We start from the raw sequence: 55,486 nt of genomic DNA on the forward strand, positions 1-55,486 counted from the left end.
GCCGGGACCGGGCCCGGCACCACCGCCGGCGTCACTGGCCGAGGACCTGGGTGATGGCCTGGTTGTCCTTCTCGAGAGCGGACGGATCGCCGTACACCTGGTTGCGCAGGAGGGTCACCCACGGGCTGCCCGGCGCGTTGAAGGCCTGCTGGAAGTTGACCGCCACCGGGGTCCTGCTCTGCGGCGAGGCGGCGGCCTCGTTGATGGTCACCAGGCGCGGGTCCTTGGCCGCGTACTGGTTGTCGGCCAGGTCGGTGCGGGCCACCGTGCTGCCGCCCGCGGCGAGCACGTCGACCTGGGCCTTCTCCGAGGTCAGCCAGGACAGGAAGTTCCAGGCCTGCTGGGTCTTCGTGGAGTCCTTGGAGATGCCGATACCGTCGCCGCCGACGAAGGTCGACGCGCCACCGGAGGCCCCGGGGATCGCGGTGACGCCCACGTCGACGCTCTTGGCGGCGGTCGGCAGCAGCGTCGCCGGGTACGGCATCACGCCGATCTTGCCTTGCTGGAAGGCCGCGACCCAGGTGGCGCCGGTCTCGTCCTTGGAGCCGGGCGCGATCGCGCCGGCGGTCTGCAGGTCGCGCCAGGTGCTGTAGACCTTCTGCGCGGCCGGGCCGCCCAGCAGCGAGGTCTTGCCCTCGGCGTCCATGACCTCCTCGCCGCCGGCCCAGACCATCGGGAACCAGGTGAAGACGTTGCAGCCGCCGCAGTTGCCGCCGAAGTAGGTGCCGTAGGTGTCCTTCTTGCCGAGTTTCTGCACGGCCAGCGCCTGCGCCTTGAACTCGTCGAGCGTCTTCGGCCCCTTCTCCGGGTCGAGACCGGCTTCCTTGTAGAGGGTCTTGTTCCAGAAGATCACCGACAGGTCCAGGACGAACGGCAGGACGTACTTCTTGCCCTCGTACGTGCCGGCCTGGACGTGGCCCTGATTGATCTTGTCGGCGTAGGGAAGTTTGCCGATGCTGTCGGTCAGGTCGTGGAACAGGCCCGCGTTGGTCCAGTTGGGCACGTAGACGATGTCGGCGGCGAACAGGTCGGGCAGGTCACCGCTGCCGGCTGCCGCACCCACCTTGGCCACGTAGTCGTCGTTGGGGACGATGGTCAGCTTGACCTGGTTCTTGTGTGACTTGTTGTAGGCGTCGACCAGAGCGTTCGCCTGCAGCTCGAGCGGCGCCCGCGTCCACAGGGCCAGTTCGGTGCCGTCGTCCACGCCCTCGACACCGGCGCCGGCCGGCGGGGCCGCGGTGCCGCCGCCGCTCTCGGAGGAACAGGCCCCCAGCGTGGCCGTCAGCAGCGCCGCCAGCGCGGCGCTCAGCAGGATTCTTCGCACGAAGCACCTCCATGAACCGCCGAACGCGGTTTCAGTGAGTTTCGGTAATGGATCGGCCAGCTGCCGGGGAAGGAGCAGCTCAGAGTGCGGTCTCAATACGTCCAGCTAGGACCGAAAAGGTTTTCAGAAAGTAATACTCGGTGATTCGCCCTGTCAAGGTCCCGCTCGCCCACCGGCATCACATTTGCAACACCCTGGACATCTTGCCGAAAACGTTTTCGTAAGGCAGCGTGGCGTTTCATCGACGTCCGTCGATAACCTAATCGAACGGGAGGAACCGTGCGAACAAGACGCCTGATGGCACTGATCGCCGCGCTGCTGGCGGTGGTCCTGGCCCCCGGCGCGGCATCGGCCGCGCCCCCGACCTGGAGCCCGCCGTCCCACCTGGTCACCCCGCTCAACCAGGTCTGGCAGCACCAGGAGCAGACCTACAACAACGGGAATCTGTACGGGTTCCGCAACTACGGCTGGGACCAGGTCATGGCCAACCGCGGCTACATCAACTACTGCGTCCGCTGGGACTCGGCGGCGAACGTGACCGCCGCCCAGCGTGACCAGATCCACGCCACGCTGGCCCGGCAGCACAAGAAGTGGATGGACGAACTCGTCGGCCACAACGCCTGGCCGTACGGCGACGTGCCGGTCCGGGTCGTCGGCTGGGCCGTGCGCAACCGCGCGCAGCTGCAGTGGAACGACACGTCGGTGGACATCTACGTGGGCGACATCCGCGAGAACGCCCCGCAGTGCGCGGCACCGTGCGGGCGTTTCTTCAACCAGAACGGGCAGTATCCCCGCTGCCCCGGCGGCTACGCCCGGCACTACGACCAGTCACTGTGGCTGACCGACGGCTTCGGCGGCGGCGCCGGCGGTGACTGGGGTCAGCGGATGGGCCGCGAGTACTACATGAACAACCTGAACGCGGCGAACATGACGATCCTGCTGCACGAGATAGGCCACACCTGGGGTCTGGACGACTTCTACGACTGGACCCCGAGCGGTGTCAGCAACTTCATCATGCGCGCCGGCAGCTCAGCGTCGATCACCGAGTTCGACGCATGGATGTTCCGCGACTGGTGGCGGCACCTGAAGGGCCGCTACGGCTACTGACCAGCGCCGTCCCCCACTGAAGTGAAGTGAACCCGTCCCGGCCGGGGTCCCGCGTCAAGGGCCTCAGCCGGGACGCTCGCCGCAGGACTACGGCGCGCTCCGGATGAAGGGGCGCACAGCCGAGGCCGGAGCGGCGAACCATGGATCGGCGTCGCCGGCCAGGGCGAGAGCCAGGCAGCGCGTCTGATGAGGAGGCAGCGGCGGCATCGAGTCCGATGCGAACCAGCCGACCTCGACGGATTCGTCGTCGTTGACCCGGGCGTCGCCGCCGACCGCGCGGCAGCGGAATCCGATGGCAAGCCAATAGACCTGATCGCCGTTGGGTGCGACCGAAAGATCCAATGCCTCGATCGACAGCAGACGCTCGACCTCCACAGTGACGCCGGTCTCCTCGAGAACCTCACGCCGAGCGCCTTCGGCCGGCTGCTCGCCGGGCTCCAGGCAGCCGGTGATGAGAGCCCAGTCACTGGTGTCCGAACGGCGGCCCAGGAGTACCCGGTCCCGTTCATCGAGGACCACTGCGATGACGCCGTTCAGCGGTAGCGGGGCATGGCCGATCCTGCTGCGCAGGGCGGCGACGAATTCGGGTACGGGCATGCCGGCACCCTACGCGGGACGCGCCAGGAACCGGCGCCACCGACATCTACGGCGAGGTTCCCTTTGACGGTACCGCTCACGGTTCCGCCGTGCGCGGCGATGAGGATGCGTTCACCGGTGTGCTGGTCCAGAATGCCGCGCAGAGTGGCGGACCTGAACCCGGCAGGCCGCTGTACGGCCGGCCTCGAGACTCCGGGAAGTGGTTCCCGGAGCCTGATCAGCACTCGTCCGGGACTGATGTGATCCCGCGGATGATCAGGTGAGCGGGCGGCGCACCGCCGCCCAGCCGAACGCCACGACCGCCACGCCGAACAGGACGATCGGTGGCAGCGGCAGCAGCCACACCGACAACCCGAACGCCACGACCGACGCGCCCAGCGCGGACCCGCTCAGTGAGCGTGACCGTTCGATCAGGCCGGGAGCGGCGCGGGCCACGAGGACGCACACCAGGCCGGCGAAGACCAGGGCGACGCCCATGACCAGCGACATGCCGGTGTTCAGGTCGTGGATGCTGCGCCCGAGCCCGCCGAGGCCGAACTCGGTGTCCCGCATCGCGGCGACAACGGGAGCCGTCGCGGGGTTCGCCGGGCGCAGCACCAGCATGGCCGCGAGCGCCAGGTGCCCTGCGCCGGTCACCAGCCAGGCCCAGGCTCCGACCCGGAAGGCAGAGGTCGCGTCAGGCATGACAGGTCCGCCGTCCGGACGAGATCATCCGCGGCAGCGGAGCACGGACGGCGGGTGGGGCGACAACGATGTGCATGAGACGGCTCCGGATCTGTACGGTGGCGTATAAATTGAGGCTAGCCCATTTATACGGCACCGTATAGTGGGATGTACGTGAGGAGCTCCGATGGCCCTGCCCCGCACCTCCCGTGACAGGTGGATCGAGGAAGGACTGCGCGCGCTCGCCACGGGCGGCCCGGACGCCGTGCGGATCGAGACGCTGGCCCAGACGCTCGGCGTGACCAAGGGCGGCTTCTACGGCTACTTCGCCAATCGCGACGTGCTGCTCACCGAGATGCTGGACCTGTGGGAGCGCGAGGTCGCCGAAGCGGTGATCGAGCAGGTCGAACGAGACGGCGGCGACGGCCGGGCCAGGCTCGCCCGGCTGTTCACGATCGCCGGTGCGACCGGCCGGGCCGGCGGGGCCGACGAGGCGGGCGGGGCAGGCGGGGCGGACGCGGCGGGCGGGACCGGCGCGGACGGCGCGGACGGCGAGTCGGTGCGGAGCCCGCTGGTCGACCTCGCGATCCGTGACTGGGCCAGGCGTGACGAGGCCGTGGCGGAGCGGCTGCGGCGCGTCGACAACCGGCGGATGGACTATCTGCGGTCCCTGTTCGCCACCTTCTGCCCCGACCCGGACGACGTCGAGGTCCGGTGCATGCTCACCTTCTCGGTGCGGATCGGCGCGTACGTCATCGCCGCCGGCCACCCCGGCCGCAGCCGCACCGACGTCATGCGACTCACCGGCGAGTGGCTGCTGCGTTAGCCCGCGACCGGGGACCGCCGGCGCCTGCAGGATGCCAGCCGGGTACGACAGGAAACCCCGATCCCGCCCTCCGCTACCGTCGCTGCGTTGATCCGTGTCGGGGAGGATGCGCGGTGGTGGCCAACAGACGTAAACCGGTCGTGGTGCAAGGACTGGTCTGCTCGGATGCAACCGTCATGGCCTGGGAGGACGGCGAGCGCGACCGGTGGGCCGGCCGGGCCCTGGCCCTCGATCACGGGCGCGAGCAGGACGACTGGCCGCTCGCGGCGACGAGCGCGGACCGGCTCGACGACCTGTCGTCGGAGCAGGTGGCGTGGCTGTTCGCCAAGGGGCCCGAGGCTTCGGCCCGTGCACTGATCGGCAAGGCCCCGACGCTACGACTGCGCCAGCGCAGCGACCTGGGCCGGGTCGCGGTGGCCCGGTTCGAACTTGACGCGATGGCGTTCGCCTTGGCCGAGTCCGCCGACAGCGCCGACCAGCTCGGTCTGCTGATGCTGCCGTTCCGGGGACCTCAACCGGCCGGGGCGGTCGCGGGCTGGCTGCGGCATCTCGGCTCGGCCCGGCTGTGGGCGCGACTGTGGCTCGATCGGCATCCCGAGGCTGCGGCACGGGCCCTGATCCCGGCCGCGGCCGGGCGTCCGGGCCGGGCGCGGCAGGACGCGGAGGACGCCCTGCGGTACCTCGCTGCCGCCGGCCACGGGCCCACCACCATCAAAATCGCCGAAGGGTACGGCCCGGCCGCGCACGCCGTGATCGCCGACCTGCTGGAGCAGGCGCTGAGCCCCGAGCCTGCCGACGGCGGCGCCTCGATCCAGGGTGCACTGTTCTCCGCGGCACCGCCGTCCCCGGACACAATCCCGGCCGCCGGCAGGCCCGGGACGCCACCACACCCGCCCGCCGCACTGTCCCCGGACACGCCGCCGACCGCCGGCCAGCCGGCAACGCCACCACGCCCGCCCGCCGCACTGTCCCCGGACACACCGCCGACCGCCGCGAAGCCGGTGGCGCCAATCGTTGCGGTGCCAAGGGCCGCACGACCGGCGAAGACGCCGGAGTGGGCCTGGTCGTCGGGTCTGCCGGAGGTCCGGCTGACCGGGGGCGGGTCGCTGCCGGCAGACGACGTGGACCGGTTGCTGTCGGCGCTGAGCCGGTCACGGCTGGCGGACCCGCCCGAGCCGCCACCCGGCGACCCGGCACCGCCCGGTCAGGGGGTACCGATCGCCGTCGAGTCGTCGTCAGCGGCCCAGCCGCTGGTGGAGCCGCTCGACCCGGCTACCAGGGCCCTCCTCGCCGCCTGCGAGCCGGCGAGTGCGGCCGAGCTCGGGCGGGCACTGCTGGAGGGCTGGCTGTCCGACGGGATGCCGGCCGCGCAGGCATGGGTGCTGCTCGCACAGGCGCACATCGGCGACGACGCCACCATGGACAGGCTGGCGCCCATGGTCCGGTCGTGGCCCGCCAAGAGCCGTTTCGCGCGGGCGATCGACGGCTACGCGGTACTGGCCACGGTCGCGAGCGATACGTCACTGCGGCATCTGCTGGCGATCGAGGAGAACATGTCGGGTGGGCCGACCAACGACCGGGCCCTCGACTATCTGGCACAGGGCGCGGCGCGGCGCGGGCTGACGGTCACCGAGGCCGCCGACCGGCTGGCGACCACGCACGGCCTGGACACCGGGGTCACCGTGGACTACGGGTCCCGCGTGTTCACGGTCGTCACCGACGAGCACCTGACGGCGCAGGTCCGCACCGCTGACGGACGCATCCTGGCCCGGCCGCCGAAACCGGGGGTGAAGGATACCGACCCCGACGCCTACCAGCGGTTCCTGCAGCTGAAGAAAGACCTGCGGGCGACCGCGACGGCACAGGCCGCCCGGATGGAACGGGAGATGCTCACCCGCCGGCTCCGGCCGGCCCGGCATCTCGCCGAGGTGGTGCTGCCGCACCCGATCCTCGGGCCGATCGCCCGGCGCCTGCTGTGGGGCGTCTACAACACCGACAACCGCCTGGTCCGGGCGTTGCGGATCGCCGAGGACGGCAGTCTCGCCGACATCGACGACGCGGCCGTGACCGTCGGCGGGGACACCCCGCTCGGGATCGTTCACCCCGCCGACCTCGGCACCGACCTGGCCGCATGGGCGCAGACCGTCGCCGACTACGAGATCGTCGAGCCGTTCCCGCAGATGACCCGGCCGGCCGTGACACTGACCGAGGCGCAGCGGGCGGCGACGAGCCTGGCCGGCTTCGGGCCGGTGAAGACCGAACGCGTGGTGGACCTGCTGGAACGAGGCTGGCGCGGCGACAGCAACAGCTCGATCCGCGGCCTGCACACGCGGCTGTCGTGCCAGTTGACCGGCGGCTTGGACCTCGTCATCTCGGTCGAGCCGGGCGTGGCCATGCGGGCGTCCTACACGCCGTCCGCCGAGCAGCGGATCACCGAGATCTGGATCGACGACTCGTGGTCGGGGCATTGGCAACTCGCCCGCCGTACGCCGATGGGGGTTGGTGATCCTGCCGCCCTTTCGGAGTCGCTCGTGCAGGTCTACGCGCTGCGGGACTGACCGGGCCGTTCCCCGGCGCACCGGCGGCGCACCTTTGGCCGGGACCGGCCGGCCAGCCATGCGCATGTCCGCCGGCGGCCCCGGCGCATGCGCACCGACACCGCAGGGCGTCGAATGCGGTGAACCAGGCCGCCCGCGTTCGCCGAGGTGGTTGGCTCGACACATGGATGCTCCGCCCGCAGCCTTCGTCCAGGCGAGCCCGTCCGGCGTCCTGGGCCGCGGCGTCACCAGGTTCGCGGCGGTTCTGTCTCGGGCCGCCGAAGCACCGACAGCCCTGATCACGCTGACCACCGACGGCGAAGGACTGACCCTCGCCGGGGCGTCCGGCATCCCGGACGAATGGCTACGCCCGGGACGTACGCCGTCCGGCTCGACACTGGCCGGCCTGGTCCTGAGACACCAGCAGCCGATCGTCATCACCGACCTCCTCGCAGACCCCCGCGCGCCGGACGTCGCGCCCGCCGTGCCGGGCAGCGCCGGGCCGACACCCAGCGCCGGTTCCTCGACGCAGCACCGGTGAGCAGTTTCTCGGATCGGTCGCCACGATGCGCGACGTGACCGAACGCCGGCGCGCCAGGCAGTTCCGCGAAGTGGACCTGGCCGTCACCGAGGCGCTCACGACCGCGGAGAACGTCCGGGAGGCGGGGCCACGGGTGCTCGCCGCGATCTGTGCCGCGTTCGGCTGGCCGTACGCCGAGATATGGCTCGTCGACCAGGACGCCGGAACCCTTGTGCTGGCGGCCCGCCATCACACCGGCGAACCCGGGACCGGCGACCCGCACACCGGATTCGGCTCCTGCGACACCGTCACCGGCACGGCCTGGCGCACCGGGCGGCCGGCCTGGGCCGGCGAGCAGCACGTGGCCGCCCCGATCCGCCTCGCAGGCGGTGGCCGTCGGTAAGAGGTTAGCCGCGGCCCGCGGCGCTTGGATCTGCTTCCAGGACGAGGCCGGTCAGGTGCTGCGGCTGCCGGTGGCCAAGACCTGGGCCCGCCGCGGCCGCACGCCCGTCGTGGAGATCTCCGGCAAGGGCTCCGGCCGGGTGTCGATCGCCGGCCTGGTCTGTCTCAAGCCCGTGAGCGCGGCCGGTTGATGTGGCGCACTCGGCTGCAGTGATTTTGTCGTGAGATCCGGGCTCTGGCGCGAACTGTGTGAATGATCTTGAATGGCGCTTAGGCATCGTGCCAACCGGAGGAGGCAGGTTGCGCGCCAAGATCAAGTGGCGGGACGGCGAAGGTGGCCACCTTGTCACCTGCGAAGAGGAGTTCCGGCACGCACTCGCGGAGGCAGAACAGGACGCCGCCCGCCTGCCATTGATCGCTGAGGTGACTCTCGATGATGGCGACTGCCTGGCCATCGGGCTCGGCCGTGAGGTTTCAGTGTTGAGCTACGTGGGCGCATCCAAGATGCCGCCGTACCTCAGCAGCCCAGGGTCGGCGCGGGCGCGAGACGGTGAAGGCGTGGTGTTCCACTACTACGGGCACTGGTAAGAGTTCCCTCCACCGGCCGCGGTGCCAGTGGAGGAGGCTGTCGATGCAGTTCGCTACTTCTGCGAGCATGGCGAACTGTCCCCGCTGATGAACTGGGCCGAGGTGTAAGCCTTTCCGCCTCGAAGGTTGATGGGGTGCAGCCAAGGTACGACCAAAAGGGGCCAGTAGGGTGATCTTGGGCTGAGTTTCAGCAGTTCAGCGCCCCATGCTTGCGTTGCTGTCATGGAGCCGCATGGTGATGGCCAGGCCGGGGGTGGCTAACGTTCGGCGAGAGCCAGTGAGGAGAGCAGAAGCGGTGCTCAAACGACCTGCGGGCGCCCGGATTGCCGTTGCCACCGCGCTGGCCGTCACCGCGGTGGCCGGGTCAGCCGTCTGGTATCTGACCCGGCCGGACGGGCCGGCCCTCGAACCACGGTTCGCGGCGGACCTGATCAGTCACGTCACCCCCCTGATCGAGTCGAAGATGACAGCGGACTGGTCGACCCGGCCGGCCAGGATGGGCTGCGCGGTGAAACCGGTCGGCACCACCCCGGCCGACGCCGACACGATCGCCGAGGTGCAGGCCGTGTACGTCTGGGCCGGCTGCCAGACCCTCACCCCCGAGGGCACCGCCACGATCCTGCCCATCGGCGTGCACCTGACGCCCGCGGTCACCTTCGACATCCCGACCGACGCCGACTGGGGCACCGGTCAGGTCACCAGCATGTTCCCGGAACAGTTCCACGACCTGCTGCTGCAGGGCGAGCACCCCGCCGGGCTGGAGGCCGCGATGAAACAGAGGGTCCGAGAGCTGTCCTGAGCACCGGCAGTGGCCGGGACCGTCCACGGCCTTTTTCAGGACTCGATACCCAGCACCGGAAGACACTGCTGCACCCCGCTCAGCGTGATGTCGTCACGGCGATACACCATCCGGGCCAGGTCGAACCGGTCGGTGATCTCGGCGCGGGCGGCGGCGGCGAGCCGGGCCCGCTCGCCGGGGTGCTGGGCCAGGCGTAGCAGCGCGTCGGCGATGCCGCGGGCATCACCCGCGGATACGCGGTCCGCTCGATCGACGCCACGCCAACCGCCCCCGACCCATGAAGATCAACCCATATGGATCGAAGAACGTACCAGCAGCATCAACCCCGATTGCCACCAGCCTCCAAAACAGCCCCAAGGCCCGCGACCTGCGGAAACTCAGCTCAAGATCGGCCTACTGCCCCTTTTGGCCGTACCTTGGTTGCGCCCCTTGATGAGCGCGGCCGTCTCCCCGCCTCGGCCGTAGCCAGCGCCGTTTGTTAGGCGAGCAGGACTCGCTTACGAAGTAGATCGAAGCCGGCTCGGCCATACATCTGCCGTTTGATCATCTTGATCCGGTTGACGTTGCCCTCGACCGGTCCGGAGCTGAAGGGCAGGCTCAGCCCGGCGGTGACCGCGGCAATGTCGGCGTTCAGACCGGTGGCAAAGCGGCTTATCCCGGGCAATGCGGCCTAATCGGCCGCGATGATCCACGCAGCGAGGCGCTCACCGTGTAAGTGGGTCATCATGTCGGCGAACGAGCGGACCAGTTCAACAGCGGATTCCAGTTCTGGGCAGCGGCCGAGGATCTTCCAGAGTTGTTCGGTGTCGCGGCTGACGAGGTTGTCCGGGTGTCGGCAGATCCATCTGGTGACCTGCAGCACTGACGGCGGACGAGGCAGGCTCGTCAGGTCGGGTCTGCTGCGGTACTGCTCGACGAACTTGCGGACGATCGCGTAGCTGCCGCCGAAACCCTGCTCGGTGATCTCGCGGTAGAGGACACTTGCCTTGAGACACCCATCGCCGATGCGCCGGGCCAGATAGTGCTTGAAAGGGTCGACCAGGCTCGGCCGTGGTTTCTGTCCGACGACCAGTTCCTGCCAGGTGGCGGCGTGGGCGTACTTCGATACGGTTCGGTGCGACCAGCCGAGATGCCGGGCGATCTGCCGGAAACCGGCACCCTGCGCCAGCAGTTCGTGGACCAGGGCGTGATGGGCCCGGCGGCGTTCGGCCATCGCCCCGGTCGGCGCGGCGTCCGCCGTCTCAGCAGGCTCACCGAAGTTCGTGTCGGCGGGCTCGGCAAGGCAGCTCTTGTGCCGGGCGACGCATTTCTCCACGGCTGTGGCCAGGTTCTGCCAGAGGTGAAATCGGTCCGCGACCTGCACCGCTTCCGGCGCCGCAGTGCGAGCTGCCTCCGCGTATGCCGAAGCCCGGTCCCGGCAGATTACCGCCGGCTTCGTGTGCTCCTGCAGCCACGCCGTCACCGGCTCAGCATCGCGTCCCACCAGTACATCCACGACCTTGCGCGTCTCGCAGTCGATCAGCACGGTGCCGTAGTTGTGGCCACGCTTGATCGCGAAATCGTCGACCCCGAGCACCGCGATGTCACCGATGGGCGGGTCGGGCAACGCACGAACCAGCCGAAGGAGGCGATCACGGCCGGTCGGCATGCCCAACGTCCTGGCCAGCCGGGCACCTGCCCGGCCGACGAGCGCGAGCCCGATCGTCGTCAGCATCCGCCGGAGCCCTTCGCTCATGCGTGACCAGCGGCGAGTCAGGCCATCGACCTGCTCGACGAAGGTCTTGCTCCGGCATCCGGAGTTATCGCAGAAGAACCGTCGCACTTTCAGCAGGATCCGGACCAGCCGCCCTGCCATCGGCGAATCGGCCAACGTCCGCCGATACCGCGAATGGACTCGGGACGACGACTTCGAGCAGGCAGGGCATGCCGCCACCTCACCACGCACGGCGGCCCTGAGCAGCACAACGGCGCCGGAGTGCACCTCTTCGATCTTGATGTCGGCGAGGTGAGGAAGGAGTTGCTCGACAGTGTCACACAGCCGGACAACGACTCATCGTCCGACGTCTATCACACAGTTCGCGCCAGAGCCGAGATCCGGCACCAGATGTCGTTGAGTTTCGGCACCAGCGATGTCTCACCCATCTCGATGTTCGCGAGTTTGGGGCGCCGCCCTTCGGCGGCGCCAGGAACCCTGCCGTCGGCCACGAACCACTTACGCACCGTGACGGGTTCGAAAAGCGCGACGCGCCTTGTCCGTGGCATGAGGGGGACTGGTCAGAAGGTGTCGTGGCTTCAGATGGTGAGGGCATCGGCAAGGCCCTGCACGGCTTGGCGTACTCGGATGGCACCGATCTCGGCGGCCACGGCGTGCACGTGTTCGGCGGCGAGGGCGGCCAGCAGGGTGTGCGCGTCGGCCTCTGGGTCATCGCGTTTCTGCAGAAGCAGCGAGACGTGCCGGTGCCAGAACCGGTATGCGCCGATCCGGTAGCGCGCACCGGGCGAAGCGGTCTCCGACATCCGTATCAGTGGCAGATGGGCCAGCAGGTAGTCGAGGTAGGCCGCCACGAAGGCCCGCAACCGTTTGCGTGAGCCTGGGTCGTCGTCCGGCGTGCCCGGTCCGAGCGGTGCCGGACCGAACAGGATCGCCTCTTGCAGGCTGCGCTCCTGTTCGTCGAGCAGGGCGACGGCCAGTCCTGCCTTGTCGCCGAAGCGGCGAAACAGCGTGCCCTTGCCCACGCCGGCCGCGGCGGCGATCGCGTCCATGGATACCGCCTCGATGCCGTGTTGGCGGAACAGGGCCGCCGCTGCGTTCAACACGGCGGCGCGGTTACGAGCGGCGTCGGCCCGCTCGGCGGGCGGTGAGCTGCACAACATCAAGAGTTCTTCTGACGGCCTGGCGGAACCGGACTGCGGTCCGCTAACGTCTCGAGGCATAACTGGACTGTAGTCCGATTACTTGGAGGATGCCATGACCGCCCTCATCACCCGCGAACAGCTCCGCGCCGAAATCGACGCAGGTACCGTCACCGTCATCGACGCCCTCGGCGGCGACTACTACGCTCAGCAGCACCTGCCCGGTGCCATCGCGCTGGTCGAGGCCGACGTCGCGGACCGCGCCGGCACGCTGCTGCCCGACCGCGGCGCGCCGATCGTGACCTACTGCTCGAACCCGGCCTGTCCGAACAGCCAGCGGGTAGCCGACAAGCTCACCGCCCTTGGCTACACCAAGGTGCGCAAGTACCGCGAAGGCATCCAGGACTGGGTGGCCGCCGGCCTGCCCGTCGAGTCCAGCCAATTCGCCGGCTGATCGACACCGGCCGTGCGGGAAGGTCACGTCTATTCCTGGCCTCCCGCGCAGCCGGTACGCCACCAACAAGCTCTGAATCTGCGCCATGGCCCGCACCACAAGACGCCACAGGCGTCCCTCATCGGCACGGGCGTGCATCCACCCGCCATCGGCGGCCTCGATGGGCATCAACACAGAGTTACTAACTGGCCAGACGCCGACTGATCGCTGGTTCAGCCATGGTCAACAATTGGCGCTCGTTCTCATGAACGTTCGCGCGGGCCGACCAGCGAGGTGGCGCCGAAAGTGACACCACTCTCGTCATGGCCGTCTGCGCGGCACTGCTGCTGACAACCGCCGTGACGGGGTGGCTCTCACCGACCCTGCGGATCGCGTCCACGCAGCCCCGGCCGTAGCGCGTGAAGATAGCGGCGCCGGTAGAACCGCTGCGCGACAAGCAGAATCGGAAAAGCCGGCCACCAGCGCCCAGGGGACGGTCGGGTCAACGATCGAAGGGTGAACCGAACCTCACCGTCCGGATCCCGATGAACGATGAACGCCTCCTCGCCACTCACCGGATGCCCAGGAAGAGTCCCGTAGGCAAACCCGCAGCGCATCGGCTCGTCGACGACAGCCGTCACCCGAACCGGCTCCCGGATCCGAAACGGCCCGAACACCGCCGTGAGCCGATAGTCGCAGCCCGTGCGCACCCGAAGGTCACCCGCGGCGGCCGTGACGGCGAACCCGCTACGGATCTTGACCTGCCAGTTCAGGACAGCCCGCGCCGCCTCGTCCCAGCACCGCGTGCCGTGACCGACAGTGACCGTCGCAGTATGGCGGCGGTAGCCTCCCGGACGTTCCCCCCAGGAGTCGTCGGCCGGACGAGTCAGTCCCGCCACCCCATGGTTGAATCCGCCGCTGCCGTCAGGACGCCACCATCGGGATCCGGCTACGCAACGCATCACCGAACCGGACCGGCTGAGGGCCATGCGGCCCCACCCGCCGGACGATACCCGTCCGGAATTCTGCGCACTCCCCTTCATGAACTAATGTTCCGTCGTGCAGCGGACCGGCGGGCCGGAAGCCGGCACATTGACCCGGCAGCCCTTGGAGTCACATTGGCCGACAGCCCTCGTGGGCATTGAGCCGGTAGCCCTTGGGAGCCGTCCAGGTTCAGATTGGCATGATCGAGTTCTTACAGTTCAAGACACGAGTTCGGAACAATTTGATGCATGGGACAGGCGTCGTTGTTCAGCAGGTCAGAAATCGCAGCGATGCGCGATCGGACCGCTTCGCGCAACTATTCGGCCCGTGGGGAAGAGTCTCGCCGCGAGCATGAGAGACAACGCGCGTGGGGCTTGCAACGCCGCCATGCAGAGAAGCTGAAACGCCTCCGGCAAACACGGCCGGCGCCGGTGACAACACCCGGAGTGGCACCGGCAGGTCACCGCAGGTGCAGGCCCGCCTCTGACTACACGGCCGTCTCGCACGGGTCCGCCGTCACCTGCCATGGTGCGGTCACCGGTGACGGACCGGAGGCGGTACATCCGGAACCGCACAACGTTCCCTCGCCGTCGCCCTCGTCATCCCCGGAGCCGCAGTTGTCTTCTCCGCCATCCCGAAACGTTCTCTCAGCTCGGGCGCCGGGGCGTATGCGGCTGTCGCTCTCAGACCCGCTGGGCGATTCCTCGGCTCGGGCACCTCGGCGTATGCGGCTGTCGCCCTCATGCCCGCTGGGCGATGCCCCGGCTGGAGCACGTCGGCGTAGGCGGCTCTGGCTCGTTACCGCTTGCCCGGGTGCGGGTCTCGGGCAGCCAGGCCCCCTACGTGAACCCTCGACTCTCACACCTCCGTGGCGGCTACCGCCCTCCAGTCGGCTGGGTGCTTCCGTCGGCTCAAACACCTCGGGATTTGCGCGTTCACTTCCGGCATCGCTGAAGCTGCTTTCCGTGCTGAGGCCAGCATCCGGGGCGAGAACACTATCGGTCTGCCGCGGGGCCAACGACTATGCATCCAGGTGGGCGGTCAGGCCGCCGCCGTCTGAGCAGCGGACGAAGGCGACACGAATGCCACCTTCGACTTCTGCTGGTGGGCCTGCACCGCGACGGTCGGTGAAGCGACCCCTGATGTACACGCGGTTACGACGCAGTGGGCCCTTGACATCTATCGGAGCGGATCTGCCCGCAGAGGTGCGGCGGCTGAGCGGCTGCGGGAATGGCAACGGACTGACCGAATCACCCGAGGTAGCCCGCGTTACACCGGCGCACGACGCAGCACCCGGCGACTTCCTATAACCGGACGCGGTGGCGCCCTTTACAGCGAGGGGCATTCACCGCGACCAGTGTCCATCCTGCTCACCATTGCTCGGCATCACTAGCGGGGATCCGCAACAGGAAGAATGCCGCTAAATGCAAGTTATGCGAAGACTCGTCGGCAACTCCGGAGGTGACGAACTGACGACTGGTCATGCACAACTCTCGGGGGTAGCGGCATCTGTAGGCGCACGGTTGAGCGACCTGGACGAACGGCATCTCTCGACGATAGAAGGCCCATCGCGGGCTGCTTCAAGCTGTTGGCCGATCCTTTCTCCTGCAGGCCAGGTGGAAGAACAGGGGAGTAATTCGATCACTCCGCGGGTCGTCTTGCCCAACCGATACTGCACCCTCATATTGTTCCGGCCGATTCTGCACCTTCATGGCTTTCGCAAGCCGCCGCGGGCGGCCTCCGTCGTGGGGTTGGCGCCGTTGGCTGTCGGTGTCCCCCGCTTATAACGCACTGCATAACACCACCGCTATAGCATCCTAGGAATCTAGGTGGGAGTCGTCGGACGGCAGGTGACGCAAGAGGCGATCACGACTTCAGAGCTTCGGCTGACAGAACGACCGCCGCAACAGTCAGCGCCGACGCGGGCGGTTTCTGCTGGCCGATTCGATTGTCATGCTCGAGGACGGCGCGCTCACCGCTGCGGAGGGCGGCCGGACCCTGTATCCGGGGAACTGGAAAAGCCGGGTGGACGTGGCGCAGTTCCTCGGCTCCTGCCCGTCTCCCGCCGTCTGCAAGACGCATGGCGGCCGGTCATCGGGTGCGTGGCAGCGGCGGGCCGTGGTGCGCCGGGCGGTCGGACAGGCGGTGCTCGGCGGTGTACAGGGCCTCGGTCACCAGGCGGCGTACGTGGGTGTCGGCCAAGGCGTACAGCTGGCGGCGTCCGTCCCGGCGGACCCGGACGACACCGGCCAGGCGCAGCTTGCCGAGGTGCTGGGAGACGGCAGGCCGGGCGGCTCCGACCGCTTCGGTCAGCGTCGTCACGTCCTGTTCGCCGTCGAGCAGGCTGGCCGCCAAGCGTAGCCGGGTGGCGTCGGACAGCATCGCCAACAGGGTGGTTGCCGCCTCGACTAGGCCGTCGCTCAGCACTTGTTTCTGCAGGTCACTGGCATTTGCAACGTTGTCGCGTGCGCGCATGAGCACATATTATGCCGACCATGGGCCATGACGCACGCCACGAGCACGGCGCCGGGGGCAGGCGCGGACACGAGCGGGGAACCCGGCACGGACACGAACATGAAGTGGCGGACGGACATGGACGCCAGCACGCAACTGAGGACCGGCACAGAGCCGGAGCCGCAGACGGATATAGCGGCGGACACCAGCAAGAGCACGGAGCGAGGAACGTGCATGAGCACGGAGCCGGGCAGAAGCACGGAGCCGGGCACGAGCACAAGGACGAACGCGGGCCCGGGCACGCAGCCCGACACGAGCCCGCAGCCGGGCATGGGCACGGAGAGGGACGCCGGCGCGGGCTGGTGCATCGGCTGCGGCACATGGTCACGCCGCATTCGCATGACAGTGCCGACAAGGTCGACAGTGCTCTTGAATCGTCGCGGGACGGGCTCCGGGCTTTGTGGATCTCGTTCGTCGTGCTGGGTGTCACGGCGTTGCTGCAGGCACTGATCGTGGCGTTCTCGGGGTCGGTGGCACTGCTCGGCGACACGCTTCACAATGTGGCCGACGCGCTCACGGCCGTACCGCTGGGGATCGCCTTTCTGCTCGGTCGGCGGGCTGCCACCCGGGCGTACACCTACGGGTTCGGCCGGGCCGAGGACCTGGCGGGCGTCGTCATCGTCCTGGTCATCGCCGGGTCGGCGGCAGCTGCCGGATGGTTCGCGGTGGAGCGGCTGCTGAGTCCGCAAACGATGACTCACCTGCCGTGGGTGTTCGCGGCGGGGCTTGTCGGGTTCGCCGGCAACGAACTGGTCGCCCGGTACCGGATCACCGTGGGCCGGCGGATCGGTTCGGCCGCGCTGGTGGCCGACGGGCTGCACGCGCGGACCGACGGGTTCACCTCGCTCGCCGTGGTGCTGGCCGCCACGGGTGCCGGGCTGGGCTGGCGCTGGGCCGACCCGGTGGTCGGGCTGATCATCACGGTGGCGATCACGTTCGTGCTCAAGGATGCCGCCCGTGAGGTCTACCACCGGCTGATGGACCGGGTCGACCCGGAGATCGTCGAGCGGGCCGAACGTGAGCTGCGCACCGTTCCCGGCATCCACGACGTGTCCGCGCTACGGATGCGCTGGATCGGCCACCGGCTGCACGCGGAGGCCGGCATCGTCGTCGATTCGGGGCTCACGCTGATCGCCGCGCACGAGATCGCCGCCGATGCCGAGCACCAGCTCACGCACCGGGTGCCCCGGCTGACCGGGGCCACCGTGCACGTGGATCCGGAAAGTCATCCGGGCGACCGGCACCACGGTGAGCTGTCCCACGCGCGGCGCCGGTGAGCCGTCAGGAGGGCGTGACGCGGTAGACGGCTCCGGCGTGGTCATCGCTGACATAGAGCGCACCGTCCGGGCCCTGGACCGCCATCACGGGACGGCCCCAGCGGGAACCGTCGTCGTTCTGGAAGCCGGTGAGCAGCGTCTGCTGCACGCCGAGGGTGCCGCCCCGCCAGGCGAAGAACGAGACCTCCGGCGGTCGGGGCGGGTTGCGGTTCCACGAGCCGTGGATGCCGACGAGCGCGCCCGGCCCGTACGCCCCGGGCAGTCCGGGATCGGTGACGAAGCTGAGCCCGAGCGGCGCCGAGTGTGCGCCCATGCCCTGCTCGACCGGGGCCAGCTTGTCGCAGTCGAGTTTCGCGCCGTCGGCGTTCAGCTGGATGTCACGCACGAACGGCCGCCGGGTGTAGTTCAGCGGTGAGTCCGGAGCGCCGGGTTCCACGTCGGCTTCCGAGTTGCAGTAGGGCCAGCCCAGGTCACGCCCCTGGGTCAGCCGGGCCAGCTGCTCCATCGGGTGGTCGTTGACGTACTTCTGCATCACCTTGCCGGCGTCGGAGTCGCCGTCGCCGTCGTAGTCCTTGGCGTACGGGAACCCGATGTTGTCCCGATGGTTGACGGCGGTCCACACCGCACCGTCGGGGTCGATGGCCAGCCCGGTGCCGTTGCGGACGCCGCGCGCGAACGTGGTGGGCTTGCCGCCGCCGGCCGGCGCCCGCAGGATGGAGGCCCGCTCCGGGGTGGCGTCACGGTCCTCGGCCGACACGTTGCCGGTCGACCCGACGGAGACGTAGATGCTGCCGTCCTCGCCGATGGCGACGCTCTTGAGCGCGTGCGAGTAGGCGCCGCGCAGCTCGGGGCTCTTGGCATCCGGCAGCCCGTCGACGACGATCTTCCGGCCGGTGACCTGCCCGCCCCGGTAGGTGTAGGCGTTGACCTGATCACTTTCGGCCACGTACAGGGTGTCGCCGTCGAACGCGAGCCCGTGCGGCTGGTTGAGGCCGCTGATCAGCGTGCGCTGGGCCGGGACCGTGTCACCGTTGCCGGGGGTGAGCGCGATGACGTCACCGAACTTGGGCCGGGACACGAGCAGCTGCCGGTCCGGGGTCCAGGCGAGCAGGCGGGCCTTGTCGACCCGGGCCCACACCGTGACGGTCCAGCCGGGCGGGGCCTGGATCCGGCGTTCGGAGTCGAACGGGCCGGAACCGGTGCCGGCCAGGACGCGCACGGTCGTCGCCGTCAGCTCCGGTGCCTGCTCGGGGCTCGCCGCCGCCGGTGCGGACGCCGCCGCCGGGGGCAGCGGGACACCCCGTTCCTCGGCGGTGCAGGCTCCCATGGTGAGCAGCAGGCTCGTGGTCAGCACGCCGCGCGTCATCGTTCTCACCGGTGCATCTCTACCCATCCGTGAGCCCGGCCGCAACCCGGCGTGCCGATCGGCCCCGGTATCGGCTTGCGGGCGGTCGCACGGAGGTCGCCGGATCCGGCCGGGAGGTGTTACCGACCGCATAACGTCTGGTAACGGAGGGCTACGCAGCCGTCGGGAGCGGGTTAGCCTGCAGGGATGATCCACCGTTTTCCGGGTGGCCGGTGATCGGCGCACGACGCACCACACGGCGCGGCGATCTGCCGCTGCCGGTGCCTCGCCGGTCGCCCGATTCGGCGGCGACGGTCCTGCGGGCGATTCTCGATCACGGGCCGGTCGCGCGGAGTTCGATCGCGCGGGTGACCCGGCTGTCGGCGGCCACCGTCAGCGGCGTGACGGCGTCCCTGATCGATCAGGGACTGGTCCGGGAGGCCCCGGAGGCGGTAGGCCGTACCGGCGTCGGGCGGCCGCACGTACCGCTGGATGTGGACGCCGACGCGGTGGCGGTCGTCGGGGTGCACGTCGCGGTCCCCCGGGCCACGGTGGCGCTTCTGGATCTGCGCGGCCGGGTGATCGCGCAACGTCAGGATCCGCACGGACGACGAGATCCGGCCGGGGTGCTGGAGGCGCTGGCGGCCACGATCGCCGGGGTGCGCCGGGAGCACGGCCGGCGGCGCCGGATCCTGGGAGTGGGGCTGGCCACCGGCGGCTGGGTGGATGCGGCCGGCGGCCGGGTGGTCGAACATCCGGCGCTGGGCTGGCGGGACGTGCCGGTCTGCGCGGCGCTCGCCGCGGCCACCGGTCTGCCGGTACGGGCGGACAGCAACTCGCGGGCCCTGTTGCGGGCGGAGCAGCTGCTCGGGGCCGTCGCGGAACGGGCGCGGCAGAGTGCCGTACACATGTTCGTGGGAAATGTGGTCGATGTTGCTTTCGCGACCGGCGGCGTGGTGCATCAGGGCCCCCGGTCGGCTGCCGGGTCGGTCGCCCATCTGCCGGTGGACGGGTGCGACCTGCCGTGTTCGTGCGGCCGGGTCGGGTGCCTGCAGGCGGCGGTCGGTGAGAAGTCGCTGGTGCGGCGGGCTCTGGCGACGGGGCTGATCGACCGGCCGGAGATCGGCGCGCTCGTGGACGCGGCCCTCGCCGGGAGCGCGGGGGCACTGGCGCTGCTGCGGGAGCGGGCCCGCCTGGTGGGCCGGGCGGCGGCACTGCTGCTGGATCTCTTCGATCCGGAGGTCCTGGTGGTCGCGGAGGCGGGCGCGAACCGGGTACCGGCCTGCCTGGAGACGTTGCGCGCGGAGGTGGAGGCGGCGTCGTCGGCGGGTGCCGATGTGGCGGCGACCGTGCACGCGTCGAGCTTCCCGACGCACGTGCTCGCGGTCGCGGGCGGCGCCGTCGCGCTCGATCACGTCTACGCCGCTCTCTGAGCAAGCCTTCTACCAGGGATTACTTATTTCAGTGCGGTGCAATATTGCCTCTTAAACCTAGCGGGATAGTATGAATTGACAGCACGCACCGCTCGAACGGAGTCCCGCCATGACCGTCATCGTTTCCCGGTCCTCATCGGTCGACGCCGCCCTGTTCCGTCAGGTGTTCCGCCGTCACGCCGCCGGTGTGGCGATCGTGACCGCCGACGCCGGCCGCGGCGCCGCCGGCGTCACCGTCACATCGCTCGCGTCACTGTCGGCCGACCCGCCTCTGCTGTCGTTCAGCATCAACGCGACCGCCTCAGCCTGGGAACACCTGCGGGACGCCGACACCGCTGTCGTGCACCTGCTCGGCGCCGGACACGCCGACGCGGCACGGACCTTCGCCACCAGCGGCATCAACCGATTCGGGGCGCCGACCCGCTGGCGGCGGCTGCCCACCGGCGAACCCGTCCTGGACGACGCCGCCGCCTGGCTCCGCATCGTCATCGAGCACCGGCACCCGGCCGGCGGATCCCACCTGGTCATCGGCCGGGTCGAGGAGGCCGGACTCACCGAGCACGGCGCTCCCCTGCTCTATCACGACGGCGACTTCCACACCCTCTGAGAAACCCCGGCAGAAGAGGAAACCACCCATGATCAGTACGTCCCGCAAAGCTCTGATCGCCGTGCTGGCCACGGTTCTGGTCACCACCACGGCGTGCGGCGGCAGCGAGGAGGCCGCCACCAAGCTGGAGCTGTCCGCCGCACTCCCGGACAAGGTGACCGGCGGCACCACACTGCGTCTCGGTGACCCGCAGCTCCAGGCGCTCATCGGGGCGTCCGGTCTGGACAAGGACCTCGACGACGCCGGGATCACCATCGAATGGGCCAACATCAGCGGCGGGCCGCAGAGCATCCAGGCGTTCCGGGCCGACAAGCTCGACTGCAGCGCGGTCGCCGACATCCCGTCGTTGTTCGCGGCGTGGACCGGCACGTCCACGAAGATCGTGTTCCAGTCGGTGACGGTCGACCCGCTCGAGCACCCGTTCTACAAGCTCGGCGTGGCACCGGGGGTGAGCGTCAGCTCACTGGCCGACCTGCGCGGCAAGAAGATCGCCTACAGTGCCGGCCAGGCGCAGGGCGCGCTGGTGCTGCGGGTGCTGCAGAAGGCCGGCCTCAGCCAGAAGGACGTGCAACTGGTCGAGCTGACCAGCACCGGTGACTCCTACGTGACCGCACTGGGCAGCAAAGCCGTCGACGTCGCGCCGATCGGGGCGCAGAACATCAAGCTGTACGAGGCGAAGTACCCGGGCGCCAGCTCGATCTACACCGGGATCCGCGACGACGCGTCCACGCTGTACTGCCTGACCTCGGCCGTGGAGGACGCGGACAAGGCGGCGGCTCTGAAGGTCTACGTGGGCGTACGGACAAAGGCTCTGCTCTGGTCCAACGACCACCCGGACGAATTCGCCAAGGCCTACTACCAGGACACGCAGGGGTTGAGCGAGGCGGACGCCAGGGCGGTCGTGGAGATCAACGGCGACAAGGCCATCCCGGCGACCTGGGACGCCGCGATCACCCGCCTGCAGGAGACCGCCGACCTGCTCGCCAAGGAACAGAACCACGAGAAGCTCGACGTCAGCACGCTGATCGACCGCCGCTTCGAGAAGGTGCAGGCGGACGCCGCCGGCGCGAAGGTCGTCACGGGTGACGCCGCATGACCGCCACCCTGCACACCGCACCGGTCCCCGTCGAGGACACCACCGACCGGCGGGTCGTCCGCCGCCGTCTCGGTCCGGGCCACCGTATCCCGTTCGCGTTCTGGATCGGCCCGTTCCTCGCCCTCGCGGTCTGGAGCATCGGGTCCGCGACCGGAGTGATCAAGCCGGCGATCCTCTCCGCGCCGTGGGACGTGGTGATCGCGTTCGAGGACCAGCGGGTGAACCACGACCTGCTCGGCAACGTGCTCTCGTCGCTGGAGCGGTCGGCGATCGGCCTGTTCCTGGGCGTGACCACCGGCGCGGTGCTGGCGGTGATCTCCGGCCTGTCCCGGCTCGGTGAGTCGCTGATCGACGGGCCGATCCAGATCAAGCGATCGGTGCCCACGCTGGCGATCATCCCGCTGTTCATCGCCTGGTTCGGCATCGGCCAGGAAATGAAGATCATCACGATCGCGCTGATCAGCATGGTCCCGATCTACATCCACACGCACAACGGGCTGCGCGGCATCGACGGCAAGTACGCCGAGCTGGCCGAGACCATCGGCATCGGCCGCGGCGAGTTCATCCGGCACATCGTGCTGCCCGGCGCGCTGCCCGGCTTCCTGCTCGGCATGCGTTTCGCGGTGACGTCGTCGCTGCTCGGCCTCGTGGTCGTCGAGCAGTACAACGCGATCTCCGGCATCGGCCACATGATCACCCTGGCCGAGCAGTACGGGCAGACCGACGTGATCGTGGTCGGCCTGGTCATCTACGGCATCTTCGGCTACTGCGCCGACAGCGCCGTCCGGCTCACCGGAAGGAAGGTGCTCGCATGGCGCAAGACACTCGAGGGCTGACGACGACCGAGTCGGCGGTACGGGTCCGGAACCTGCACCGCAGTTTCAACAAGAACGGTGGCGTGCTCAACGGGCTCGATCTGGACATCGCGCCGGGCGAGTTCGTGGCACTGATCGGCCGCTCCGGCACCGGAAAGAGCACACTGCTGCGGGCGCTGGCCGGCCTGGACCGCGACGTCGCCGGGTACGGGCGGATCGAGGTGCCGGACTCGGTGTCGGTGGTGTTCCAGGATTCCCGGCTGCTGCCCTGGAAACGGGTCCTGGACAACGTCATCTTCGGCCTGCGCGACCCGGACGCCGCCGAGCGGGGGAAGAAGGCACTGGCCGAGGTCGGGCTCGCCGGGCGGGAGCGGTCGTGGCCGTTCGAACTGTCCGGCGGCGAGCAGCAGCGGGCCTCGCTGGCCCGCTCGCTGGTCCGCGAGCCGCAACTGCTGCTGGCCGACGAGCCGTTCGGGGCGCTGGACGCGCTCACCCGGATCCGGATGCACGCCCTGCTGCGCAAGCTGTGCGAGGCGCACCAGCCGGCGGTGCTGCTGGTCACCCACGACGTCGACGAGGCGATCGTGCTCGCCGACCGGGTGATCCTGCTCGACGCCGGAGTGGTGCACACCGACGTACGCGTGAACCTGACACGCCGGTCCCGCTCGGACGCCGGCTTCGCCGAACTGCGCGCACTTCTTCTCGATCGGCTGGGAGTGGAGAATGAGTAGGGAACTGCACCTCAACGCGTTCCTGATGAGCGTCGGGCACCACGAGGCGTCGTGGCGGCTGCCGGAGAGCGACCCGCACGCCGGCTGGGACGTGAAGCACTTCCAGGAGCTGGCGCGCATCGCCGAGCGCGGCAAACTCGACTCGATCTTCTTCGCCGACAGCCCGGTCCTGCAGGGTGATCCGGGACGACGGCCGGCCGGCAAGCTGGAACCGACGGTCCTGCTGACCGCCCTGGCCGCGGTGACCGAGCGCATCGGCCTCATCGCGACCGCCTCCACCTCGTACAACGAGCCCTACAACCTGGCCCGCCGGTTCGCCTCGGTCGACCACGTGTCGGGCGGCCGGGCCGGCTGGAACATCGTGACCACGGCCGGCGCCGACGCGGCCCGCAACTTCGGTCTCGACGACGTGCCGCTGCACGCCGACCGCTACGAACGGGCTGCCGAGTTCGTCGAGGTGGCCACGAAACTGTGGGACAGCTGGGCCGACGACGCCGTGGTGGCCGACAAGGAGGCGGGCGTCCACGCCGACGCGGCGAAGGTCCGGGCCATCAACCATCGGGGCCGGTACTTCCGGGTGGACGGGCCGCTGAACGTCCCCCGTTCGCCGCAGGGCTACCCGCTTCTGGTGCAGGCCGGGTCGTCGGAGGACGGCAAACAGTTCGCCGCCCGGTACGCCGAGGCCGTCTTCACCGCCCAGCAGACGCTCGGCGAGGCGCAGCACTTCTACCGCGACCTGAAGCAGCGCGCCGCGGCGCTGGGCCGCGACCCGGACGGCATCAAGATCCTGCCCGGCATCGTGCCGGTGATCGGCGACACCGAGGCGCAAGCGCGGGAACTCGACGCCGAACTGGAGCGGCTGATCTCCCCGGAGTACGCGAAACGGCAGCTTGCCGAGCGCTTCAACCTCGACCCCGACGATCTCCACCTGGACCGGCCGCTGCCGGCCGACCTGCCGGCGGAGGACGAGATCGAGGGTGCGAAGAGCCGCTACACCCTGATCGTCGAGCTGGCCCGGCGGGAGAACCTGACCGTGCGCCAGCTGATCGGCCGTCTCGGCGGTGGTCGTGGCCACCGAACCTTCGCCGGTACGCCGGTCCAGGTCGCCGACACGATCGAGGAGTGGTTCGACTCCGGCGCCGCCGACGGCTTCAACATCATGCCGGCGGTCCTGCCGTCCGGCCTGATCACCTTCGTCGAGAAGGTCGTCCCGATCCTGCGGGAGCGGGGCCGTTTCCGCAGCGAGTACACCGGCACCACCCTGCGCGACCACTACCGACTCCCCCGCCCCGCCAACAGCCTGGAGCTGAGCAAGGTATGACCCGGCAGCTGCACTTCAACCTGTTCCTGCACGACACCGGCCACCACGAGGCGTCCTGGCGGCTGCCGGAGAGCGACCCGCACTCCAACCTGTCGCTCGCCGCGCACCAGCACCTGACGCGGGTCGCCGAGGACGCCAAGTTCGACTCGGTGTTCCTGGCCGACAGCCCGGTGCTGTGGAGCGACCCGGCCCGCCGGCCGGCCGGCAAGCTGGAGCCGACCCTGCTGCTGGCCGCGCTCGCCGCCACGACCACCCGGATCGGGCTGATCGCGACCGCGTCCACGTCGTACAACGAGCCGTACAACCTGGCCCGCCGGTTCGCCTCACTGGACCACCTGTCCGGTGGCCGGGCCGGCTGGAACATCGTCACCACCGCCGGCGAGGCCGCCGCCCGCAACTTCGGGCTGCACGACCAGCCACTGCACCGGACGCGGTACGAGCGGGCCGACGAGTTCCTGCAGGTCTCCACCAAGCTCTGGGACAGCTGGGCCGACGACGCCGTGATCGCCGACAAGCAGTCGGGGGTGCACGCCGTACCCGACCGGGTCCGCCCCGTCGGCCACGAGGGGCAGTATTTCCGGGTCGAGGGCGCCCTGAACGTGCCGCGCTCGCCGCAGGGCCATCCGCTGCTGGTGCAGGCCGGATCGTCGGAGAACGGCAAGGAGTTCGCCGCCAGGTGGGCCGAGGCGATCTTCGTGGCCCAGCCGACGCTCGCCGAGAGCCAGGCTTTCTACGCCGACATCAAGCGCCGGGCCGTCGCGGCCGACCGTGACCCCGACCACGTGGTCGTCCTGCCCGGCATCGTCCCGATCCTCGGGGACACCGTCGCCGAGGCGCGGGAGCTGGAGGCCGAACTCGAGCGGCTGATCTCCCCCGAGTTCGCGATCGGGACACTGGCCACGGTCCTCGGGATCGACGCCGGACGGCTCAAGCTCGACGAGCACCTCCCGGCCGACATCCCGGCCGAGGACGAGATCGAGGGCCACAAGAGCCGCCGCACACTCATCGTGGACTGGGCGCGGCGCGACAACCTCACCGTGCGCCAGCTGATCGGCAAGCTCGGCGGTGGCCGCGGTCACCGCACCTTCACCGGTACGCCGGTGCAGGTCGCCGACACGATCCAGCACTACTTCGAGAACGGCGCCGCCGACGGGTTCAACATCATGCCCGCCGTGCTGCCGTCCGGCATCGAGGCGTTCGCCGCCACGGTCGTGCCGATCCTGCAGGAACGCGGCCTGTTCCGTACCGAGTACACCGGTACCACGCTGCGCGAACACTACGGACTCCCCCGCCCCGCCAACAGTCTTCTCACCGCTCAAGGAGCCCGATGACCATCCCCCTGCGCCCGTTCGGCCGTACCGGCGTCAAGGTCAGCGCCCTCGCGCTGGGCACCATGATGTTCGGCGAACGCGGCAACCGCGACCACGACGACAGCATCCGCATCATCCACCGGGCGCTGGACGCCGGGATCAACCTGGTCGACACCGCCGACGTCTACAGCCAGGGCGAGTCCGAGGAGATCGTCGGAAAGGCCCTGGCGGGGCGGCGCGACGAGGTCTTCCTGGCCACCAAGTTCCACGGGCAGATCGGTACGAGCCCGTTCCACTTCGGTAACTCACGGCGCTGGATCATCCGCGCGGTCGAGGACAGCCTGCGCCGGCTGCGGACCGACCACATCGACCTGTACCAGGTGCACCGGCCCGAGGAGGACACCGACTTCGACGAGACGCTCGGAGCGCTGTCCGACCTGGTCCACCAGGGCAAGATCCGCTACATCGGTACGTCCACGTTCGAGCCGTCGGCGATCGTCGAGGGCCAGTGGATCACCGAGCGGCGCAGCCGCGAACGGGTCGTCTCGGAGCAGCCGCCCTACTCGATCCTGGCCCGCGGCATCGAACGTGAGGTCCTTCCGATCGCCCAGAAGTACGGCCTCGCCGTGATCCCGTGGAGCCCGCTGGCGGGTGGCTGGCTGACCGGCAGGTTCCGCGCCGGCGGTACCCAGCCCGAGACCAGCCGCGGCGGCCGGCAGCCGGGCCGGTTCGAGATCGACGCTCCGGAGAACGCCGCCAAACTCGCGGCCGTCGAGGCTCTCGCCCTGCTCGCCGAACAGTCCGGCCTGTCACTGATCCACCTGGCGCTCGGCTTCGTCCTGGAACATCCGGCGATCACCGCGCCGATCATCGGTCCGCGCACGCTCGAGCAGCTCGAAGGCCAGCTCGGCGCCGCCGAGGTACGGCTGAGCCGGGACGTCCTCGACGAAATCGACAAGATCGTCCCGCCCGGCGTCACCCTGTCGGCTCGTGACCAGGGCTATCACCCGCCGGCACTCGAGCCCGACCGGCGCCGGCGGAGCGCGGCATGACCTACGAGTTCCTCTGGTACATCCCGAACACCGTCGAACCCGGACATCGCGGCGACGACGCGGTCGACGGTTACGGCACGCTCGACCACAGCGTCGACCTGGCCGTCACCGCGGAACGGCACGGCTGGTCCGGCGCGCTGATCGGCACCGGCTGGGGACGGCCGGACACGTTCACGGTCGCCACCGCGCTCGCCGTGCGGACCACCACGTTCCGGCCGCTCGCCGCGATCCGCCCCGGGTACTGGCAGCCGGCCCACTTCGCCAGCGCGGCCGCCACCCTCGACCAGCTCAGCGGCGGCCGCCTGCTGATCAACATCGTGAGCGGTCAGGACAATCTGGCCGCCTACGGCGACGTCGAAGGCGATCAGGCCCAGCGGTACGCCCGGACCCGCGAGTTCATCCGGATCGCGCGCCGGCTGTGGACCGAGGAGAACGTGACGTACGAGGGTGAGCACTTCCGGGTCACCGGTTCGACCGTGACGCCTCGTCCGTACAAGAATGGTCCCCGCCTCTATTTCGGAGGCGCCTCCCCCGCCGCCGAAACGGTGTCGGCGACCGACGCGGACGTCCAGCTCTTCTGGGGTGAGCCCCTGGACGGCATCGCCGAACGCATCGCCCGGCTGCGCAAGCTCAGCACCGACCTGGACCGTGAACTGCCGCCGCTCGAGTTCGGGCTGCGCATCACCACGCTGGTGCGCGACACCAGCGAACAGGCATGGCACGACGCCGAGGCGAAGGTAGCCGAACTGGCCCGCTACCACGAGACGCACGGCGACCCGCTGCGCCGCCGCGCCGTCGGTCAGCAACGCCTGCTCGACCTGGCCGGACGCGGCGACGTGCTGGACTCGTGCCTGTACACGGCCCCCGGCCGGTACGGCGGAGGCGGCGCCGGAACCACCTGGCTGGTCGGCTCGGCCGACGAGGTGGCCGCGGCCCTGGGCCGGTACGCCGAGCTGGGCATCACGCACTTCGTGCTGTCCGACACCCCGTACAAGCGCGAGACGGCCCGGGTCGGCGACGCCCTGCTTCCCCGCCTCCGCGCCGCCGCGCCGGTCGGCTGAGAACCGCGGGCGGCCCGGTTCCCCACCGGCCCGGCCGCCCGTCGACGCGCCGCGGCAGGTGAACTACTTCCCGGCCGCGGCCGTGAGGATCTCCGTCACCACCTGGTCGGCGGCCGACGGGCGGCCGTGGGTGGTGGCCGCCTGGGCGAGGGCGGCCCGGCGCTGCGGGTCGGCCAGCAGGGCGCCGAGGGTGTCCCGCAGACGCTCCGGGGTGGCCTCGTCGCCGTCGAGCATCACGGCGGCACCGTGCTGGGCCAGATGACGGGCGGTGATGCGCTGCTCGTCGCCGGCGGCGTGCGGGTACGGCACGAGTACGCACGCCTTGCCGAGGGCGGTGAGCTCGGCGACGGTGCCGGCGCCGCTGCGGGCCACGACGACCGCCGCCGCGGCGAGCAGGTCGGGCAGCTCGTCGTGGATGAAGTCGACGACCCGGTAGCGGGAGGCCAGGTGCGCGGGCAGGCCGGCCGCCACCTGCTGCATCTCGGCGTGGCTCAGACTGCCGCACTGGTGGACGATCTGGCAGTGCGGCAGCAGGTCCGGCAGCGCGCCGGCGAGCATCCGGTTGATCTGCTGGGCGCCGGCGGCGCCGCCGGTCACCAGCACGAGGGGAACGGCCGGGTCCAGCCCGTACGCCGCGAGGCCCTTGACCGGATCACCGGCGAGGACCGCCGGCCGGATCGGGTTGCCGGTGACGACGGCCCGCCGCCGGGCGCGTTCCGGCAGGTGCTCGAGCGATGCCTCGTGGCTGAGCAGGATGCGGGTGGCGACGCGGGCCAGGATGCGGTTCGCCAGGCCGAGGCTCAGGGTCTGCTCGTGCATCAGGTACGGCACCCGGAACAGGGCGGCGGCCAGCCCGATCGGCACCGACACGAAACCGCCGGTGCTGAGCACGACGGCCGGCCGGATCCGGGCGACGGTGAGGGCGGCCTGCAGGATGCCGAGCGGGATGCGGAACGCGTCGACGAAGTTGCGGGCCAGCTCGCGCGGGTTCGGCGAGCGGCGCAGCTTCCCGGTGGTGACGGCCCGGAACGGGATGCCGTTACGCTCGGCGATCTTCGCCTCGAGGCCTTCGGCGACACCGACCCACAGCAGTTCGGGCGCGGTGCCGGTCGCGGCGAGCCGGGCCTGCAGGGCGTTGATCGTGGTGAGAGCGGGGTAGGTGTGCCCGCCGGTCCCACCACCGGTGACGATCATGCGCAGCGAATGCAGGCGCTGCGTGCTGTACAGGGACATACCGGGCCACTTCCAAGAATCGCTTTGCCTGACGGGTTCGACAGTCTAGTCACCCGGTCGTGGGACCACCGCCGGACACGAGGCCCGCAGCCCTGCCGGCTTTCACTGCGGCCGCGGTGCGGCACCGGCCGGCAGCCGCGCCTCGACGGTCCAGCCGCCGTCGGCGGAAGGGGCGGCGGTCAGGCGTCCGCCGAGTTGGAGGTCCGGGACCGGGCAGGCGGTGGTGGTCGCTACTGGACCGGCCGGGCCGCTGCCCGCCATCCCACTGCTGGATGACGGGCAGCACATCGACCGGGCCGGGCCGGCGCCTCAGGGCAGCGTCCAGCGCTGGTTCGCGCCGGCGAAGCAGTCCCAGATCTGCAAGCGGGTGCCGTTGGCGGAACTGTTGTTCTGCGCGTCCAGGCAGCGGTTGCTCACCGGGTTGCGCAGGGTGCCGTTGGACTGGGCCTGCCACTGCTGGGCGCCGGTGCCGTTGCAGTCGTAGAGCTGCACCAGCGAGCCGTTCGCGGTGCCCGCAGCGTTGACGTCCAGGCACTTGCCGAACGCCCGGACGGTGCCGTCGGTGCCGACCGTCCACGTCTGGGCGCCGGTGCCGTTGCAGTCGTAGAGCTGCACGGCCGTACCGTTGGCGCTGCTGGCTCCGGCGACGTCCACGCACTTGCCGCCGATGCCGGTGATCCGCCCGGTCCGCCCGGTCGGCGGGTTCGTCGGGCCACCACCCACGACCGTCTCATAAATGGCGCTGACCAGCGAGTTCGCTCCGGTGGCGTCCTGCGAGAGCTCCCAGTTCATGATGCCGCCGGCGTTGGCCATCGCCCACTGGGTCTTGCGGCGGATCGTCGGCAGGCCGTTGTAGCACTCGCCGGACGGGGTGCAGTCCCGGTTGGCGTTGGCCGGGTCCTGGGCGACCAGCTGGGCGTACGTCAGGTAGCCGGGCCGGCTGTAGAACGGCACACCGAGGACGGTCTTGGCCTTCGGCAGTCCGCGGTTCTTCCAGAAGTTGGCCGCGTTGATCGACCAGTCGTAGCCGGCGTGCGGGCTGCCTCCGTCGTACGCCATGATGTTGAGCCAGTCGACGTAGCCGAACACGGCCGGTTGTACGCCTTCGGCGGTGCCACCCTCACTCACGACCGCGGCGGTGAGCAGCTTGCCCTCGCTGTGCAGCGCCGTGCTGAGCTGCCCCATCAGGGCCGTGTAGTTGTTGGCCGAGGCGCCCGGGTCCGGGTACTCCCAGTCCATGTCGACGCCGTCGAGGTTGTACTGCCGGACCACCCCCATGACCGTGTTGACGAAGGTGGTGCGGGTGCCGGCGTTCGCGGCGAGGCTCTCGAAGGCCGAGTCGTTGCCGCCGTTCCAGCCGCCGATGGCGATCGAGACCTTCACATTGTTCTGGTGCCCCAGCGTGACGAGCTGCTGCAGTTTGGCGGTGTTCTCGATGGGCTGCAGCGTGCCGTTGGCGTTGGGCAGGGCGAACGAGTAGTTGATGTGGGTCAGCTTGGTGTACTGGACGCTGGTGACGCTGCCGGCCCATGAGGGCATGTAGCCGACGCTCTTGAAGCCGTTGGGCAGCACCGCGGCCTGGGAGACGCCCTGACCCGCGAGTGCGATCGCGGTTCCCGCGGCGGCGACCGTGAGCGCTGCCGCCACCGACGCCCACCTGCTTCTCCTGATGATCATGTTTTGGGACCCTTCGTGTCCGGCGTGGATCGACGCCGTGGGGATGACTGCGGGCGGCCAAATGTTAAGAAGGTTTACAAACAATCGTCAATATAAACGGGCGGTTCCGCAACAAAATGCTTTGTTACATCGGTCTTCGGGCGGGTGTTCCTCACGGTCCGGGGTGTGAGGAATCCACATCGAAGCGATGAGAACCGCGACTACCCCGGACCGGCGGCACGCCGAAGACTCGGGCCATGATGAAAGCGCTACTCGCCACCGTCCTGGCAGTCACGCCGGTCGCGACGGTCACCCGGCTCTCCCTGCCACCGCCCACCGGGCCGGCGAAGGTCGGCGTCGTCACGGCTCACCTCGTGGACCGGTCCCGGCCCGACCCCTGGGTCGCGACCGAACGGTTCCGCGAACTGATGGTCTCGGTCTGGTACCCGGCCCGCTCCGTCCGCGGGCATCAGCGCGCCGACTGGGTCACACCCGGCGTCGCGGCCCGGATCAACACACCGGACAGCGGATTCACCCTGCCGGTCACCCACGGTCACCTGAATGCCCCGGCTGCTGCCGGCAAGCACCCCGTGATCCTCTGGTCGCCCGGTTTCGGGATGGAGCGCACCAGCGGCACCGCCCTGGCCGAGGACCTGGCCAGCCACGGCTACGTGGTCGTCACCGTCGACCACACGCACGACGCCCAGTTCGTCGAGTTCCCGGACGGCCGGATCGCGACGAATGCGATCCCCCCGGTCGCGACGCCCGCCGAGGAGGAGCAGCTCATCGGCAAAGCCCTTGACGTACGGGTGACCGACACCCGTTTCGTGCTGGACCGGCTGCGGACGATGCCTCTGGCGCGGCACATGGACCTGTCCCGGGTCGGCATGTTCGGCCACTCGATGGGCGGGGCGGCCGCGGCCGGGACGATGCTGGCCGACCGCCGGATCAGGGCCGGGCTCAACCTCGACGGCAGCTTCGCCGGGCCCGTCCTGGAAGCCGGGCTCGACCGGCCGTTCCTGCTGCTGGGCTCCGAGTCGCACGACGGCGAGCAGGACGAGACCTGGACCCGGATGTGGGACAACCTGCGCGGCAAGCGCTACCGGATGGAGCTCGACGGGTCGGCGCACCTCTCGTTCAGCGACTTCCAGGTCCTGCTGCCGCAGCTCGGCCTGCCACCCGACCAGGTCGAACCGGCCGTCGGAACCATCGACGGGCCGCGGTCGGTCGCGATCCAGCGCGCCTACGTCCGGGCGTTCTTCGACCGGCACCTGCGCCACCGCGACGGCCGGCTGCTCGACCGTCCGTCACCCCGGTACCCGGAGATCCGCTTCCCCTGACCGTCCCCGCCCGCCGGACGTACCCCGGCGCGCGAGGTACGGCGGGCGGGTGTCTCAGCCTGCTTTGGTGACGGTCAGGGTGCTCACCGGAGTGGCGTTCAGGGCGTTCATGCGGGTGCTGACATTGCCCCACGTGCCGGCGGCGATCGAGGCGTCGCGCTCGGCGACCAGCTTGTCGTACGTCGCCCGGGTGATGCGGTCCAGGCGCAGCTGCCAGGCGGCGCCGGTGCCCTCGGGTTTCGTCGAACCGAGATAGACGGTGTACGGCGCGGCCACCCCGTCGTAGACGTCCACCTTGCCGTCCAGATAGCAGCGGCCGGCGACGCAGATCGACAGCGCCAGCACGGTGCCGGTGGCCGAGGCATCGGCGTTCGAGACGGTGAACGTGGCGTCGAACGGCCAGGACACCCGGCTCCTGGCGGCCGGGGAGCTGATCCTGGTCCGCACCACGGCGGCCTTCGTCGTGGTCGCGGTCCGGGCCGGCGTGGACGCGGGCGTCCTCGGGGCGCCGGGGGCAGTCGTCGACCGGGAAGGCGGGACAGCCGCGGACGACGGCTGCGCCGGTGGGGCGGCGGAGGCGGGCGGCTCGCGGGTGGTGCATGACTGCGGCGAGGTCGCGGCGCCGTCCGAACCGTACGAGGCGACCACCGCGAAGCAGTAGTCGACCGCCGGGTCGAGGTTGCGCACCTCGAAGGCGGTCACGTTCGCGGTGGTCTCGCCCAACGGCTGTGCGGCCCGGCCCGCGGGACCACCGGTGATCGTGAACGCGGACACCGACCTGTTGGCCGGGCTGTCCCACAGCACCATCACCGACGAACCGGCATCGTGCAGGGTCACCCGCGCCGGGGCGGCCTGGACGGACGATCCGGCGTCGCCGCCGGTACGCACGAAGATCGCCGTCACGGCCAGGGTCACCGCGACGACGGCGGCCCCGGCGGCCACCATCGACTTGCGCGACCGTGACCCGCCGGCCGGTCCGTGCCCCGACATGGCGGCCGGCACCATCGGGTCCGGCGCGGGAACGGTGCCGGACGGCGGGAACGGCACCGCTGCGGGAATCGGGCCCTGGTGAAGGGGGGCCGTCCCGGGCGGTGAGGGCACGGCCGCCGCAGCAGGAATCGGCTGGATGTCCCTGGCCGGACCGGCCTCGAGAACCGGACCGGCCTCACCGGCCGCGCCTGACGAAACCGCCGCGCCCGGCGAGGGGACCCGGGCCGGGGAAGGCGCCTGAACCGGCAAGGGTGCCGAGCCCGGCGAGGATGCCAGGCCCGGCGAGGATGCTGGGACCGATGAGAGTGCCGGGGCATCGGGACCAAGATAGGTGCGGGCGTGGATCACGGCCGGGTGGCCGGCGCCGAGCACGGACGGGCCGAGCTCCGCCACGCGGGTGAAGTTGGTGCGGGCCACGTGGCGGTTGGCCAGTTCCTCGGCGACGAGGCCGAGGTCGTACGAAAGCATGAGCATCAGCGGATCGGTGTCACCCAGCCGGATGCCGGCCTCGATGGCCTCCTCGAGGGTGCGCCGCGCCGCCATCGGGTCGTCGGCTCGCATCTGGACGTCGGCGAGCTGCCGCATCGTGGCGAGAAGTTCGGCGTCGCCCTGAGCGAGCTGTGCCCGGCCGATCTCGACGGCCCGTTCCAGCAGGGTCCGGGCCCCGTCCAGATCGCCCGACCGGGCAAGGGCTTCGGCACGCTGACGGGCTTGCGTAAAGGCGGAAGACTCGGGCACCCGAACATGCTGCCTGCAGGAGGCCCGCGGCACCAGCCCGCACCGGATTGAAAAGTCTCACTGATCACGGTGAGCGTTCCTCAATGGTCGGTTCCGAGAAGTACACCGCAGTCGGCTTCGTCGGCGATCCGGACACCGACGACCTTGTACTTGACACCGAACTCGTCGTGGAACCAGGTGCCGCCCGACTCGACGCACTCCTGTGTCCCGTCCGAGAACAGCAGCAGGGCCGCGTCGTCGACACGTGCGTTGTGGACCGCGTAGGCGTTCCGGCTGCGTACGCCGAGTATCTGAAAGTCCTCGGTGATCTGCTGATAGGAGGCTGTCGGTTTACGGGCGCCCCAGTCCTTGGCCGTCAGATAGAAGCAGACCTTCGGATAGTCACACCCGAACCCGGTCGAGGCGGCGGCCGGAGTCGTTCCGGCCAGCACCAGGCCGGAGGCGCTCATCGCGGTCGCGGCGCTGAGCGCCACCAGTTTGCGAAGCATTTCTGATCCCCGTTCTCGCGGTCGTATCTGTCGTCGCTGCCCGGGGGTGCAGTCGCCATCCATGCTGGCAGCCGCCGTGCGCCCGCGCGGCCGGGTCGTCGCGGCACTGCCCGGGACGGCCAGGCGGAAATACCTGAACGGCCAGGTCGGTTGGGTTGGCCGTGAACGCGGCCACGGTGGTGGTAATAGGCGGTGGACAGTCCGGACTCTCCGCCGGGTACCACCTGAAACGACACGGTTTCGGCAGTGCCCTCACCGACCCGGCCGGTGCGCGGACCTTCGTGATCCTCGACTCGTCACCGGGTGCCGGCGGCGCCTGGCGGGAACGCTGGGAGTCACTGCGGATGGGGACCGTGAACGGGATCTTCGACCTGCCGGGTTTCCCGAAACCGCCGCTCGACGAGGCCGAGCCGAGCCGTACGGCCGTGCCCCGGTACTTCGCGTCGTTCGAGGCGGCGTCCGGCCTGCCGATCGTGCGGCCGGTACGGGTGAACGCGGTGCGGCGCGACCCGGGTGGTGGCCTGATCGTCGAGTCGGGGAACGGGACGTGGGCCACCGAGGCGGTCGTGAACGCGACCGGCACGTGGGACAACCCGGTGCGCCCGCAATACCCGGGCGGGGAGACCTTCGCCGGGATCCAGGTGCACACCCGCGATTACGTGTCGGCACAACGCTTCGCCGGGATGCGGGTCGCCGTCGTCGGTGGCGGGATCTCCGCGGTGCAGCTGCTCGAGGAGATCTCGCGGGTGGCGACCACCGTCTGGTACACGCGGCGTGAGCCGGTCTTCCACGACGGCGACTTCACGCCGGAAGGGCTCGGCCGGGACACGATCGCGAAGGTGACCGCGGACGTCGAGGCGGGCCGGCCGACCGGCAGTGTCGTCTCCTACACCGGGCTCGTCTGGACGCCCTGTGCGATCGCCGCCAGGGAACGCGGCGCCCTGCACCGGCGGCCGATGTTCACCGCGATCGAGCCGCACGGCGTCCGCGAGGCGGACGGCTCGTTCACCTCCGTCGACGCGATCGTCTGGGCCACCGGTTTCAAGGCGGCGCTCGGCCACCTCGACCCGCTGGGCCTGCGCAACGCGGCCGGCGGCATCCGTCTGACCGGCACCCAGGTGTCCGGCGAGCCGCGGGTGCACCTCATCGGTTTCGGTCCGTCCCAGTCCACGGTCGGCGCCAACCGGGCCGGCCGGGAGGCGGTCAACGCCCTGGTCAGATTCCTCGGCCCCACCGGCGGGCCAGAGCGGCCGGTGGCAGCCCGGCCAGCTGCGCGGTCTCCCGGCTGAGGTGCGCCTGATCGGCGTAACCGGCCCGGACCGCCAGCTCACCGAGCCCGCCGGGTGACTCCAGCAGGGTCAGGAACCGCCGGAACCGCAGCACCCGGTGCAGCATCTTGGGCCCGTAACCGACCGCGGCCGCGAACCGGCGGCGTAGCTGCCGGTCTCCGATGTCGAGCCGGGCACCGAGTTCGTGCACCCGCGCCCTCGGGTCGTGCAGCAGGCGCACCGCCGTGAGCAGCGCCGGGTCGGGTGGCCGCTCCTCGGCGAACTCGCCGGTGACCGCGAGCAGCCGGCGCAGCGCCTCGCCCGGTGGCAGTGCGCCGTCGAGCCGGCGGGCCGCCACGGGACTCAGCTCGGACAGGTCGACCCGCTGGTTGCACAACTCGTCCAGGGGCAGGCCGAGGACCGGCCCGCCGGCGGCCGGACGGAGGCGTACGCCGAGAAGGGTTTTCGCCGGCCCGGTCGTGCCCGGCATCGGCCCGGTGTCCGGACCGGCGACGAACGCCCCGCGACCGCTCTCCCAGATCAGATCGACACAGCCGTCCGGCAGAACCAGCGCCGGCGCCGACGTGCCGGTTTCCGTGCGGTGCCACAGGCAGACGACCGCGCCGGTCAGCGAAGCCGGCGGTGCCCACTCGCGGTAGTCCGTCACACCGGCCCCCCGTGTCCGTTTCCTACAAGACGTCCGTCCGGCGGCCAGCCTAGGTTCGGGGTATGACATTTCTGGCCGCCACCCGATTCCTGCAGCGTGAGGCACGCCTGTTGGAGCGCCGCCTGCACGCCACCCTCTTTCTGGGCGAGTCCCCGGACGGCGTGGTGAACGCGCTGCGGGCCTATCGCAACGCCGACGGCGGTTTCGGCCACGGCCTCGAGCCGGACAAACGCTGCCCGGCGAGCCTGCCGATCGATGCGGAGGTCGCCTTCCAGGCCCTCGCCGACGCCGGCGCGGACGCACCGGAACTGCTCGGACCGGCCTGCGACTTCCTGGCCGGTGTAGCCGGGGAGAACGGCGTGGTACCGCTCGCGTTCCCGGTCATCGAGGAGTATCCGAGGGCCGGGCACTGGACCGGCTGGACCTACCAGCCCGGCGTCAACCCGACCGCCGGCCTGGCCGGGCTGCTGCACCGGCTCGGGTTCGACCACCCGTGGCGGGCGGCGGCGACCCGGTTCTGCTGGGACGCCGTCGAATCCGGGAATCTGCCCGACGAGGTGCACGGGCTGTCCGAGGTGATGAGCTTCCTCGCCCACGTGCCCGACCGCGAACGGGCCGCCGGGCACGCGCCGCGCGTCCTGGAACGGATGACCGCCACGTCGATGTTCCACAGCATGCCGAAACCGGGTGAGTACGGGCTGACGCCGCTGCACGTGGCGCCGGCCGCCGACTCACCGTGGCGCGGCCTGTTCGACGACGCCCAGATCACGGCACACCTGGATCACCTCGAGGCGGCACAGCTGCCGGACGGCGGCTGGCCGGTCACGTGGGAGCCGCCGAGCGAGGCGTCGCGTCTGGAGTGGCGCGGCATGGTCACCCTGCAGGCGCTGCGCACACTCACCTCGTACGGCCGGATGGATCCCCGGGGTTGATCCGTCAGGGCCGGCCGCGGCGGCGCCACCGGTACGAGTCGACGGCGAACCCGGCGCCGACGAGACCGGCCACGACGAGGGTCAGCACCACACCGGCCGTGCCCCAGGCCACCATCGCCACCGACAGGAGCGCCCAGAGCACGCCACCCACGATCGCCGCCGTGACGAGGACCGGGCGCGGCCATCGCCGCCGCCCGGCCAGCGAGGGGAAGTCCGCGACCAGCCGGTCCACGATCTGGTCGAACTCACGCTGCTTGTCACCGGTTCCCACCGGATCACCTCCGCTGCCGGGGAGTCCACGTCATCCCAGACTAGGCCTACTCCTCGGTAGTACCCACTGATCGGCGCGTAACCGTCAATCCTCGGCCGGCGGCCCCTCGGCGACGAGGGCTGCCGCCGCACCGGCGCAAATGGATTGTCCGGAGGCCGGTCGGCGGCCACCATGGTCGGCATGCCGGGGCATCACGCATGAGGTCGCCGCTGCAGGGCGGCATGCCGCCGCCGGACACGGTCACCGGCGCCGCGGTGGAGATCGCCTGTGACGAGTCGGGCTTCTCCGGCACCAACCTGCACCGGTCGGCCACGCCGATGATCACCCACGCGAGCGTCGACCTGACCATCGCCGAGGCCGCCGCTCTGATCGCCGGTCTGAGGGACGGGCTCAGGCTGTCCCCGCGCGAGACCAAGTCCGGGCACTTCCTGCGCCGCCCGGACGCCGCCGACAGCGTCGGCAGATTCTTGGCAGCACTGCCCGGCCGCGCCCACGTGCACCTGGTCGAGAAGGAGTTCTTCCTGGTCACCAGGGTCGTCGACCTGCTGGCCGGCAAACCGTCCTACCTCGCCGGCACCCGCCTGGCGCAGACCCGCCGCCCGGCAGCCGTCGCCCTCCACCGGCACGGCCGGACCGCCGAGGAGGAGTGGGACGCCTTCCTCGCCGCTTTCGAGGACCTGGTCCGCACCAGACGTCGGCGACCGGGCGACCAGCGGGCCGTCCGGTTCCTGCAGGCCCGCGACGCGCTGGCCCGCCACCTGACCGGCACCCCGGCCGCCGACGTGCTCGGCGCGCTGACCCGGGAACGGGTGCGCGCGGTGATGTCCCGATTGGACGCCGACGACCGCACGATCCCGCCACCGCTGGAACCGATGCTGCCCGCTCTCGCCGAGACCATCCTGACGTGGAGCGCGGGCCGGCACCGGGTGCTGGTCGTTCATGACGAGCAGAGCGCCCTGACCGCCGACCGTCTGACCCGCCTGCAGCGGGCCCTGGCCGCCGGCCCCGCCGCCCTGCCCGGCGGAGTGTCCCCACTGGCCGGCCTCGTGATGGCCGACTCCCGCGAGGACCCCCGCATCCAGGTCGCCGACCTGCTCGCCGGGGTGGCGCGCCGGCCACCGGGCTTCGCCGACCCGGCACTGCTGCGACCGCTGGTCTCCCCCACCTCACTGATCGCTCCCCCGGCCGGCCCCTGACACCCTCAGGCGCCGGCGTACCTGACGCGCGGAATGCGGGCTCACCCTCTGCCGGATCGATGTGAGCGACAGCGTAGGTCACCGAACGACTGTCCGCTGTTGACCGCCCGGTGTACGGTACCGTTTCGTACACCACTGCGGAGGGAAGAGACATGGACATCGCCATCGTCACCGGCGCATCCGGCGGCATCGGTTACCACACCGCGCTTCAGCTGGCCGCGGACGGAAAGCAGGTGATCCTCGCGGCCCGTGACCGGGAACGCGGGCTCGCCGCCGCGGCCCGCACCGGCGGCACCTGGTGGGAGCTAGACCTCGGCGACCTCGCGTCGGTACGGCGCTTCGCGCGCAGATTCCTCGAGACGTACGGACGACTCGATCTCCTGATCAACAACGCCGGAGTGATGGCCGTCCCGCGCCGGGAACTGACCACCGACGGGTTCGAGCGCCAGTTCGGCGTCAACCACCTCGGCCACTTCGCCCTCACCGGCCTGCTGCTGCCCGCCCTGCAGACGGCCGCCGCACCGCGGGTCGTCACGGTCACGAGCGGCCTGCACCGGCGCGGCCGCATGGACTTCGGCGACCTGATGGGCCGGCGCCGGTACCGGCAGTTCGGCGCCTACGCACAGTCCAAACTCGCGAACGTGCTGTTCGCCCTGGAACTCGGACGGCGTACCAGCCTGACCAGCGTCCTGGCTCACCCCGGGGTCGCGCACACCGGCCTGGCGCGCACCGGCGGCGCGGTCCGCGACGTACTCATCCGCCTGGCGCGCCTGTCGGCACAGTCCGCTGAGGCCGGGGCACTGCCGATCCTGCGCGCGGCGCTGGGCCCGGAGGTCAGGACCGGGGAGGCGTACGGGCCGGACGGTCCCGGCGAGCGCCGCGGCCGGCCCACCCGGATCGAGGTGTCCGAACGCGGTCGCGACGAGGCCGCCGCCCGGCGCCTGTGGTCGATCTCCGAGGACCTGACCGGGGTGCGATACGGTACGTTGACCAACGCTCAGTGACGGCTTCGGGGGGCCGGGATGTCGCAGTCGCCGGCCACCACGCAGTACCGCCTGGACCCCACCCGGGAACGGGCCATCCTCGACGCGATCCGCGAACTGCTGACCGAGGTCGGCTACGACCGCATGTCGATCGACGAGGTGGCCCGCCGGGCCCGGGCCAGCAAGGCCACCATCTACCGGCGCTGGTCCGGGAAACCCGGCATGGTGGCCGCCGCCCTGCACGGCATGATGATCGACCACCCCCCGCTGCCCGACACCGGCACCCTGCGCGGGGACCTGATCGGCGCGATGAACGCCTTCTGCCGCGTCTACGAGCGCAAGCAGCCGATCGTGCTGAGCCTGCTCGCCGCCATCCGCAGCGATCCGTCGCTCGGCCGGCTGCTGCACGAGCACGTCCTGGAGACCGGCGTCGCCGACGCGTCAGCCGTGTTCCAGCGGGCCGTCGCCCGCGGGGAACTACCGGCCGCACCGAACGTCGGCGTCGTCGTCGAGGTCGGCAAGGCGCTGCTCTGGCACCGGCTGCTGCTGTCCGGTGAACCGCTCGACGAGGCATGGGTTCTCCACGTCGTCGACGACATCCTGCGCCCGCTTCTCGGCGTCCCGGACTGATTCATCTCGGCCGGCGATGAATGCCGGCCCAGCCGCCATCATCCCGTCTCAGGCGGTGACCCCGCGCTGCACCGCGACTCACCGGCGTCTGCGCGGGACATCCGCGCGCGGCCACATCCCGGCCACCGCTGAGCCGCAGCTCCGTCGCTCTCCCGTACCGGAAGACGATTTTGCTTTGTCAGTTGACGCTAACGTTAGTCCAGGCTAACGTTAGCGGTGCCGGTCGGAGAGGCCGGTAAGGACAAGGGGAAGGAGACGGTCGTGGGCCGTCCGGTTGGGTTTTTCGAGATCATCAGTGCCGACGCCGAGCGGGCTCGGGGCTTCTACAGCGAGCTGTTCGGGTGGTCGGCGCCGGCCGACCAGGACGGCGGCTACGCACTCGTCGACACCAACGCCGGAGAGGGTGCGATCGGCGGCGGCATCGGCCCGGCGGAGAATCCGGGCGAGGCCGGCGTGAAGATCTACGTGCAGGTGGACGACTTGGAGAAGACCCTGGAAGAGGCCGTCAAGCTCGGTGGCACCACCCTGGTGGAACCGGCGCCGCTGCCGGGCGACTACGGTCGGTTCGCGGTGTTCGCCGATCCGGACGGCAACCCGGTGGGTCTGTGGGGGTGAACGGCTGATGTCCGAGGACGAGTCCGCGACCGATGACGCCTTCCGGGCGTTGGCGGAGCCGCGCCGGCGGGCGATCCTGCGCCTGGTCGCCAGTGACGAACTGGCGGCCGGTGAGATCGCGGCGGCGTTCGACGTGACTCGGACCGCGATCAGCCAGCATCTGACCGTGCTGCGGGAAGCCGGCCTGGTGAACGAGCGTCGGGCCGGCACCCGGCGGCTGTATCGGGCCCGGCCGGAGGGTCTCGCCGGGCTTCGCGAGTTCCTCGACGAGATGTGGAGCGACGCCCTTGATGTGGGGCGCCGCCTCGTCGAGGCCGACCGTGCGACCGTCGAGCCGGGCCGGGAGCCGGACGTCGCCTGAGGAAGCCGCGCGGGCCGGACGAGCGGGTGGCTGCGGACCGCGACGTGCGGCGGCTGAGAATGAGGGTGTGTCCGACAACGTACATCAGATGAAACGTCCGCCCATCCGGCAGTCGACGCTGGTACGCAGCGGCCGGGAACACACCTTCGAGGTGTTCGTCCGCGACATCGGCTCCTGGTGGCCGACCCGTTCGCACTCCCTCGGCCTGGAGAAGGTCGCGACCGTCACGATCGAACGGGAGCTGGGCGGGCGGATATACGAGACCTGGACCGACGGCAACCAGGTCGACTGGGGCGAGGTCATCGTCTGGCAGCCGTCGGAGCGCTTCGGCATGACGTGGACGAGCTTGCCCCAGGTGACCGAGGTGGAGCTGACGTTCACGGCCCTGGCCCCGGCGCTGACCCGGGTGGCGCTCGAGCACCGGGGCTGGGAACGGCTCACGGCCGAGCAGGTGGCCGCGGCCACCTCGCTGTCCGGCGGCTACGAGGCCGGGTGGCAGCGCATCCTGCAGATCTTCACCGACAAAGTCGAGACAGAGACGGCAGAGACCGTGGAAGGAAGCTGAACATGCGGGTCGTCGATGGAGGCCATGCAGACCGGCATGGCGGCCCTCGGCGCCGCGATCGCCGACGTGCCGTTCGGCGAATGGGAACGCCAGGAGCACTCGCTGGAGGCGTTTTCGCAGGTCGCCTGACCGTGGTGAGGTCCGCGGGGCGGACCTGGACCGGCCCACCGCGACGGCCACCATGGAGTCGCTGACCGGCCACCGGCTGGACCTCGACTGGTTCAGCCGTGAGCGGCCACTCGTCCGGACCCGGACCCTGGACAGCGAAGTTTCACCTACTTTGGGACGATGAGACTGATTCTCTCGCTGAGCCTGCTCGCAACGATCGCGCTGACCGGCCCGGCCCGGGCCGGCGGCTACTTCACCGCCGAGCAGCTCGCCGCCCTCCTGCTCACCGAAGCGGAGGTGGCCGGTGACCACACCCGCAGCGGCGGCGGGAAGGGGCGGGCCAAGGATTTCGACCTGTTCGGCTCGGACGCGTGCACCGGCGCGGAGCCGGCCAGGGTGCCCAAGGCGGTGACACACGCCTGGGTCTCGTTCGAGAGCAACCACGGCACCACCCTCGACATCGAGATCAACGCCGTCGGACCGGCCCTGGCACGCCGGATCGTCGACGACGTGGCCGCCGTTCCGGTGAAGTGCCCGGTCGTCCCGAAGACCCGCCACACGGCCGAGCACACCCGTCTGCCGCTGCCGGACCTCGGTAAACCGGCCGCCGCCATGGTCACCGTCTACCGGTACGACGGACTGGGCGTCGATCAGGCCCGCCGGGCGGTCGTGGCGTACGGCGGCCTGTCCCTGACCTTCGACGAGATCGGCACCGTCGCGCCCGGCCAGGCCGAGTTCATCGCGATCGTCAAGGCCGGCGCCGAGAAGCTGGAGGGAGTGGGCGACCCGCGGTAAGGGGGCGCCTTGTCATCATGGGGAGGTGACGAGGAGCCACACGAGTTGAACCTGATCGACGCACGAGAGCTCGCAGCCGGCCTCATGACCCGGCACGGACTCACCGGATGGACCCTGACGTTCGACGACGCGAAGACCCGGGCCGGGATCTGCCGCCTGGACCGCAAGGAGATCGGATTGTCCCGCCCGCTGATCCGCCTGTACTCGCCGGAGCACGTCGCCGACACGGTGCTGCACGAGATCGCGCACGCCCTCGCCGGCCCCGGGCACGGCCATGACCGGACGTGGCGGGCCATCGCCGTCCGGATCGGTTGTTCTGGCACCCGCTGTGTTCCCGAGGACGTGCCCAGGGTCGAGGGCGCCTGGGAGGGGATCTGCCCGGCCGGCCACCGGACGACCGTGCACCGCCGGCCGGTACGGGTCCGGTCGTGCACCCGCTGCTCGCCCCGGTTCGACCGGTCCGCGCTGTTCTCCTGGACCCACCGTGGTGTCCCGGTGCCGATGCATCCGCGCTACCAGGCCGAGCTCGCCCGCATCACGGCCGGCCGGGCCGGCACCGCCACGGAGCGGCCGATCCCGTTCGCGGTGGGTGATCGGATCCGTCTGCGTGGCGGCGGCAAGTACAGCGGGCTGGTCGGCACCATCGTCAAACGCGGCCGTACGCGCTATCAGGTGCAGACCGGGGCCGGCCTGCTCAACGTCCCCTTCGCAATGGCCGAGCCCGCCGAACCCGGCCGCCGGGCCGATGTCACGGATGGGGCCGGCCACGATCCAGATCTTCGGCGTACGCGCTGATCGCCCGGCCGTACTGCCGGATGTCCGGGTCCCCGGTGGACTCCACGAGCACCCGGAGCAGGTCGGCCACCGCCTCACGGCTGTCGCCGGCGTTGTGACGCAGCATGGCCTGGAAGACCCGCAACGGCCGGTGGCCAGGGAAGCGCCGCAGTCCCTCGGCGAAGACCTCGGCCGCCTCGTCGTCCCGGCCGAGCACCCGCAAGGTGCTGCCCAGGCCCAGCATCGCGTCGCGCATCTGCTCGTCCGGGAGCCCTCCGGCGATCGCCGCCCGGTAGTGCGGGACTGCCTCCTCCTCCAGCTCGAGCACGTCGTGCACCCACGCGGTCTGGTAGGCGATCAGCGGATCGGCGGGGAACTCGGCCCGCAGCGCCAGCAGCAGCTCCCGCGCTCGCACCGGTTCGCCGTCCTCCCGCAGCCGGACGGCCCGGGACAGACGTGCTTCGGGGACCTCGGTCATCGGCCGATCCTGTCATCTCGCATCCACCGGCGGGTCACGGCACTTGCCGGGTTGTGGCAATCTGCAGGCGATGATCACCGCGATGACACCCGCACCGTTCGGCCGCCGGCTGGCCGCCCGCGTCATCGACCTCGCCCTCGTCACGAGCGTGGTGATCGCCGGCGTCGCGGTTGCTTCCGGGGCCGTCACCACCGGCGACGGCGAGTGGGCCGAACTGGGACGATTTCTCATGCTGCTGTCGATCGCGGCCGGGCTCACCTTGATCGCCTTCGTGGCGATCATCGTCGTACCGACCGCGATCAGCGGCGCTTCGGCGGGAAAACGACTGACCGGCATACGCGTCGTCGCGGTTCACGGCGGCGCGGCCGGGTGGTACCGGTCGATCGCCCGGGAGGCGACCCTGCCGGTGGCCTACCTGGCGTTGACGTTCGTGATCGGGAGCGTCTTCAGCGCCATGCCGCCGTCGCACGCCCTGAATTCGCTGCTCGACGATCTGTCCGTAGTGGTCGGCCCGGGGCTGCTGGTGATCGACGCGCTGTTCGCACGCCGTCCGGACGGCCGCACCGGCCACGACCTGATCGCCGGAACGACCGTGGTCCGCTGATCGCCGGCCGGTCCCGGCGCGCGGGAGCCGGCCGGAACCCCGTGCGGGAGATACCTCAGCAGCGGTCCCGTGCCTGGGTGAGTGCCCGGCGGGTCAGGACGTGGAAGGCCTTGCGCACCCGCCGCGCGTTGTCACCGGCGTCGATCTCGGCGGCGGCCTCCGCGGCCGCGCCGATGGCCGCGTCCGAGAGGGGCCCGCCGAGGAGCACGTTCTCCGCGGCGTGGGCACGGACCGGGCACGGACCGGCGTTGACCAGACCGATCGCCGCGGCAGCGACGACACCGCCGGTGACGGTCACCGCCGCCATGGCGGCCGCCTGCGGATAGACGGTGACCCTGCGGTCCTCGGCGTAGCCTGTCCCGGTCCCCGCGGGAAACGCCGGGTAGCGGACCTCGGAGAGGAACTCGTCCGGGCGGCGCACCGTCGTGAACGGCCCGGTGAAAAAGCGCTCGGCGGGTACGGTCCGTGACCCGTCCGGGCCGGTCAGGACGAATTCGGCCCGCGCCGTGATCGCGAGGACCGGCCACTCGGCCGCCGGGTCCGCGTGGGCGAGACTGCCGAGCATCGTTCCGACGGCCCGGATCGGTGGGTGCCCGATGTGGCAGACGACCAGGCGCATGAGGTCACCGAGCGGCCCGCCGACCGTCGCGGACTCGAAGGCGCGGTGCCGGACCAGGGGCCCGACCCGCAGCGTCCCGCCGTCCCCGGTCAGGGTGCCGAGTCCGGCCACCCTGTTGATGTCGACGACCCGCCGGGGTGATTCGCCGCGTGCGGCCATCTCGACGAGGAGGCTCTGCCCACCGGCCAGCACGTCCGTCGTTCCGTCCGACAGCGCTTCCAGCACGTCGTCGACGCTGGTCGCGGCGACGTACTCCACGCATGCGGGTCTCATCGCATCCCCTCCACCGCTCCGGCAGGCAGTCAGCACACCCGTGTCGGCTGTTGGCTGAACCGGCAGCGAGAGACATTCTCGGTCAACCCGCGCCGGTGGCAAAAAGACGTAGCTCGATCGGGTGAGCGGGGTCAGCCGTTCGCCGGCACGGACGCTCCAGAGAGGCCACTCCCCCGATGCAGGCGGCCGCCCCGCGGGTGCCTTCCAGCCCGGCCCGCGGCGCCCGGCCGGATCCGGTGATCATCACGACGGAGGGGGCCGTTGGACCGGTGCGGACGGGACCGAAGTCCTTTTCTTCGCGGCCCCGCGCTCAGCTCCTGAGCCCGCCGGGCCGGATCGGGACCGGAAAGGCTCAACCCCCGGTGCGCCATGCCGATGCGGAAGGTGTCCTCTCGCTCGGCGGCAGGGGTTCTGGCTCGCCGGGCGTCGTCAGCGCCGCGGAGCCCAGGATCGGGGGGCGGGGTGATGGTGGGCACGAGTGACTCTCAGGAGTCGCGCCTCAGGCCGGCAGGACCGGCGGTCCGGGTGTCGTCGGACGCCGCCGCACGGATGGTGGCCCGCCTGCTCGGTGCGCCCATGGTGGTGATCAGTGCCGATCACCCGGACGGCGAGCGGCTGCTCGGGGCGTTCGGTCTGCCCCGGACCGGCCCGCTGCCCCGGATCGGCGGCCCGAGTCGGCGGATGACCGTCGGTGATCTGCTCGCCGACCGGGAACTGGCCGCACATCCGCTGGTCACCATTCTGGGGGCGCGGTCGCTGGCAATGGTGCCGGTACCGGCGGACCCGCAACGCGAGCTCCGGACGCTCACCGTCCTGGACACCGCACCGCGCGCCTGGTCGGCCACCGATCTGACGACGCTGACCGAGGTGGCGGCCCTGCTGGGCGCCGATGCCGGCCCGGAGACGACGTTGTCCGGACTGTTCGGGCCGATCGACGACCGGACGATGGTGCCGGCCGCACAGGCCCACGCCCAGCGCGGGTTCATCACGGCGCTGCTCGACAGCCTGCAGGTAGGTGTCGTCGCGGTCGGCGTGGACCGTCGCCCGGTGCTGTTCAACCGGACCCTGCGCCGCTTCTGCGATCTCGATGCGAGCCTGTCCCCGGCTGCGGCGATGGCCGCGATCAGCGACAGGCTGCGGCATCCCGACGGTACGCCGAACGCGCTCGACGATCTGGCCCTGATACGGGCTCTGGCCGGCAACAGTGTCCGGGACGTGGAGACGGTGCTGCGCACGCCCGGCGCCCCGGACCGGTACGCGCTCACCAACGGCGAGCCGATCCACGGCGCCTCGGGTGAACTGCTCGGCGCGTTGTGCACGGTGCAGGACGTGACCGAACGGCGGCGACGGGAACGGTTCCGCGACTGCGAGCTGCTGATCATGCACCTGCTCGCCGACGCCGACGACCTGGACGAGGTGGCGATTCCACTGCTACGGGCGCTCGGCACCGCCCTGGGCTGGCCGCATGTGGCGTTGTTCCTGGTCGACGAGGTCGCCGACGTACTGCGGACGGCCGCGCACTGGAGTGCCCCCGGCGTGCACGTCGACGATCTGGTGCCGGAACGGATTCCGCGCGGCGACGCCGGACCGGGTCGGGTGTGGGCGTCGGGCCGCCCGCTGTGGATCCCGGACCTGACCGATCCGCGCTACACCGGGACCCCCGCGGCGTACGGGTTCGCGCACGCCGCCGCCGAACGCGGCCTGCGGGCCAGTCTCACCGTGCCGGTCTGCGACGGCGAGCAGGTGCTCGGCGTGCTGGCGACGTTGTGCGCGACCACCGAGTACGACGAGTTCCTGCTGACCGGCCTGCTCGACGGCGTCGCCGCGCAGCTCGGGCAGTTCCTCACCCGTCGCCGGAGCCGGGACCTGGCCATGCAACTGCACCGCACGCAGGACGACTTCCTGACCCCGGTCGGCCACGAGCTGCGTACCCCGCTCACCTCGATCATCAGCTACTCGACACTGCTCACCGACGAGATCGACGACCCCGAGCAGCAGCAGATGATCGGCGCGATCCGCCGCAACGTGGACCACCTGCAGCGGATCATCGACGACCTGCTGGAACTGACCGCGCTGGAGTCGGGCCACCACCGGATCCGGCCGGGACCCACCGACCTGACCGCGGTGGTCGCGGCGGTCGTGGCCGGCCTGTCGGCCCCGGCCGGGGTGACCGTGCGTACCGAGATGCCGCCGGCCCTGCAGCTGGAGGCCGACGAGGAGGGGCTGCGCCAGATCGTCGGGCAGCTGCTGTCCAACGCTGTCAAGTACAGCCCGGACGGAGGCGACATCGTGAACACCGCGAGCGGCGAGGACCCGGCAGTGGCCGAACTGGCGGTCGCCGACTCGGGCATCGGCATCCCGGCCGCCGACCGCGAGCATCTCTACACCCGTTTCCACCGGGGCGCCAACGCCCGGCACACCGCCATCCTCGGCAACGGGCTGGGCCTGCCGCTGGTCCGCGGCCTGGTCGAGGCGCACGGTGGCACGATCAGCCTGGATCCGGGGCACCGGCCGGGTACCCGGATCGTCGTCCGGTTGCCCCGGTGTCACCGGAACTGACGAAAATCCGGCCGGCCGAGGTTAGCCGGCCGGGATTCAGGGCATTCCCTAACGACCTGCAGTCAAGCAGCGGCTGCCCGTCCGTCGACCGACGCGAGGAGCCCTGTCATGACCACGGTAGCCGTACGCACCGTTGACCACCGCACCGCCGAGAACACCGACCGGGCCGGTGAGCTGATCAACGCGCTCGCCACCCTGCCCGCCGGTCATCCCGGCCGGTCCCGGCTACGGGACCGCACCATCGAGGCGTGGATGCCGCTCGCCCGCCACCTGGCCAGCCGGTACGCCGGGCGCGGCGAGCCGGTCGACGACCTGCAGCAGGTCGCGGTGATGGGCCTGATCAAGGCGGTGGACCGGTTCGACGCCGAGCGCGGCATCGACTTCGCCGGCTTCGCCATCCCGACGATCGTCGGCGAGCTCAAGCGGCACTTCCGGGACCGTACCTGGTCGATCCGGGTGCCGCGGCGCCTGCAGGAGCTGCGGCTGAGCATCACCGCGGCCAACCACGACCTGAGCCACACGCTGGGCCGCTCCCCCACGGTCGCGGACATCGCCGCGCACCTCGGCATCACCGAGGAGGAGGTGCTCGAGGGCCTGGAAGGCGCCCGCGCCTACAACTCGGCCAGCCTGTCGGCACCGGCCGGCGCGGACGGCACCACGACGCTCGGTGACACGCTCGGCAGCGAGGACAACGGGTTCGCGCTCGCCGAGCTGCGGATCGCCCTGGGTCCGGCGCTGGCCGGGCTCGACGAGCGCGAGCAGAAGATCATCAGTCTCCGGTTCTACGGGAACCTCACCCAGAGTGACATCGCCGAGCAGATCGGCATCTCTCAGATGCACGTGTCCCGGCTGCTCACCAAGGCCCTGGCCAAGCTGCGCGTCCGGCTCGACGACGCCGCCGCCTGAGATCCGGCGTCACTCGCTGACCGCGGTGTAACGGCCCCATTCCTCCTCCTGCTGCTCCTCCGACACGTCGACGGCCACCGTCGGTAGTTCGTCGGTGAACCGCTGGGCCAGCTCGGGCGACATGAAGTGGTGGCTCAGGTCCAGGCGCCGCAGGTGGGTGAGAGGCTGCCCGGTCAGCAGTGCCTCGGCCCCGGTGTCACTCAGGGTGCCCATCGACAGGTCCAGGACCTCGAGACGGGCCACCACCGGGGCCGCGGCGACGGCGGCCGCGATGTCGTCGGTGATCTCGGCGTTCCGCAGGCCGAGCCGGGTGAGCGCGGGCAGCGACCGGCCGGACAGGATCGGGGCCAGATCGTCGGCCACCGCGTCGCCGCCGTACTCGTCGACGCCCAGCCACAGCTCCAGGCCCTCCAGGGCCGGCAGGTCAGAGGCGGCCACCGCCCGTACGACCGAAGCCGGCAGGCCACCGGACTGCAGGACCAGCTCGCGAAGGTTCTCGTGGCGCACCGGTTCGAGCTCGAGGCCGTCCGCGCCCCGGATCCACAGGTGCGTCAGCGCCGGGAAGGTCTTCAGGATCGGGGTGATGTCGCCCTGTTTGATCCAGGAGATCTCGCACTGCTCACCGGTCATCTCGCCGAGGAACAGTGCGCGCAGATTGCGAAGCCGGTGTGCGTTCCCGGTCAGCACATCCATCGGGAACGGCGACGCGTGCGGCTCGCCCCAGTCCTGGACGATCAGCGCGGCCGGGCCGCCCGGCCCGGTCCTGGCGAGCAGTTCCTCGAAGACCGCCGGGATCTCATGCGCTCCGTAGTCGCTGCAGATGCTCCAGGCCACCGTCGCGGGATCGCCGGGTTCCGCCTCGTCCCAGCGCACCACGGGCAGACCGGCGAACGTGTCCACGAAGTCGTAGACGCCCAACGAACCTCCTCAGTCGTAGAGACTTACATCCTGGCATCAAGTTCTTCGACGGGAGTGCCCGTATGGGGCGGTGGCGGCCGACACGGCGGCAGGTTCTCACGCACGGCGCGACCGCGGCGGGCGGCATGCTGCTGGGCTGCGGCGGGGCGTTCGCCGCCGGCCGGTGGGCCGGACGCGGCGAGATCCCGGAGACCGGCGACCCGGGTGCGGTGCTCGACGACGGGAGCCGGCTCAACCCGACGGCGGTGCGCGGCGTGGTGTTCGCGTCCCCGTCGCCCGACGGCACCGCCCGGACCCTGCGGCCGCTCCTGCGCCGCATCGCCGCCGGCGACGATCCGCCGCTTGCCGTTGCCGGCGTCCGCCACTCGATGGGCGGGCAGAGCATGCTCGCCGGCGGCTGGATGCTCGACACCCGGCCGATGAACCGGATCGACCTCGACCGGGCCGGCCGGGTCGTACGGGTCGGAGCCGGCACCACGTGGCGCGAACTCATCCCGGTCCTGAACGCCGCCGGCCTGTCCCCCAAGGTGATGCAGTCGAACCACGACTTCACCGTCGGCGGTTCACTCAGCGTCAACTGTCACGGCTGGCACACCGGGCACCCGCCGATCGCCGGCACCGTCCGGAGCCTGCGCCTGCTCACCACCGGCGGGGATGTGCTGACCTGCTCACCGGCCGAGAACGCGGAACTCTTCGGGCTGGTCCTGGGCGGTTACGGACTGTTCGGCATCATCCTCGAAGCCGACCTCGACGTGTGGCCGGACGCGATCTACACGCCCACCTTCGACGCCATGCCGACCCGCGAGTACGTCTCCACGTTCACCTCCTTGCCCGGCAGCGCCGAGATGGCGTACGGCCGGCTGTCGATCGGTCCGGGCGGTTTCCTGTCGCCCGGTCCCGGCTTCCTCGAGGAGGCGATCATGGTCCGGTTCACGCCCGAGCCGGGCACGGTGGGCACGGTCCTGCCGCTGTCCCGTCCCGGCGCGCCGGAACTGCAGCGTGCCGTGTTCCGTAACTCGGCCGGCAGCGACGTCGGCAAGACGCTGCGCTGGTGGCTGGAACGCGACGCCGCGCCGTGGCTGGCCGGGCCGATGAGCCGCAGCAGCATCCAGAACGAACCGGCTGCCGTGTTCGCCGACCGGTCCGCGCAGACCTGCGACATCCTGCACGAGTACTTCGTCCCCCAGCAGCGGCTGTGGGACTTCGTCCAGCAGGCCCGCGACATCATCCGGGCCGGCCGCGTCGAACTGCTCAACATCACCGTCCGCGACGTGCGACGGGACAGCCGCAGCACCCTCGCCTACGCCCGGGAGGATGTGTTCGGGCTGGTCATGAGCTTCCGGCAGGAACGCACAGCCCGCGGCGACGGGCGGATGCGCGACGCCGCGCGGGCACTGATCGACGCGGCGATCTCGGTGGGCGGAACGTTCTACCTGCCGTACCGCCTGCATGCCACCGGAGATCAGTTACGTCGCGGTCACCCGATGTGGGACGCGGCGATGGCCGCCAAGGTCCGTCTCGACCCGCACCGCGTCCTCCGCAACACCCTCTTCGACACGTACGCCGCCTGAGCGACGGATGTGGTCAGGACGCCGACAGGACGTCGACGACGAAGCGCAGTGCCCCGGCCGGCCGGCCGCCGCCCGGGTTGTCGCCGTAGGCCAGGTCGGACGGGATGTCGAGCTGGACCCGGCTGCCGACCTTCACGCCGGTCAGCCCCTTGTCCCAGCCCGGGATGACCTTGCCGGCACCGACCGCGAAGCTGAACGCCTTGGAACGGTCCCAGGAGGCGTCGAACTCCTTGCCGTCGCGGTAGGTGACGCCGACGTAGTTCACGTCGATCGTCTGGCCCTGCTGCACCGCCGCGCCCGTGCCCTCGATGAGGGTCGTGGTCTTCAGTTCGGTGACGGTGCCGGTCCCCGCGGTCACGGCCGGCTTGCGGCCCAGCGCCGGATCGGCACCCGGGGGCAGTGGCGGGAACGCCGCGTCGGCGCCGGTGGCGGCATCGGCGCTGGGGGCGGGGGTGCTCGGCGGGGACGAGGAGTTACCGATCCAGAGGGCCAGCCCGATCACGAGGGCCAGCACGGCCGCCGCGGCACCACCGACGGTCAGTGCCTGGCGGCGCCGGCGCCTCGCCCGGGCGCGTGCTTTGGCGGCCTTGGCCTCCGCACGCTTCTCGGCTTTCGATTTCAGCGGCGGGCCACCCGCGTTGTTGCGCGACGGACCAGCGGTGGCACGTTTGGTCGCGGCGTTGCCGCGGCTCGCTGCGGAATCGATCACCGTCCGACAATACGACACCCGGCCGGCAGCGGACGGCCGCGTCCGCTGCCGGGGCGCGGATCAGCCGTGTTCGACGGTCAGGCTGTAGAACTTGACCTTCGCGCCGTTCGTGGTGCTCTCCGACGAGGACTGGTTGTAGGAGCCGGCCTTGAAGTACTGCCGGTACGGCTTGAAGGCCGACGGGATGGTGTACGTGGTCCGCGTACCGTTCACGGTGAGGTTGATCTTGCTGCCGCTGACGTTGATGACGTAGGTCCACCTCGTACCGAGCGCCACGTTGCCGACCTTGTGAAGGGTCTGGCCGCTGGCGTCGGGCGAGTTCTGGGTGCCGAGGAAGATGTCGCCGTTCGGCCGGTAGTAGAGCTCGGCCAGCGGCTTGGTGGACGGGCCGCCGGTGCCCAGCTTCACCTGGCCGACGGCCACGTTCTTGGTGACCGACACGATCCGGAGCTGGGCACTGAGGGTGTGGTTGCCGGCGAGGGCCCAGTTGGCTGCGCTGCCGTTGGCGTTCATCTCGCGCAGCTCGGACCGGGCGTACTTGGAGTTCGGCGTGGTGACGCCCTTCTCCGGCGCCCAGAACGTCATCGAACCGTCGTTGGAGTCGGTCCAGAAGAACGAAGAATTGGTGTAACCGGCCTCGAGCTGTCCGGGCGAGATGGTGTCGGGCCTGCCGGGCGAGCCGCTGGGCAGCTGCAGCGACCAGACCGAGAGCTCGAAGTTGCCGCCGGGCGGCAGGCCGGGGTCGAGCGTGGCGGCCGAGGCGTCACCGATGCCGACAGCCCCGAGGGCGCCGGCAGCGGTGGTGGACAGGGCAACGGCGAGCAGGGTGCGCCTTCGCATGGGGATGACCTCACTACCGTACGAGGGGGAAATTGTAAGACTGGTTAAGAAAAGCAGCTCATCGATCGATGCTCAAGAATCCCCGAGGGCGGGATCCTTAAATAACCTTGAAAGCGGGATGCCCGCCGGCTCCGGCGCCGACACCGCCATCCTGGACACGGCACACCTGGCCGCCGACCTCGGCACACTGCCGATGTGGGAGGCACTCGCCACGTACCGGACCAGACTGCGGACCTGTGCGCCAGCCGCGCTCGACGAGGCGCACCCGTCGGTGCGGTGGCAACGCCGGCCGGCCGATCCGGTGCTCTTCGCTCTGGCCATGCGGGCCGGGCTGCGCGTCCAGGCGTCACCGAACATCGCGTCGTAGATGTCGTTCTCGGAGGCGAAGTGCGTATGGTGTGACCTACGGCCCGCGTCGAGCGCCCCAGCAGCGGTTAGCCTGCCCTTATGTTCGACCACTTTCTCGTTTCCGTTGTCGTCGTCCCGCCGGTTCTGGTGGTGCTCGCACGACTGCTCGCGGAACGACTGGCACCCCGGGTCGCCGCGCCGGTGATGGCCTGGTCCGCGGCCGGGACGGCGGTGGCGAGCCTGGTCAACCTGCTGGTGTTCGCGCTGAAAGCGGTCGCCGAGGTGCCCGCGGTCGCGAACGTGTTCGGCTGGTCGTCGCGGGTGGTGGTGCAGGACACGGCCCGGTTCGCGTGGGTGTCCTGGCTGAGCGTCGTGCTGCTGACGGCGGCCTCGATCGCGGTGACGCTGACGTGGCGGCGGCAGCGGCGCCTGCTGGCGCTCGCCGGAGCGGATCCGGCGGAAGGGCCACTCGTGGTGGTCCCCGACCCGGCGGCGCACGCGTTCGCCGTACCCGGAAAGCCCGGTCATGTGGTGGTGACCACCGGAATGCGGGAGGCGTTGACGGACGAGCAGTTCGCGGCCCTGCTCGCGCACGAGCAGGCTCACCTGGACGCCCGGCATCACCGCCTGATCCGGATCAGCGAACTGGCGGCGGCGTCCCATCCGGCACTGTGGTGGGTGACCAGGCACGTGGACTACCTGGTGGAACGGGCCGCGGACGAGCACGCGGCGGCCGAGGTGGGGTCGCGGCGGACGGTGGCGCGGGCGATCGGGGCGGCGGCGCTGGCGGCGACGGCCCGGCCGGTCGTGACGGCAGGCCTGCATGCGGCGTCGCCGGGCGGAGTGGTCCCGCGGCGGGTGACGAGCCTGCTGACGCCCCGACGCCGGCTGGTCTCGCCGATCGCAGCGGTGGCGCCACTGGCCCTGGCACTGTTCTCGCTGGCATGGACGGTGGAGGCGGCCTGGGATCTGGGCGAACTCATCGTGGCGGCTCTGCCCGGACGGTGATTTGACTTCTACAACCGAATAAAAGAAGGTTGGCCTTACCAGCACTTAGGTATGGCTAACCTCGGGAGTCGCGATGACCGCCATCTTCCTGATCGGTCTGCGCGAAGGCCTGGAGATCACCCTGGTGGTGTCCATCCTGGTCGCGTTCCTGGTCAAGACCGGACGGACGCATCTGCTGCGTCACGTCTGGGCCGGCGTCGCCGCCGCCGCCGCCCTCTCGATCGGCTTCGCCGCCCTGCTCCAGGCCGGCGCGGCCCGCCTCACGTTCACCCAGCAGGAGCTCTTCGAGGCGATCGCGTCCTTCGTGGCCGTCGCCTTCGTCACCTGGATGATCTTCTGGATGCGCCGGATGGCCCGCCGGATCGGGGCCGAGCTGCGCGGACGGCTCGAGGAGGCGATCTCCCTGGGACCCGTCGCGGTCGTCTCGGTGGCGTTCCTCGCCGTCATCCGGGAGGGCCTGGAGACCTCCATCCTGTTCTACGCGGCCGCACAGGGCACCTCCGACAGCGTCCGCCCGCTGCTCGGCGTCTCCCTCGGCCTGGCCACCGCGGTCGCGCTCGGCTGGCTGCTCTACCTCAGCGCGGTACGGATCAACCTGTCCCGCTTCTTCACCTGGACCGGGGCACTGCTCGTCCTGGTGGCCGCCGGGATCGCCAAGTACGGCGTGCACGACCTGCAGGAGGCCGGTGCCCTGCCCGGCCTCAACGACCTGGCCTTCGACGTCAGCGGCGCGGTACCGCCCGAGACGTGGTACGCGGAACTGCTCCGCGGCATGGTCAACTTCACGCCCGCCCCGACGGTTCTGGAGACCGTGGTGTGGCTCGCCTACGGCATCCCGGTTCTCGTCC

General features: G+C 70.6%; 57 protein-coding genes and 1 pseudogene (1 of these 58 cut by a window edge). 37 read left to right on the top strand and 21 right to left on the bottom strand.

Annotation, left to right across the window (positions count from 1 at the left end; genetic code table 11):
- Positions 1–31: 31 nt before the first annotated feature.
- The gene (locus AB0G04_RS34585; protein WP_360991663.1) at positions 32–1,324 is read right to left on the bottom strand and encodes a sugar ABC transporter substrate-binding protein; all 1,293 of its coding nucleotides are present in this window, start codon (positions 1,322–1,324) and stop codon (positions 32–34) included.
- A gap of 279 nt (positions 1,325–1,603) precedes the next feature.
- Between AB0G04_RS34585 and AB0G04_RS34590 the strand changes: the two genes are divergently transcribed.
- Positions 1,604–2,431, top strand: a complete 828-nt coding sequence (locus AB0G04_RS34590; RefSeq protein ID WP_360991666.1) for a hypothetical protein — start codon at positions 1,604–1,606, stop codon at positions 2,429–2,431.
- An 87-nt stretch (positions 2,432–2,518) separates the two neighbouring features.
- On the opposite strand, the gene AB0G04_RS34595 is transcribed toward AB0G04_RS34590, so the two are convergent.
- Together AB0G04_RS34595 and AB0G04_RS34600 are read right to left on the bottom strand one after the other, a co-directional pair.
- Positions 2,519–3,028, bottom strand: coding sequence for an NUDIX domain-containing protein (locus AB0G04_RS34595; protein ID WP_360991668.1), 510 nt, complete (start codon positions 3,026–3,028; stop codon positions 2,519–2,521).
- Between the two features lie 255 nt (positions 3,029–3,283).
- A complete protein-coding gene (locus tag AB0G04_RS34600) occupies positions 3,284–3,712 on the bottom strand; it encodes a hypothetical protein (protein WP_360991671.1) in 429 nt (142 codons plus the stop codon).
- 166 nt (positions 3,713–3,878) lie between these two features.
- Between AB0G04_RS34600 and AB0G04_RS34605 the strand changes: the two genes are divergently transcribed.
- From AB0G04_RS34605 to AB0G04_RS34635, 7 genes and pseudogenes are all read left to right on the top strand, one after another.
- Positions 3,879–4,517, top strand: coding sequence for a TetR/AcrR family transcriptional regulator (locus AB0G04_RS34605; protein ID WP_360991673.1), 639 nt, complete (start codon positions 3,879–3,881; stop codon positions 4,515–4,517).
- 116 nt (positions 4,518–4,633) lie between these two features.
- Positions 4,634–7,075, top strand: coding sequence for a DUF4132 domain-containing protein (locus AB0G04_RS34610; RefSeq protein WP_360991676.1), 2,442 nt, complete (start codon positions 4,634–4,636; stop codon positions 7,073–7,075).
- 163 nt (positions 7,076–7,238) lie between these two features.
- Positions 7,239–7,595 carry a hypothetical protein gene (locus tag AB0G04_RS34615; protein ID WP_360991678.1) on the top strand — a complete coding sequence of 119 codons (357 nt, stop codon included), beginning with the start codon at positions 7,239–7,241 and terminating at the stop codon, positions 7,593–7,595.
- A gap of 34 nt (positions 7,596–7,629) precedes the next feature.
- The gene (locus tag AB0G04_RS34620) at positions 7,630–7,977 is read left to right on the top strand and encodes a hypothetical protein (RefSeq protein ID WP_360991681.1); all 348 of its coding nucleotides are present in this window, start codon (positions 7,630–7,632) and stop codon (positions 7,975–7,977) included.
- Positions 7,964–8,167: a hypothetical protein gene (locus tag AB0G04_RS34625; RefSeq protein ID WP_360991684.1), complete on the top strand. Its 204-nt coding sequence runs from the start codon at positions 7,964–7,966 to the stop codon at positions 8,165–8,167. Before AB0G04_RS34620 ends, AB0G04_RS34625 begins: the two co-directional genes overlap by 14 nt.
- Before the next feature lie 109 nt (positions 8,168–8,276).
- Positions 8,277–8,672 (top strand): annotated as a pseudogene (locus AB0G04_RS34630) (Imm1 family immunity protein).
- Positions 8,673–8,859: 187 nt separating this feature from the next.
- Positions 8,860–9,363, top strand: a complete 504-nt coding sequence (locus tag AB0G04_RS34635) for a hypothetical protein (RefSeq protein ID WP_360991687.1) — start codon at positions 8,860–8,862, stop codon at positions 9,361–9,363.
- 670 nt (positions 9,364–10,033) lie between these two features.
- On the opposite strand, the gene AB0G04_RS34640 is transcribed toward AB0G04_RS34635, so the two are convergent.
- From AB0G04_RS34640 to AB0G04_RS34650, 3 genes are all read right to left on the bottom strand, one after another.
- A complete protein-coding gene (locus AB0G04_RS34640) occupies positions 10,034–11,344 on the bottom strand; it encodes an ISL3 family transposase (RefSeq protein WP_360991689.1) in 1,311 nt (436 codons plus the stop codon).
- A gap of 86 nt (positions 11,345–11,430) precedes the next feature.
- Complete coding sequence (locus tag AB0G04_RS34645; RefSeq protein WP_360991692.1) at positions 11,431–11,583, bottom strand: hypothetical protein; 153 nt, start codon at positions 11,581–11,583, stop codon at positions 11,431–11,433.
- A gap of 72 nt (positions 11,584–11,655) precedes the next feature.
- Positions 11,656–12,180 carry a helix-turn-helix domain-containing protein gene (locus AB0G04_RS34650; protein WP_360991695.1) on the bottom strand — a complete coding sequence of 175 codons (525 nt, stop codon included), beginning with the start codon at positions 12,178–12,180 and terminating at the stop codon, positions 11,656–11,658.
- 151 nt (positions 12,181–12,331) lie between these two features.
- Between AB0G04_RS34650 and AB0G04_RS34655 the strand changes: the two genes are divergently transcribed.
- The gene (locus AB0G04_RS34655) at positions 12,332–12,670 is read left to right on the top strand and encodes a rhodanese-like domain-containing protein (protein ID WP_360991697.1); all 339 of its coding nucleotides are present in this window, start codon (positions 12,332–12,334) and stop codon (positions 12,668–12,670) included.
- Positions 12,671–13,023: 353 nt separating this feature from the next.
- Here AB0G04_RS34655 and AB0G04_RS34660 read toward each other — a convergent pair whose 3' ends face one another.
- Both AB0G04_RS34660 and AB0G04_RS34665 read right to left on the bottom strand, forming a co-directional pair.
- Positions 13,024–13,692 (bottom strand): DUF1990 domain-containing protein, encoded by a 669-nt coding sequence (locus AB0G04_RS34660; protein WP_360991699.1) that lies wholly within the window; start codon positions 13,690–13,692, stop codon positions 13,024–13,026.
- A gap of 2,032 nt (positions 13,693–15,724) precedes the next feature.
- The gene (locus AB0G04_RS34665; protein ID WP_360991702.1) at positions 15,725–16,108 is read right to left on the bottom strand and encodes a metalloregulator ArsR/SmtB family transcription factor; all 384 of its coding nucleotides are present in this window, start codon (positions 16,106–16,108) and stop codon (positions 15,725–15,727) included.
- A 359-nt stretch (positions 16,109–16,467) separates the two neighbouring features.
- Between AB0G04_RS34665 and AB0G04_RS34670 the strand changes: the two genes are divergently transcribed.
- Positions 16,468–17,424, top strand: coding sequence for a cation diffusion facilitator family transporter (locus AB0G04_RS34670; protein ID WP_360991705.1), 957 nt, complete (start codon positions 16,468–16,470; stop codon positions 17,422–17,424).
- Between the two features lie 4 nt (positions 17,425–17,428).
- Here AB0G04_RS34670 and AB0G04_RS34675 read toward each other — a convergent pair whose 3' ends face one another.
- Entirely contained in the window at positions 17,429–18,790 is a 1,362-nt protein-coding gene (locus AB0G04_RS34675) for a gluconolaconase (RefSeq protein ID WP_360991957.1), read from the bottom strand.
- A 212-nt stretch (positions 18,791–19,002) separates the two neighbouring features.
- Between AB0G04_RS34675 and AB0G04_RS34680 the strand changes: the two genes are divergently transcribed.
- The 9 genes from AB0G04_RS34680 (at position 19,003) to AB0G04_RS34720 (ending at position 28,195) form a co-directional block, all read left to right on the top strand.
- Complete coding sequence (locus AB0G04_RS34680; RefSeq protein ID WP_360991707.1) at positions 19,003–20,202, top strand: ROK family transcriptional regulator; 1,200 nt, start codon at positions 19,003–19,005, stop codon at positions 20,200–20,202.
- Between the two features lie 109 nt (positions 20,203–20,311).
- Positions 20,312–20,809, top strand: a complete 498-nt coding sequence (locus AB0G04_RS34685; protein WP_360991710.1) for a flavin reductase family protein — start codon at positions 20,312–20,314, stop codon at positions 20,807–20,809.
- A 28-nt stretch (positions 20,810–20,837) separates the two neighbouring features.
- Positions 20,838–21,905: an ABC transporter substrate-binding protein gene (locus tag AB0G04_RS34690; protein ID WP_360991713.1), complete on the top strand. Its 1,068-nt coding sequence runs from the start codon at positions 20,838–20,840 to the stop codon at positions 21,903–21,905.
- Positions 21,902–22,741 (top strand): ABC transporter permease, encoded by an 840-nt coding sequence (locus AB0G04_RS34695; protein WP_360991716.1) that lies wholly within the window; start codon positions 21,902–21,904, stop codon positions 22,739–22,741. The genes AB0G04_RS34690 and AB0G04_RS34695 overlap by 4 nt, the downstream gene beginning before the upstream one ends.
- A complete protein-coding gene (locus AB0G04_RS34700) occupies positions 22,717–23,451 on the top strand; it encodes an ABC transporter ATP-binding protein (RefSeq protein ID WP_360991718.1) in 735 nt (244 codons plus the stop codon). Before AB0G04_RS34695 ends, AB0G04_RS34700 begins: the two co-directional genes overlap by 25 nt.
- Positions 23,444–24,772, top strand: a complete 1,329-nt coding sequence (locus tag AB0G04_RS34705) for an LLM class flavin-dependent oxidoreductase (protein ID WP_360991721.1) — start codon at positions 23,444–23,446, stop codon at positions 24,770–24,772. Before AB0G04_RS34700 ends, AB0G04_RS34705 begins: the two co-directional genes overlap by 8 nt.
- Positions 24,769–26,103: an LLM class flavin-dependent oxidoreductase gene (locus tag AB0G04_RS34710; RefSeq protein WP_360991723.1), complete on the top strand. Its 1,335-nt coding sequence runs from the start codon at positions 24,769–24,771 to the stop codon at positions 26,101–26,103. Before AB0G04_RS34705 ends, AB0G04_RS34710 begins: the two co-directional genes overlap by 4 nt.
- Positions 26,100–27,134, top strand: a complete 1,035-nt coding sequence (locus tag AB0G04_RS34715) for an aldo/keto reductase (protein WP_360991726.1) — start codon at positions 26,100–26,102, stop codon at positions 27,132–27,134. Before AB0G04_RS34710 ends, AB0G04_RS34715 begins: the two co-directional genes overlap by 4 nt.
- Complete coding sequence (locus AB0G04_RS34720) at positions 27,131–28,195, top strand: LLM class flavin-dependent oxidoreductase (protein ID WP_360991728.1); 1,065 nt, start codon at positions 27,131–27,133, stop codon at positions 28,193–28,195. Before AB0G04_RS34715 ends, AB0G04_RS34720 begins: the two co-directional genes overlap by 4 nt.
- Positions 28,196–28,258: 63 nt before the next feature.
- On the opposite strand, the gene AB0G04_RS34725 is transcribed toward AB0G04_RS34720, so the two are convergent.
- The 3 genes from AB0G04_RS34725 to AB0G04_RS34735 form a co-directional block, all read right to left on the bottom strand.
- Positions 28,259–29,428, bottom strand: coding sequence for a UDP-N-acetylglucosamine--N-acetylmuramyl-(pentapeptide) pyrophosphoryl-undecaprenol N-acetylglucosamine transferase (locus AB0G04_RS34725; protein WP_360991731.1), 1,170 nt, complete (start codon positions 29,426–29,428; stop codon positions 28,259–28,261).
- Between the two features lie 102 nt (positions 29,429–29,530).
- A complete protein-coding gene (locus AB0G04_RS34730; protein ID WP_360991734.1) occupies positions 29,531–29,689 on the bottom strand; it encodes a hypothetical protein in 159 nt (52 codons plus the stop codon).
- A gap of 48 nt (positions 29,690–29,737) precedes the next feature.
- Positions 29,738–31,105 (bottom strand): glycosyl hydrolase family 18 protein, encoded by a 1,368-nt coding sequence (locus AB0G04_RS34735; protein ID WP_360991736.1) that lies wholly within the window; start codon positions 31,103–31,105, stop codon positions 29,738–29,740.
- A 236-nt stretch (positions 31,106–31,341) separates the two neighbouring features.
- Here AB0G04_RS34735 and AB0G04_RS34740 point away from each other — a divergent pair, with 236 nt between their 5' ends.
- Positions 31,342–32,424: a hydrolase gene (locus tag AB0G04_RS34740; RefSeq protein WP_360991739.1), complete on the top strand. Its 1,083-nt coding sequence runs from the start codon at positions 31,342–31,344 to the stop codon at positions 32,422–32,424.
- Positions 32,425–32,478: 54 nt separating this feature from the next.
- Here the strand turns inward: AB0G04_RS34740 and AB0G04_RS34745 are convergent, their stop codons facing one another.
- Both AB0G04_RS34745 and AB0G04_RS34750 read right to left on the bottom strand, forming a co-directional pair.
- The gene (locus AB0G04_RS34745; RefSeq protein ID WP_360991741.1) at positions 32,479–34,152 is read right to left on the bottom strand and encodes a hypothetical protein; all 1,674 of its coding nucleotides are present in this window, start codon (positions 34,150–34,152) and stop codon (positions 32,479–32,481) included.
- An 80-nt stretch (positions 34,153–34,232) separates the two neighbouring features.
- Complete coding sequence (locus tag AB0G04_RS34750; protein ID WP_360991743.1) at positions 34,233–34,640, bottom strand: hypothetical protein; 408 nt, start codon at positions 34,638–34,640, stop codon at positions 34,233–34,235.
- A 161-nt stretch (positions 34,641–34,801) separates the two neighbouring features.
- Here AB0G04_RS34750 and AB0G04_RS34755 point away from each other — a divergent pair, with 161 nt between their 5' ends.
- Positions 34,802–35,929, top strand: a complete 1,128-nt coding sequence (locus AB0G04_RS34755) for an NAD(P)/FAD-dependent oxidoreductase (protein WP_360991746.1) — start codon at positions 34,802–34,804, stop codon at positions 35,927–35,929.
- Here AB0G04_RS34755 and AB0G04_RS34760 read toward each other — a convergent pair.
- On the bottom strand, positions 35,856–36,575 hold the full coding sequence (locus AB0G04_RS34760; RefSeq protein WP_360991748.1) for a helix-turn-helix domain-containing protein: 720 nt from the start codon (positions 36,573–36,575) through the stop codon (positions 35,856–35,858). The genes AB0G04_RS34755 and AB0G04_RS34760 overlap by 74 nt on opposite strands.
- Positions 36,576–36,637: 62 nt before the next feature.
- On the opposite strand from AB0G04_RS34760, the gene AB0G04_RS34765 reads away from it, so the two are divergent.
- A complete protein-coding gene (locus tag AB0G04_RS34765; protein WP_360991751.1) occupies positions 36,638–37,507 on the top strand; it encodes a hypothetical protein in 870 nt (289 codons plus the stop codon).
- 4 nt (positions 37,508–37,511) lie between these two features.
- Here the strand turns inward: AB0G04_RS34765 and AB0G04_RS34770 are convergent, their stop codons facing one another.
- The gene (locus tag AB0G04_RS34770; protein ID WP_360991754.1) at positions 37,512–37,778 is read right to left on the bottom strand and encodes a hypothetical protein; all 267 of its coding nucleotides are present in this window, start codon (positions 37,776–37,778) and stop codon (positions 37,512–37,514) included.
- A 197-nt stretch (positions 37,779–37,975) separates the two neighbouring features.
- Here AB0G04_RS34770 and AB0G04_RS34775 point away from each other — a divergent pair, with 197 nt between their 5' ends.
- From AB0G04_RS34775 to AB0G04_RS34810, 8 genes are all read left to right on the top strand, one after another.
- Positions 37,976–38,974 carry a hypothetical protein gene (locus AB0G04_RS34775; RefSeq protein ID WP_360991757.1) on the top strand — a complete coding sequence of 333 codons (999 nt, stop codon included), beginning with the start codon at positions 37,976–37,978 and terminating at the stop codon, positions 38,972–38,974.
- A 152-nt stretch (positions 38,975–39,126) separates the two neighbouring features.
- Positions 39,127–39,978: an oxidoreductase gene (locus AB0G04_RS34780; RefSeq protein ID WP_360991759.1), complete on the top strand. Its 852-nt coding sequence runs from the start codon at positions 39,127–39,129 to the stop codon at positions 39,976–39,978.
- Between the two features lie 18 nt (positions 39,979–39,996).
- The gene (locus AB0G04_RS34785) at positions 39,997–40,587 is read left to right on the top strand and encodes a TetR/AcrR family transcriptional regulator (RefSeq protein WP_360991761.1); all 591 of its coding nucleotides are present in this window, start codon (positions 39,997–39,999) and stop codon (positions 40,585–40,587) included.
- 261 nt (positions 40,588–40,848) lie between these two features.
- Positions 40,849–41,202, top strand: a complete 354-nt coding sequence (locus AB0G04_RS34790; RefSeq protein ID WP_360991764.1) for a VOC family protein — start codon at positions 40,849–40,851, stop codon at positions 41,200–41,202.
- Between the two features lie 7 nt (positions 41,203–41,209).
- Positions 41,210–41,563, top strand: a complete 354-nt coding sequence (locus tag AB0G04_RS34795; RefSeq protein WP_360991767.1) for a metalloregulator ArsR/SmtB family transcription factor — start codon at positions 41,210–41,212, stop codon at positions 41,561–41,563.
- Between the two features lie 88 nt (positions 41,564–41,651).
- Positions 41,652–42,128, top strand: coding sequence for an SRPBCC domain-containing protein (locus AB0G04_RS34800; RefSeq protein WP_360991770.1), 477 nt, complete (start codon positions 41,652–41,654; stop codon positions 42,126–42,128).
- A gap of 288 nt (positions 42,129–42,416) precedes the next feature.
- Complete coding sequence (locus tag AB0G04_RS34805; protein WP_360991772.1) at positions 42,417–43,031, top strand: hypothetical protein; 615 nt, start codon at positions 42,417–42,419, stop codon at positions 43,029–43,031.
- A gap of 9 nt (positions 43,032–43,040) precedes the next feature.
- Positions 43,041–43,826 (top strand): SprT-like domain-containing protein, encoded by a 786-nt coding sequence (locus AB0G04_RS34810; protein WP_360991775.1) that lies wholly within the window; start codon positions 43,041–43,043, stop codon positions 43,824–43,826.
- Here AB0G04_RS34810 and AB0G04_RS34815 read toward each other — a convergent pair.
- Positions 43,780–44,283 carry a tetratricopeptide repeat protein gene (locus AB0G04_RS34815; protein ID WP_360991779.1) on the bottom strand — a complete coding sequence of 168 codons (504 nt, stop codon included), beginning with the start codon at positions 44,281–44,283 and terminating at the stop codon, positions 43,780–43,782. The two genes, AB0G04_RS34810 and AB0G04_RS34815, sit on opposite strands and share 47 nt — an antisense overlap.
- Before the next feature lie 70 nt (positions 44,284–44,353).
- On the opposite strand from AB0G04_RS34815, the gene AB0G04_RS34820 reads away from it, so the two are divergent.
- Positions 44,354–44,887: an RDD family protein gene (locus AB0G04_RS34820; RefSeq protein WP_360991781.1), complete on the top strand. Its 534-nt coding sequence runs from the start codon at positions 44,354–44,356 to the stop codon at positions 44,885–44,887.
- 55 nt (positions 44,888–44,942) lie between these two features.
- Here AB0G04_RS34820 and AB0G04_RS34825 read toward each other — a convergent pair whose 3' ends face one another.
- Complete coding sequence (locus AB0G04_RS34825; protein WP_360991783.1) at positions 44,943–45,779, bottom strand: FAD binding domain-containing protein; 837 nt, start codon at positions 45,777–45,779, stop codon at positions 44,943–44,945.
- A gap of 525 nt (positions 45,780–46,304) precedes the next feature.
- Here AB0G04_RS34825 and AB0G04_RS34830 point away from each other — a divergent pair.
- The gene (locus AB0G04_RS34830; RefSeq protein WP_360991786.1) at positions 46,305–48,338 is read left to right on the top strand and encodes an ATP-binding protein; all 2,034 of its coding nucleotides are present in this window, start codon (positions 46,305–46,307) and stop codon (positions 48,336–48,338) included.
- A gap of 108 nt (positions 48,339–48,446) precedes the next feature.
- Complete coding sequence (locus tag AB0G04_RS34835; RefSeq protein ID WP_360991788.1) at positions 48,447–49,244, top strand: SigB/SigF/SigG family RNA polymerase sigma factor; 798 nt, start codon at positions 48,447–48,449, stop codon at positions 49,242–49,244.
- A gap of 9 nt (positions 49,245–49,253) precedes the next feature.
- Here the strand turns inward: AB0G04_RS34835 and AB0G04_RS34840 are convergent, their stop codons facing one another.
- The gene (locus AB0G04_RS34840; protein WP_360991789.1) at positions 49,254–50,162 is read right to left on the bottom strand and encodes an STM4015 family protein; all 909 of its coding nucleotides are present in this window, start codon (positions 50,160–50,162) and stop codon (positions 49,254–49,256) included.
- A gap of 62 nt (positions 50,163–50,224) precedes the next feature.
- Between AB0G04_RS34840 and AB0G04_RS34845 the strand changes: the two genes are divergently transcribed.
- Positions 50,225–51,733: an FAD-binding oxidoreductase gene (locus AB0G04_RS34845; protein WP_360991792.1), complete on the top strand. Its 1,509-nt coding sequence runs from the start codon at positions 50,225–50,227 to the stop codon at positions 51,731–51,733.
- Positions 51,734–51,746: 13 nt separating this feature from the next.
- Here AB0G04_RS34845 and AB0G04_RS34850 read toward each other — a convergent pair whose 3' ends face one another.
- The gene (locus AB0G04_RS34850; RefSeq protein WP_360991794.1) at positions 51,747–52,442 is read right to left on the bottom strand and encodes an FKBP-type peptidyl-prolyl cis-trans isomerase; all 696 of its coding nucleotides are present in this window, start codon (positions 52,440–52,442) and stop codon (positions 51,747–51,749) included.
- Positions 52,443–52,502: 60 nt separating this feature from the next.
- Positions 52,503–53,282, bottom strand: a complete 780-nt coding sequence (locus AB0G04_RS34855) for a polysaccharide lyase family 7 protein (RefSeq protein ID WP_360991797.1) — start codon at positions 53,280–53,282, stop codon at positions 52,503–52,505.
- A 118-nt stretch (positions 53,283–53,400) separates the two neighbouring features.
- On the opposite strand from AB0G04_RS34855, the gene AB0G04_RS34860 reads away from it, so the two are divergent.
- From AB0G04_RS34860 to efeU, 3 genes are all read left to right on the top strand, one after another.
- On the top strand, positions 53,401–53,649 hold the full coding sequence (locus AB0G04_RS34860) for a hypothetical protein (RefSeq protein ID WP_360991800.1): 249 nt from the start codon (positions 53,401–53,403) through the stop codon (positions 53,647–53,649).
- Between the two features lie 80 nt (positions 53,650–53,729).
- Positions 53,730–54,638, top strand: coding sequence for a M56 family metallopeptidase (locus AB0G04_RS34865; RefSeq protein ID WP_360991803.1), 909 nt, complete (start codon positions 53,730–53,732; stop codon positions 54,636–54,638).
- Between the two features lie 73 nt (positions 54,639–54,711).
- Positions 54,712–55,486, top strand: the 5' portion of a protein-coding gene (gene efeU, locus AB0G04_RS34870; protein ID WP_360991805.1) for an iron uptake transporter permease EfeU. It continues 53 nt past the right edge of the window; the window shows 775 of its 828 coding nt (coding positions 1–775); it begins with the start codon at positions 54,712–54,714; its stop codon lies beyond the right edge, outside the window.

The sequence above is a fragment of the Actinoplanes sp. NPDC023801 genome, from assembly GCF_040639655.1.
Classification (GTDB): domain Bacteria; phylum Actinomycetota; class Actinomycetes; order Mycobacteriales; family Micromonosporaceae; genus Actinoplanes.

Excerpts from the sequence above, each read along its gene's own strand:
- AB0G04_RS34595 (WP_360991668.1), bottom strand. The coding sequence starts at position 3,028 with ATGCCCGTACCCGAATTCGTCGCCGCCCTGCGCAGCAGGATCGGCCAT.
- AB0G04_RS34600 (WP_360991671.1), bottom strand. The coding sequence starts at position 3,712 with ATGCCTGACGCGACCTCTGCCTTCCGGGTCGGAGCCTGGGCCTGGCTG.
- AB0G04_RS34605 (WP_360991673.1), top strand. The coding sequence starts at position 3,879 with ATGGCCCTGCCCCGCACCTCCCGTGACAGGTGGATCGAGGAAGGACTG.
- AB0G04_RS34615 (WP_360991678.1), top strand. The coding sequence starts at position 7,239 with ATGGATGCTCCGCCCGCAGCCTTCGTCCAGGCGAGCCCGTCCGGCGTC.
- AB0G04_RS34655 (WP_360991697.1), top strand. The coding sequence starts at position 12,332 with ATGACCGCCCTCATCACCCGCGAACAGCTCCGCGCCGAAATCGACGCA.
- AB0G04_RS34660 (WP_360991699.1), bottom strand. The coding sequence starts at position 13,692 with ATGAAGGGGAGTGCGCAGAATTCCGGACGGGTATCGTCCGGCGGGTGG.
- AB0G04_RS34665 (WP_360991702.1), bottom strand. The coding sequence starts at position 16,108 with ATGCGCGCACGCGACAACGTTGCAAATGCCAGTGACCTGCAGAAACAA.
- AB0G04_RS34670 (WP_360991705.1), top strand. The coding sequence starts at position 16,468 with ATGGTCACGCCGCATTCGCATGACAGTGCCGACAAGGTCGACAGTGCT.
- AB0G04_RS34675 (WP_360991957.1), bottom strand. The coding sequence starts at position 18,790 with ATGACGCGCGGCGTGCTGACCACGAGCCTGCTGCTCACCATGGGAGCC.
- AB0G04_RS34685 (WP_360991710.1), top strand. The coding sequence starts at position 20,312 with ATGACCGTCATCGTTTCCCGGTCCTCATCGGTCGACGCCGCCCTGTTC.
- AB0G04_RS34690 (WP_360991713.1), top strand. The coding sequence starts at position 20,838 with ATGATCAGTACGTCCCGCAAAGCTCTGATCGCCGTGCTGGCCACGGTT.
- AB0G04_RS34695 (WP_360991716.1), top strand. The coding sequence starts at position 21,902 with ATGACCGCCACCCTGCACACCGCACCGGTCCCCGTCGAGGACACCACC.
- AB0G04_RS34700 (WP_360991718.1), top strand. The coding sequence starts at position 22,717 with ATGGCGCAAGACACTCGAGGGCTGACGACGACCGAGTCGGCGGTACGG.
- AB0G04_RS34705 (WP_360991721.1), top strand. The coding sequence starts at position 23,444 with ATGAGTAGGGAACTGCACCTCAACGCGTTCCTGATGAGCGTCGGGCAC.
- AB0G04_RS34710 (WP_360991723.1), top strand. The coding sequence starts at position 24,769 with ATGACCCGGCAGCTGCACTTCAACCTGTTCCTGCACGACACCGGCCAC.
- AB0G04_RS34715 (WP_360991726.1), top strand. The coding sequence starts at position 26,100 with ATGACCATCCCCCTGCGCCCGTTCGGCCGTACCGGCGTCAAGGTCAGC.
- AB0G04_RS34720 (WP_360991728.1), top strand. The coding sequence starts at position 27,131 with ATGACCTACGAGTTCCTCTGGTACATCCCGAACACCGTCGAACCCGGA.
- AB0G04_RS34725 (WP_360991731.1), bottom strand. The coding sequence starts at position 29,428 with ATGTCCCTGTACAGCACGCAGCGCCTGCATTCGCTGCGCATGATCGTC.
- AB0G04_RS34730 (WP_360991734.1), bottom strand. The coding sequence starts at position 29,689 with ATGGCGGGCAGCGGCCCGGCCGGTCCAGTAGCGACCACCACCGCCTGC.
- AB0G04_RS34735 (WP_360991736.1), bottom strand. The coding sequence starts at position 31,105 with ATGATCATCAGGAGAAGCAGGTGGGCGTCGGTGGCGGCAGCGCTCACG.
- AB0G04_RS34740 (WP_360991739.1), top strand. The coding sequence starts at position 31,342 with ATGATGAAAGCGCTACTCGCCACCGTCCTGGCAGTCACGCCGGTCGCG.
- AB0G04_RS34750 (WP_360991743.1), bottom strand. The coding sequence starts at position 34,640 with ATGCTTCGCAAACTGGTGGCGCTCAGCGCCGCGACCGCGATGAGCGCC.
- AB0G04_RS34765 (WP_360991751.1), top strand. The coding sequence starts at position 36,638 with ATGACATTTCTGGCCGCCACCCGATTCCTGCAGCGTGAGGCACGCCTG.
- AB0G04_RS34775 (WP_360991757.1), top strand. The coding sequence starts at position 37,976 with ATGAGGTCGCCGCTGCAGGGCGGCATGCCGCCGCCGGACACGGTCACC.
- AB0G04_RS34780 (WP_360991759.1), top strand. The coding sequence starts at position 39,127 with ATGGACATCGCCATCGTCACCGGCGCATCCGGCGGCATCGGTTACCAC.
- AB0G04_RS34785 (WP_360991761.1), top strand. The coding sequence starts at position 39,997 with ATGTCGCAGTCGCCGGCCACCACGCAGTACCGCCTGGACCCCACCCGG.
- AB0G04_RS34795 (WP_360991767.1), top strand. The coding sequence starts at position 41,210 with ATGTCCGAGGACGAGTCCGCGACCGATGACGCCTTCCGGGCGTTGGCG.
- AB0G04_RS34800 (WP_360991770.1), top strand. The coding sequence starts at position 41,652 with ATGAAACGTCCGCCCATCCGGCAGTCGACGCTGGTACGCAGCGGCCGG.
- AB0G04_RS34805 (WP_360991772.1), top strand. The coding sequence starts at position 42,417 with ATGAGACTGATTCTCTCGCTGAGCCTGCTCGCAACGATCGCGCTGACC.
- AB0G04_RS34815 (WP_360991779.1), bottom strand. The coding sequence starts at position 44,283 with ATGACCGAGGTCCCCGAAGCACGTCTGTCCCGGGCCGTCCGGCTGCGG.
- AB0G04_RS34820 (WP_360991781.1), top strand. The coding sequence starts at position 44,354 with ATGATCACCGCGATGACACCCGCACCGTTCGGCCGCCGGCTGGCCGCC.
- AB0G04_RS34825 (WP_360991783.1), bottom strand. The coding sequence starts at position 45,779 with ATGAGACCCGCATGCGTGGAGTACGTCGCCGCGACCAGCGTCGACGAC.
- AB0G04_RS34835 (WP_360991788.1), top strand. The coding sequence starts at position 48,447 with ATGACCACGGTAGCCGTACGCACCGTTGACCACCGCACCGCCGAGAAC.
- AB0G04_RS34845 (WP_360991792.1), top strand. The coding sequence starts at position 50,225 with ATGGGGCGGTGGCGGCCGACACGGCGGCAGGTTCTCACGCACGGCGCG.
- AB0G04_RS34855 (WP_360991797.1), bottom strand. The coding sequence starts at position 53,282 with ATGCGAAGGCGCACCCTGCTCGCCGTTGCCCTGTCCACCACCGCTGCC.
- AB0G04_RS34860 (WP_360991800.1), top strand. The coding sequence starts at position 53,401 with ATGCCCGCCGGCTCCGGCGCCGACACCGCCATCCTGGACACGGCACAC.
- AB0G04_RS34865 (WP_360991803.1), top strand. The coding sequence starts at position 53,730 with ATGTTCGACCACTTTCTCGTTTCCGTTGTCGTCGTCCCGCCGGTTCTG.